This window comes from Aeromonas sp. CD (assembly GCF_033349375.1).
GTDB classification, from domain to species: domain Bacteria; phylum Pseudomonadota; class Gammaproteobacteria; order Enterobacterales; family Aeromonadaceae; genus Aeromonas; species Aeromonas hydrophila.
The window spans coordinates 2247616-2303129 of record NZ_CP137631.1; the positions used below are offsets into that span (position 1 = coordinate 2247616).

Genomic DNA, 55514 nt, shown 5'->3' on the forward strand with positions numbered 1-55514 from the left:
AGCAAGACGTGGAGGAGAGCCTGTGAGCCCACTCATCAAGAGTACCTTCATTCTGTGTGGCGCTGAGCCTGAGTACTGGTATGTCGGCCTGGTGCCTCATCATCAGCGGCTGAAACAAGACGTGGAGGAGCGCCTGTGAACCCGACCATCAAACGACTGCTCGGGTACTGTGCCCGTTATCCGCGCTGGCTCATTCAGGCGGGGATCTGCCTGCTGCTGGCCACCGGCGCCGAAGTGGCCGGTCCCTTGCTCATCAAGCTGTTCATCGACGACTACCTGGCGCCGCGCCAGCTGGTGTGGCCCGCCATCGCGGCCATCGCCGCCGGCTATCTCGGCCTGCAGGTCTTGTCTGCGGCTGGTTTCTACCTGCAATCCCTGCGCTTCAACCGCATCGCCCAGGCGGTGGTGCAGCGGCTGCGCGAGCAGGTGTTCGCCACCGCCATCCGGCTGCCGGCCAGCTACTTTGACCAGCATCGCTCCGGCTCGCTCATCTCGCGCATCACCAACGACACCGAGGCGATCATGAACCTCTATGTGCAGGTGATTGGGCTGCTGGTGCAGAAGGTGGTGCTCTTGTGCGGCATCCTCATCTCCATGGCGCTGCTGGATCTGCGGCTGATGCTGGTGTGCGCCTGTCTGTTGCCGGCGGTGGGCGGCGTGATGTGGCTTTATCAGAAACTGAGCGTGCCAGTGGTGCGGGCGACCCGCAGCCTGCTCTCCGACATCAACAGCCGCCTCAACGAATCGCTGCAGGGGATGCCGGTCATTCAGGCCATGGTGCAGGAGCGCCATTTCGCCAACGCCTTTGCCGAGGTGAATCAGCAGCACTGGGCGGCGCGCCTCAAGAGCCTCAAGATCAACGGCATCCTGCTACGCCCGCTCATCGATCTCTTCTACATGATGGTGCTGATCGGCCTGTTGGCGCTGTTTGCCCGCGAGGGGCTGAGTGCGGAAGGCGCCATCCAGGTGGGGGTGCTCTACGCCTTCATCAGCTATCTGGGGCGGATGATCGAGCCGCTCATCGAGATGACCAACCAGCTCAACCAGTTGCAGCAGGCCATGGTGGCCGGGGAGCGGGTCTTTGCCCTGCTCGATGAAACCCGCGAGAGTACCGAGGGCGAGATGCGCCAGCTCAAGGGACAGGTGAGCTTCGAGCGGGTGAGCTTCTCCTATGATGGCGAGCAGCAGGTGCTGCGCGACGTGAGCTTTACCGCCAAACCGGGCCAGATGCTGGCGCTGGTGGGTCACACTGGCAGCGGCAAGTCCACCATCATCAGCCTGTTGATGGGCTTCTACCCGCTGGATCAGGGCCTCATCCGCTTCGATGATCATCCGATGGCGAGCCTGTCGCTCTCGGCGGTGCGTTGCAGCATCGGGCTGGTCCAGCAGGATCCCTTCATCTTCGTTGGGACGTTGGCGGAAAACCTGCGCCTTGGTCGCGACGGCATTGACGAGGCGCGCCTGTGGCAGGCGCTGACCGAGGTGCAACTGGCCGAGTTCGTGCTGAGCCTGCCGGAGGGTTTGAACACCCTGATGGAGGAGGGGGGCAAGAACCTCTCCGCCGGCCAGCGCCAGCTGCTCTCCTTTGCCCGTGCCCTGGTGGGGGATCCGCGCATCCTCATTCTGGATGAGGCGACTGCCAGCGTGGACTCCCAGACCGAGCTGGCCCTCTCTTCGGCGCTGGCGGCGGCGCGCCGCGGTCGCACCACCATCGCCATCGCCCACCGCCTCTCGACCATCGTCGATGCGGACGAGATCCTGCTGCTCTCTCGCGGTCAGGTGAACGAGCGGGGTACTCATGGCAAGCTGATGGCGCTGGGCGGCCATTATGCCCAGCTGTTCGAGATGCAGAGCCAGGGCGCCTGGCTTGAAGAGAAGCGGGCCTGACCAGTGCATCTGCTGTGAACCAGTAAGATGGAATAAAGAGGGAACCGGTGCGGTTCCCTCTTTTTTGATGAGAGGAAATGACGGCAAGCGTGATCCGCATCCTTGTCGAACGCCAGCCATGCTGGCAACATGTTGTTTACATCAACTCATCGGATCAGTTCGCATATGGATTTGCAACGTTTGAAGGCCAACCTGGCGCTGCGGCTTTTTGCCTGGCGCTATATCCCCGTCATCGGATTTTGTGCCCCCGTCATCGAAGAGATGAGTGCCAAGGCGCTGCGCATTCGCATCCCGCTCGGTTGGCGCACCCGCAACCACCTGGGCAGCATGTACTTCGGCGCGCTGGCGACCGGCGCCGATCTGGTGGGCGGTCTGCTGGTGATGGAGAAGGGGCGGCAGCGGCGCAAGAAGGTGCACTTCGCCTTCAAGGATGTGCAGGGGGAGTTTTTGAAACGGCCCGAGGGGGATGTGCAGTTTGACTGCGCGGCCGGGGAGGAGATCGACGCCATGATCGACGAGTCGCTGGCCAGCGGTCAGCGCATCAATCGCCCCATCCGGGTGGTGGCCACTTGTCCCTCACTGAACGGGGATGAGGCGATGGCGCGCTTCGTACTGACCCTGTCGATCAAGGCCAGCTGAATGCCAAAGGGCGCGTCGGCGCCCTTATTCAAGCGAGATCAGAGGATCTCGGGGCTGACGCCTTCTTTTACGACCACTTTCATGCCGTTGAAGTTGACCACTTGCTCGGCCACTGTGCTGGGTAGCATTTGCGTGGCAGAGCGTCGGGAGTCAGAGGATCTCGGGGTTGACGCCTTCTTTCACGACCACTTTCATGCCGTTGAAGTTGACTACTTGCTCGGCCACGATCTTGCAGCGCTTGCGGGTCTCGACCTGACCGTCCACCTCTACCAGCCCTTCGGCGACCAGCGCCTTGGCCGCACCGCCACAATCGGCCCAACCCTGATGTTTGATAAGGTCGCACAAGGCAACGAAGGGGTGGCCTTCGAGCAGAAACGTCTCCATGGGAAATCCTCTAGTGGATGAATGGCTGAAACAGCAGGGCGGTTATTCTAGGCAGTTCGGGCCGTCAAGGAAAGGGCAAGGGCGCCTGTCTGAAGGCAATTGTGGCTTGCAAGACCATTTTGGGGGCGCACACCATAGCAGTCAGCCCGGCAGTGGCCGGGCTGACTGAGATCATGGGGCAAACCCCTTTTCAGCCAAACTTCACCACGGCTTCACCGCTGACGGCGATGGCGCCGGTGGCCGTCAGGATACGGGTGGCCAGGGTGATGATGGGCTTGTCGCTGCGCATGGCGATGATCTCCACCTCTGCCGTCACCTCATCCCCCACAAACACCGGCTGCTTGAAGGCGAGGCTCTGACCGAGGTAGACGGTGCCCTTGCCCGGCAGTTGCTGGCCCAGCAGCCCCGAAAAGAGGCTTGCCAGCAGCATGCCGTGCACGATGGGGCGCTCGAACGGCGTGGTGGCGGCGAAGGCGGGATCCAGGTGCAGCGGATTGAAATCCTCCGACAACCCGGCAAACGCCTCGACCTCTGCCGCACCGAACCGGTTGGTCAGGCTGGCCTTTTGGCCCACCTCGAAGGGAAGCGTGCTCATGCTGGCTCCTCCTCGGGGGTCTGGGTAAAGACCGGGTTGAGCCGTACCTTGACGTAGCTGCCGGGGGCCGCTTCCAGCCCTTCACTCGGGATGCGGGCGGGAAGGGGGGCGGGATCCTCTTCCCGGCTCTGGATGAAGGCTGCCATCTGCGGCCACCAGGAGCCTGGGGTGTGGCTTGCGCCGGCGAGCCACGCCTCCGGGCTGGCGGCCTCGGCGTCGTTCTGCCAGAAGCCGTACTTGTTGGCGTCCGGCGGATTGACGATGCCGGCGATGTGGCCCGATTCAGCCAGGATGAAGCGCTGCTCGCCACCGAACAGCTTCATGCCCTGCCAGGTCCCTTGCCAGAGGGCGATGTGATCGTCCATGGCCGAGACCAGCAGCACCGGGGTCTTCACCTTGCCGAGATCGATGCGGGTGTGGCGGATCTTGAGCTCCCCCTTCACCAGCTGGTTCTCCAGATAGAGCCGGCGCAGCAGACTGCTGTGGGTCTTGCCCGCCACATTGGTGCTGTCGCTGTTCCAGTGCAGCAGATCGAACGCCACCGGGCTCTGCCCCTTGAGATAGCTGTCGATGTAGTAATTCCAGTAGAGGCTGTTCTCCCGCAGCAGGCTGAAGGAGACCGCCAGCTGGCGCCCGTCCATGATGCCCTTGGCCTCGTTCTGGGCTTCCAGCGCCGCAATGATGGGCTCGTGGATAAAGATGCCAAGCTCTCCCGGTTGGGAGAAGTCGAGCAGGGTGGTGAACAGGGTGGCGGAGCGAACCCGCTGCTTCTGGCGTCTGGCAGCCAGCCAGCCCATGGCCAGGGAGAGGGCGGTACCGCCGATGCAGTAGCCGATGCCGTGCACTTCCCGCTCGCCGGTGGCCGCCTCCACGCCATCCAGCGCGGCGATGACACCGTCCACTACGTAGTCGTCGAGATCGATGTCGGCCTGGGCTGGACCCGGGTTGCGCCAGGAGATCATGAACACCGTCTGGCCCTGGGCGACCAGCCAGGCCACCAGGGAGTTCTGGGGCCGCATGTCCAGGATGTAGTACTTGTTGATGAAGGGTGGCACGATCAGCACCGGCGTCCTGGCCACCGTTTCCGTGGTCGGGCTGTACTGAATGAGCTCATACAGCTCGGTGCGCTGCACCACCCGGCCCGGCGTTAGCGCCAGATCCCGCCCCAGCTCGAAGGCGGACTCGTCGGTCAGCCGGATGTTGAGCTGATCGGCGCTGCGCTCGAGATCTTCGGCCAGCAGCGCCAGCCCGCGCACCAGATTCTGGCCGTCAGACTCCAGGGTCAGCTTGAGCAGCTCAGGGTTGGTGGCCAGAAAGTTGCTGGGGGCCATGGCGTTGATGTACTGGCGGGTAAAGAAACGCAGCCGCTCCCGGCTCTTCTGGGGCACCCCCTCGAGGGCATCCACCGAAGCCAGCAGGTGCTTGGCGGTCAGCAGATAGGATTGCTTGAGGTAGTCATAAATGGGCTGCTCGCTCCAGGCGTCGGCCTTGAAGCGGCGATCGCTGCGCTCGGGGGCGATGAGCGGTTCGCTCTGCTGGCCTGCGCTTTTTAGCAGGGTGTGCTGCATCAGCTTGAGCTGATCCTGCCACCAGTTCATCTGGGCATTGATCAGTTGCCAGGGCTGCTGGCTACCCTGTTCCAGCACCTGGCCGAGATCGTCGAGATTGGTCTGCAGCAGGGCTTGGGCCGTGCGCTCGGTCTGCGCCTTGGCCATGTCCAGCAGCTTGTCGTTGTAGTGGGCCAGGGCCTCGAACAGCGGGCCGTAAGATGATTGGCTCATGTTCTCTCCTTCACCCATCCCCGGCGCAGGGCGAGCCTGTCGTGACGGAGCATGGGGAGATGTGGCTGCCCGTCGCGGGCAGCCAGGGGGATATCAGGCCTTGCCCGTGCTCTTTTTGATGCCGTCGGCAGCCAGGGCGTCGAGGTCGTCCTTGAACTGCTGGCCGAGGGTGTTGAGCTTCTGGATGTCGTCCAGCATCTGGCGGGAGAGCTGGCTGGCGGTCTCCAGCTGGACGGTGCCGAGGGCCGCCAGGCTCTGGGCATCCTGCACCTTGCCGGCGGCCTGCAGCTGGTTCAGTCCCAGCTCGGCATAGGCGTTGGCGGAGGCCAGCTGCAGCCGGGTCAGCTGTTCGATGTTGCTGGCCAGCAGCTGGTTATAACGGGTGAGGGGGGCGGCAAAGCCTTGCATCTGCTCGGTAAAGGTCTTGATTACGTCCATATTCATCGCGTGTCTCCGTGGTTGGCAGAAGGGTATTGCAAAAGGCCGATGGGCCCATTCTTCGGTTACATCCGTTCGACTACATCCTTAAGTCGTCACGTGTCGTTTGCTCTGTTCAAACGCACGTTTAGGCATTGTGTTATCAAATGAGGCTTGATGTAAATAATATAAATGTTAATTTTTGGCGAAATATTGATTCTGGTCTGTCCAGTTTGATTGGTCCGATTCAGACGAGGGGTGACGCAGCCACGTCCGTCGGGTCTCGTTCCCAGGTCGCGGGGCTGGTAGGCTGACGCCACTCCCTGAGTCTTGAGGAATGCATCGATGAAACCTGCTCGCCTGCTGCTTGCCCTGGGGGCTGCTGCCCTTGGTGGCGTTGCCCACGCCAGTACCCCTGTCCAGCTCTCCTTGCCCGGCGTCAATCTGCCCGCGTCCCATCAGGTCGAGGGGGCCAGAGCCTCTGTTCTCTATGGGCGCACCGGTCAGGTGAAGGGGATCGATCTGCCGGTCTTCGCCCTCTCCGACGTGGATCAATTCACCGGTCTGCAGCTTGGCATCTTCCTCGGTGCCGGCCGGGTACGCCACCAATTTGGCGGGGTGGCGATCAACGCGGTCAACTGGCACGAGGGTCAGGACAAGGGCGTCAACCTTGGCTTCGTCAACCTGACCAACAATGTGCAGGGCCTCAACTGGGGGGCCGTCAACATCGCCAAGGGCAATGCCCTGGCCAACGTCGGCTTCGTCAATTATGCCGAGCGCACCACCTTCCAGCTGGGCTTCATCAACGCCACCAAGCATTTGGACGGTCTGCAGATTGGCCTCGCCAACTACGCCGAGAACGGGATTTTCCCCATCTTGCCGCTGATCAATTTCAAGAAATCCTTCTAAGCCGCGCCGCCAACCTTGCTTTAGGGGCTCCAGCCATTACCCTGTGCTGCATTGATAGCGTGCAGAGGTGACACTGGCATGACAATGGAACACATAGATGCCATCGGCATCGGCTGGGACGTAAGAGGCTGGCAGGGCAGTGCCCAGGCGGTGGCCGTGGTGGGGTGGCAGGCGCGTGAACAGCGGCTGCACTGGTTTGGGGTATCGCCCCTGTTTCGACTGAGCTCACGGGTCGCGCCGGATCTGGATGCCTTGCTGCGCCCGGCACTGCACGACGAGATCCACCTGCTGCAGGTGCTGGCCTGCCCGCAGCTGGCGCTGGGGATCGACGCGCCGCTGGCGTTTCCTCGCGCCTTGGGCGAGCTGCTGGCGGGGAGGGCGACCGAGTGCGCCGTGCCCCAGCGCGAGATAGACAACCTTTATGCCTATCGGGACTGCGAGCGCTGGCTGCACCGGCAATATGGCAAGAAGCCGCTCTCGGCCACCTTCGACAGGCTCGGCAACAACGCGACCCTGGCGCTCGCCATGCTGCCCCGATTGGCCGACTTGCAGCTGGTGCCCAAGCAGCAACCACAGGCCGATCGCGCCGTGCTGGAGGTCTATCCCGCTCTTGCCAAGGTGGGGGGCAAGGCATCGGCAGTGCGTGCGGAGTTGCTGGCGCATCTGCCGGCCGATGTGACGGCAGGCACCGATCGGTACGATGCCGCCATCTGCGCCCTGATGGCGCTGCAATACGCCACCAAGGGGAGCGTCTCCCTGCTGCCGGCACTGGTGGCGCCGCCCGCGGAGATGGCTTTGGACGAGGGTTGGGTCTACCACTTCGCTCGTCCCTGATGAACCGGATCGGGCCGACCAGCCCGATCCGGCCTTTGGCTGTCTGGTGATACCTTCACTTGCACCGACGCCGTTGCCTCCTTCCACTACATTGCCTTGCTGCCTTGCTGCCTTGCTGCCTTGCTGCCTTGCTGCCTTGCTGCCTTGCTGCCTTGCTGCCTTGCTGCCTTGCTGCCTTGCTGCCTTGCTGCCTTGCTGCCTTGCTGGCCGAGGGCCAGGGCTGCCACAGGCACCCGCTTGTTTACTCGTCATCACATGGCTCTGCGCACCAAAAGCCCATTTATTAATCTCATATGCCATCAAGCAATAGCTTTGTTTCACTTTATCAGACCACGTCGGCCATGTTTGCGGTTGCAAGCTGCGGCATGTCAGTAAAGAGGGGGCCGGTGATGGCGATGGCAACCAGCGTCATCGAGGATTTTGCCGACCAAATAAGGGTTTGTGCTGATCAAGGGTGGAAGATCAATATCTTCATCCGATATATTGCGCCTTTCCCCTGACTCTTCTCTGCGGTGATGTCGATGAAACGCATTCTCTCTATCCAGTCCCACGTGGTGTTCGGCTGTGCCGGCAATAGCGCCGCCGTGTTTCCCATGCGCCGTCTCGGTATGGAGGTATGGCCCATCAACACGGTGCAGTTCTCCAACCACACCCAATATGCGGCCGGATGGCAAGGAATGGCGATGCCTGCAGGGCATATCAGCGCCCTGTGCGAGGGGCTCTCGAATATCGAGGTGCTGGCCCACTGCGACGCCGTGCTGAGCGGTTATCTGGGCTCGGCGGAGCAGGGGGACGAGATCCTGGCGGTGGTGGCCGCGGTCAAGGCAGCCAATCCTGCCGCCATCTATTTCTGCGATCCGGTGATGGGCCACCCGGAGAAAGGGTGCATCGTCGCCCCTGGCGTGACCCGTTTCTTGACCGAGCAGGCGCTGCCGGCGGCCGACATCATGGCCCCCAATCTGCTGGAGCTGGAGACCCTGTGCGACGTCCATCTGACCGATCTGGCGCAGACGCGGGCCGCCGCCCATCAGCTGCTGGCACGCGGTGTGAAGATGGTGCTGGTCAAGCATCTTGGACGTGCCGCTCGCGAGCCGGGTCGTTTCGAGATGCTGCTGGCCACCCCCGAGGGGGATTATCTGATCGACCGCCCGCTCTACGAGTTTGCCCGCCAGCCAGTGGGCGTGGGGGATCTCATCAGTGCGCTGATGCTGGCCAATCTGCAGGCGGGTTACGATGCCGTCAGCGCGTTCGAGCGCACCAATGCGGCGGTGGATGCGGTACTGCTGCACACCTGGCAGGCCGATGCCTATGAGTTGCAGCTGATCGCGGCCCAGGAGGCCTTTGCCACCCCCCTGATCAAGGCGCGGGCCGAACGGTTGGCCTGATCTGGCCATCAGGGGGAGGGCCTGGGCGCGGATGATCCGCGCCCAGCTTGGCCCCCTGATCACTCTTCCTCATCTATCAGTTACCAGCTCCCCGCTGCGCCACTTATCTGCTTGCACACCGAGCGAGGCAATGCCGCCTCAGCCGTCACCTTGGTCCTGACGCCGGGCATCCGGTTCAGATCTGGCCGTTGCCCTGTTCCCGCTGCTCTGCCTCATCGAATACTACCTGCTGGTAGTGCTCGACCGTGGGGAAGGGATCGTAGAAGTGATGGAGCAGGGCTTTCCACTGCTGGTACTGGGGTGAGCCACGAAAGCCCTGGGTGTGATCTTCGAGGCGCTGCCAGTGGACCAGCAGCAGATAGCGGTGGGGATCGGTCAGCGAGCGCTGGAGCTGGTGTCCGCCGTAGCCCGGCATGGTGCTGATGATGCGCTGGGCCTGGGAGAATGCCTGCTCGAAGGCGGCAGCCTGATCGGGGATGACCTGCAGATGGGCGACTTCCAATATCATGGTGACTCCTTGTCCCAAGGATAAAGGGGCCATTGCAGCAGGTTGGGCAGGGAATGACAAGGCCGGCCGCTGGGGCCGGCCTTGTCGCTGTGATCACGGCTTTGCTTGAGTGCTGATCAGGCGCGTGGGTGACGGGCCCGGTAGCGCTCGGCCATGGCGTTGGCCGCGATCATGGCGTGGTAGACATCCTGCTCGCTGACGCTCATAGGCATGTTGCCCATGGTGTCGAGGGGATCGCAGGCAAGTTTGGCCACCTGGCGCCACTCGCTCTCCACGAAACGGCTCAGCCCCATCTCCTGCAGGGTCATGGGCAGGCCGGCCAGCTGGATGATGCGCATCACCTCGTCCAGCTCGACCTGGGGCGCGCGCTCGAGTACCAGCTGGGTGAGCAGGCCAAACACCACCTTCTCGCCGTGCTGGGCCCGGTGCAGATCCGCCACCACCGACATGCCGTTGTTGACCGCATGAGCCGCCGCCAGGCCGCCCGCTTCGGCGCCCACGCCGCTCAGATAGATGGTGGCTTCGATGGTCTGCTCCAGCGCCGGGGTAGTGACATGGTGGCGCACCGCGTCCATCGCCAGCTCGATGTTCTCCCCCAGCAGCTCGTAGCAGAGCCGGGCCAGCCCGAGACCGGTGCGGGAGGGGCGCTTGCCCACGAGATTGATACCGTCCGCCCGGTAACAGGCACGGGCCTCGAAGTAGGTGGCGAGCGCATCGCCCACACCGGCGGCGAAGAAGCGGGCAGGGGCCGCCGCTATGATGGCGGTGTCGGCGATCACCACATCCGGGTTCTGGGGCAGGAACAGATAGCGCTCGAACTCGCCCGCCGGGTTGTAGATCACCGCGAGGGCAGTGCAGGGGGCATCGGTGGAGGCGATGGTGGGAAACAGCACCACCGGGCGGCGTAGGTAGAAGGCGACCGCCTTGGCGACGTCCAGGGTCTTGCCGCCGCCGATGCCGACGATGACATTGGCCCCCTGTTGTTCGGCCAGATCACACAGGCGGCGGATCTCGATGTCGGTGCATTCGTAGTTGAACTTCTCGACCGTCCCCTTCAGGCCTGCCTGTAGCAGGCCGGCGAGCGCCTCTTCCCGCACCCTCTCCAGAATGAATTCGTCGCTGACAAGCAGGGCGTTGTCGCCGAAATCTTTTACGTGATCATGGAGTTGGGGCAGTAGATCGTGGCCGATGATGAACTTTTTGGGGGAGGTGACGGTACGAGGCAGGATAGGCATGCAGTATTCCTCAAGGCAGTGAGCGGCATCCGATTGGTATGCAAACGGGTCTTTCTGCCACACCATACGCCTCGTCTGGCGTGAGGTGAAGGAACAATCATATACAAATGGGGCTATAGCAGATTCAAAATTAATCTTGATGCTATTTTGATTGTTTTTTTGCGGGCAGGAGGGTAACGCAACGCGCCCTCCATGGGGAGGGCGCACGGTGGCATACAGAGTAGAGGCATGCAGAGTAGAGGCGTGCGAAGCGAAGGCGGTGCGCGGCTCAGAGCTGCTTGTAGAAGAAGAGGGTGGCTGCCAGGGTGCCGTCGGCACTGCGGGCAAAGGCGGGGATCTGGCCCGCCTCCTGATAGCCGAGCTGGCGATAGAGGCGGGAGGCGGCATCGCCCACCCTGGTGTCGAGCACCAACAGGCTGCGGCCGGCTTCTTTGGCCCCTTGCTCCATGCTGGCCATCAGGGCACGGCCGACCCCCTTGCCACGGTGCAGACTGTGCACCATCAGTTTTTCCACCTCGGCGCGGTGACGGCCATTGGCCTTGGTGCACAGCGAGAGCTGGAGGGCACCGACCAGCTGGTGTTGCAGGAAAGCGACCCAGAGCCGGCGGCTGCCCGCGGCCAGCTCCGTCTCTATGCCCTGCCAATAGACGAGCCCCTGCTCTTCGGTCAGCGGCGGCAGGAAGCCCACCGAGGCGCCGCTGGCGACGCTGTCTTGCAGCAAAGTGATGAGGGCAGGTTTGATGCCCTGGGTGGTATCAACCTCAACTATGTCCATCAGGAGTCCTTGTCAACGAAGTTCACGCCGCCGGCCCGGTCTGCCGTGGCGCCTGCCGCCAACGGGACCGGCGGCAGGATGACTGGCTAGACTCGCCGTTTCTGCCGCCAATTTCAAGTCGTTGTCGCTCGCCGGGTGCGCCCGATCACGCCCTTCAGGCGGGTTCCCCTCAGCGGATGAGCTTCTGTTCGACCAGCCAGGCAAACAGCAGCCGGGAAACCGGCGAGAGCTCGGCCATATGGCGGCTGTCGAGCCAGCGCAGCTCGGCGATCTCCGCCGAGGCGACGGGAGTGCCGTCAGCCTCACCGGTGTAGCAGCGCAGCCTGACGTTGACCCCCTGCGGCTTGCCGTCGGCCTGGGCGCTGAACTCGCAGGCAAACGCCAGGGTATCGGGCTTGAGGGTCACGGCCAGCTCCTCCTCGATTTCGCGCATCAGCGCCGCCTCGTCGCTCTCTCCCGCTTCGCGCTTGCCGCCGGGAATGTAGTAGATGTGCTTGCCGTGGGAGCGGGCACAGAGCAGTTGCTGATCCTTGAAGGTCAGCCAGGCGAGTTTGTCGATCATGAACGTCTCTCTGGTGAGGGGGTGGTGGCTTGTTCACACAGGGTGCGATAGGAGCGGCTCTCCAGTCGTTCGGGGTCCAGCCCAAGCTGGGCGGCCAGGGACAGCAGTTGCTGGCGATAATCTGGCAGCAAGGATTCGTCATCGGTCATGATGGCCAGCTCGGCAAAATCGCCAAGCCCCGCCAGGTGATCCAAGGTGACGTGGAAGGGGCCGACGAAATAGATGCTGCGCACTTTGCGAAGGGTCAGTATCGGCTGGTAGCCCAGGGTGTGCAGCATGCTGATGGCCTTGTCGGCGTCGGTGATGTTGACCGCCTCGCAGCGATCGGGTTCGGGCCCCTTCACGATCCAGAGCCGGATGCCGGAGGGCTGCATGGCGCGGATCAGCAGGCTCTTGCCCGCTGCGCTCAGGCTGCGGTCCGGCGTGTCGAAGTAGGTGTCCTGCTCCTGGTTGCGCTCCAGCATCACCTCGGGATTGAGGGCGGCGAGGGCAGTGGTGAAGGCCTCGACATCGCCGAGCCTGTATTTGAACTCGACCTCGAAGCGGCCCTGAAAGTGCTGTGCTGACATCGACAGGCATCCTTGAGTGTGCAGATTGGCATGGCGGGCAGCCTAGCAAAGTTGGCGGGCGGGCCCAAGGGGCAAGGCGGCAGGATGTGGAAACGATCTGTTTCCGGGGCGCAGGGTTGATCAATGCGCAGCCTGTCGCCGTGATCAAGGGCAGCGGCGCACACGGTCGAGCCAGTTCGGGCATGACGGTTGTTCACAAGCTCGCCGAGCGGCCGGCAAAAGTTCGCGCTGGCGCACAGGATGGGGCGTGCAGGCTGGGCGAGGGCAGATCCCTGTGTTTTAATCCTCGCCACGTTTGTGGCAGCCGCCCTGTGCCGGGCCGCTGCCTTCGCTTTGGCATGAGGCAGGTGAGAAGATGCAAGTGACAGCAGAGAGCAAGTTTATCGGACTCGGGGTGGCGGGCAATTTCGCCGGTCATCTGGAGCAGGCCGGCGAGGCCTCGGATTTCGTGGCAGTGGTGGTGCGCGACACCAGCGCCCCCAAGGCGCTGTTCCCCTTCTACGTGCCAGGCCACCCCGGCGAGCTCGGCGTCTTCCCCTTGAGCGGAGATGCGATCTTCTTGCCGGAAGCAGCGGTGAGCGGCGATGAGAAGGTGCAGATAGAGCCGGAAGTGGCGCTCTGGTGCGAACTGGAGTACGCGGGGGAGCAGGTGGTGGCCATCCACCCGCGCGCCTTTGGTGCCTACAACGACTGCTCCATCCGCCGTCCCAACGCCAAAAAGATCAGCGAGAAGAAGAACTGGGGTGAAGAGAGCAAGGGGCTGGCCCCCGCGATGCTGCCTCTTTCCCATTTCGCCGCCGGCTGCGAGCTCGATGACTACCGTATCGCCTGCTATCTGGAGCGGGACGGCGAGCTGCACCCCTACGGGGTCGACAGCGCGGCGGTGGATTACAGCTACTTCCACGGCCAGCTGCTGACGTGGGCCATCGACAAGTTCAACCATCAGCAGGACGAGGGGCCGGCCGAGCACATCCAGGGGCTGCTGGCCCAGGCCGGGCGTCCGGCCCATGCCCTCATCAGCATCGGGGCCACTCGCTATACCCCGTTTGGCGAGACCCACTTCCTCAAGCCCGGCGACACCGCCTGCGTGCTGCTCTATCCGGCCAGCCGTTATAGCGAAAGTGATATCCGCGAGGCCATTCGCACCCGTCAGTTCGGGCCGGATCTGTCTGTCCTGCTGCAGGCGGTCAAGACCCGCTGATGACCTGGCCTTCCCCCGTGCTGGCGGGGGGAGGCCGGCCGCGCATTGCATCCGCTATCCTTCCCCCCTCGCGTTTGTTGCCTGATCCCGCTTACCCGACCCGGCCATTTGGCTTACCATTACTCTTTTTGCCGAACACGTTGTTGAATAATGGGGTATCCGATGGGCGAGTTGAAAACCATGGGGTTGTTTTTGGTGACGGCGCTGGCCGAGATCCTGGGCTGTTATCTGCCCTATCTCTGGCTGACCCAGGGGCGCAGCGTCTGGCTGCTGCTGCCGGCGGGGTTGAGCCTGATGCTGTTCGCCTGGCTCCTGTCGCTGCACCCGACCGCGGCCGGGCGCGTCTATGCCGCTTACGGCGGCGTCTACATCTTCGTGGCCATCCTCTGGCTCTGGCTGGTGGACGGCATCCGGCCCAGCCTGTGGGATCTGGTGGGGTCGCTGGTGGCCCTGTGCGGCATGGCCATCATCATGTTTGCCCCCCGCGAGGCGTGAAACCGCGCCGCTCGCAGCTCAAGGAGAAGAGGGATGACGCTCATCAGGGCCTGTACCCTGCAGGACATGGCCGGTCTGCTGGCACTCTATCGGGAATTGCGCCCCCATGACCCTGCGCTTGCGCCGGACGCTGCCCGCACGGCGCTGACGGCCTTGCTTGCGCAGCCTCATCTTCACCTGCTGGTGGCGGAGGTGGATGGCCAGCTGGCTGCCACCTGCCAGCTCGGCGTGGTAGCGACCCTGACCAACGGCGGCCGGCCGTTTGGCATGGTGGAGCACGTGGTGACGGCCTCTGCGTTTCGGCGCCGGGGCATCAGCCGGCAGTTGCTGACCCATGCCCTTGCGCTCGCCTGGCAGCAGGATTGCTACAAGGTGATGCTGCTGTCGGGGGAGGGGCGCGAGGCGGCCCACCGGCTCTATGCATCGCTCGGCTTCAAGGCCGGCATCGAGAAGGGGTTTGTCCTCAAGCAGGTCGACGCCATGGCGCCGGCCGGACAGGCTCCAAACAATCAATCTGTTGAGTGAGTACGATATGAGACTGGAACAGCCATCGCGCGGGGATTATCAGGCCCTGATCGCACTGTGGGAGGCGTCGGTGCGCGCTACCCATCATTTTCTGCCGGATGAGGAGATCGCCACCCTGCGCGAGCTCATTTTGGCACACTACTTTGACGCAGTGACCCTCACCTGCGCCCGCAACGACCAGGGTATCGCCGGCTTTTGCGGGGTGCACGAGGGCAACATCGAGATGCTGTTCATCGACCCGGCGCTGCGCGGGGGCGGGGTGGGTCGCCTGCTGGTGGCCGATGCCATCGCCCGGCTGGGGGCGACCCGGGTGGACGTCAACGAGCAGAATGAGCAGGCACTCGGCTTTTATCGCCACCTGGGCTTCGAGGTGGTGGGGCGCTCGCCACTGGACGGGCAGGGCAAGCCCTATCCGTTGCTGCATATGACACTGGCAGGCCAGTGACACCGGCCCAGTAAAAAACCGCCCTCGGGCGGTTTTTTGTTTATGACGTGATCAGGACGGCCTGTTACTCCTCGTTGGAGTTGTCCTGATAGTCGTCGCGCTGGGCCTTGGGCAGGCGGCGCATGGGGGTAAAGCCGATATCCTCGCCCACCACTTCCCGCTTGCGGGCTGGGGCAGGCTTCTTGCCGCCATCGCTCTTCGCCTTGCTCTTGCCTGCGGCGGATTTGCCGTTGCCACCTTTGGCATTGGCGGCGCCACGGGCACGCGGCGGATTTTGTACCGGCTTGCTGCCCGGCAGGGTCTGCCGGCTCGGCTTGCCGCTCGGCTCATACCCTTCCAGGATCTCCACCGAGAGGGATTGGCCGATCAGCGCCTCTATGCCCTTGAGCTGGCCCAGTTCGTCCTGGCTCACCAGCGAGATGGCCTCGCCGCCACGGCCGGCGCGGCCGGTGCGGCCGATGCGGTGGATGTAATCCTCCGCCATCTGGGGCAGTTCGAAGTTGATCACGTGGGGCAGCTGATCGATGTCGAGGCCGCGAGCGGCGATGTCGGTCGCCACCAGCACCCGCACCTTGCCTTCCCGAAAATCCGCCAGCGCCCGGTTGCGGGCACCCTGGCTCTTGTCGCCGTGGATGGCGACGGTATCGAGCCCGTCTTTTTGCATCTGCTGGGCCAGGCGATCGGCGATCTGCTTGGTGCGCACGAACACCAGCACCCGCTGCCAGTTGCCGCGACCGATCATGTGGGAGAGCAGCTCGCGGCGGCGTTCCCGGTCGACCTGGATGATGCGCTGGGTCACCTGCTCGGCGGCGGTGTTGCTGGGATCCACCTCGATCAAGGTGGGGTCGCTCAGCAGATCATCCGCCAGCGCCTTGATCTCGTTTGAGAAGGTGGCGGAGAACAGCAGGGTCTGCCGTTCGGCCGGCAGTGCCTTCATGATGCGGCGAATGTCGACGATGAAGCCCATGTCGAGCATACGATCCGCTTCGTCCAGCACCAGCACTTCCAGCTCGGACAGGGTCAGCGCCCCCTGGGTCAGCAGATCCAGCAGACGGCCAGGAGTGGCCACCAGGATGTCGATGCCGAGCTTGATGGCGTCCAGATTGGGTTTGATGCTGACGCCGCCGTAGGCGATCAGGGTGCGAAACGGCAGGTGGTGGGCATATTTGATGATGCTCTCACCCACCTGGGCAGCCAGTTCGCGGGTCGGGGTCAGCACCAGGGCCCGCACCTGACGGCGGCCACGGCCATGGTTGGCCAGCAGGCGCTGCAGCATGGGCAGGGTGAAACCGGCCGTTTTGCCTGTGCCTGTCTGGGCGCCGCCGAGCACATCCTGTCCGGCCAGAATGGCGGGGATGGCTTGTTGCTGGATGGGGGTTGGCTGTTCGTAACCCAGCTCCTTGACGGCCCGCAGGATGTGCGGAGACAGACCCAGTTCGTTGAATGACATGTTCGAGAGAGACTCCTCTGGTGAGCCTTGGGCTCAGCGGATGGCAGGTGCGCTGGCACCCGCCACAAGATGGAAATGATAACGGGGGCGTAATATAGCAGATGCGCGCCCTGCACGCAGCAGCCGTGTCGTGTTGTCCGGCCGCCGCGTGCCGCGGCCTCAGAGCAGGGCCAGGATATCGTCTCGAAGGCTCTCGGGTTTGGTGGTGGGGGCAAAGCGGTCAACCACCTTGCCGTCCCGGTCGATCAGAAACTTGGTGAAGTTCCACTTGACGTTCTCCAGCCCCAGCAGGCCCGGTTTCTCCTTCTTGAGCCACTGATAGAAGGGGTGGGCCTGTTCGCCGTTGACCTCGCACTTGGCCATGATGGGGAAGCTGACCGGATAGTCGAGGGAGCAGAAGCGGGCTATCTCTTCTGCATCCCCCGGCTCCTGATGGCCAAACTGATCGCAGGGGAAGCCCAGGATCACCAGCCCGCGTGGGCCCAGTTCGCGATAAAGCGTCTCCAGTCCGGTGTACTGGGGGGTAAAGCCGCAGCGGCTGGCGACGTTGACCACCAGCACGACCTGGCCTTGCAGGGTGGACAAGGGCAGTTCGGTACCGTCAAGGCGTTGCAGGATAAGGTCGGGCAATGACATGAAGCACTCCTGTTGCATGGGGCCCATTCAGGGCGTATCGCTCCACGGTAACGGGCGCGACGGCGTGGAGCAAGCGCCGCTTTCCCCTTTGCCATGAAAGATCTGGCCCGGTCTGAGGCCATTTGAGTGCGCCGGATCACAGGCTGGCGAGGGCGACCAGATAATGGGGGCCTTGTGCGCCCGGATAGCGTATTGATGGTGGGACTTCTGAGGATAAGCAAACCGGTTTGTGTCTTGCCCTGGAAGTCGCTAAAAAGCGCCCTCTCTCCACTTGTTGCGAGTCAATCTTGGACTATCAAGCCGTCATGGACGCCATTTACACCCGGGGATGGGTGATAGTGGATGATTTTTTAACCGCCGCCGAGGTGGATGCCCTCAAGGCGTGCCTGCCGGATGCGTGGCGGCCGGCAGGGATCGGTCGCGATGCCCTGCATCAGGACAATCGCGCCATTCGCCGGGATCAGATCCACTGGCTCGAACCCTCCCTCGGTGCGCCGGTGGCCGACTATCTGGCCCGCATGGAAGCACTGCGACTGGCCGCCAACCGGATGCTGATGCTGGGGCTGTTCGACTACGAGGCCCACTTTGCCCGCTATCGCAGCGGTGACTTCTATGCCACCCATCGCGATGCCTTCGCCGGGCGCTCCAACCGCCGTCTCACCTCGGTGTTCTACCTCAACAACGATTGGCAACCCCAGGCGGGTGGTGTGCTGCGGATGTACGATGACGACGAGCAGTTTTTGATGGATGTCTCGCCCCGGGGCGGGCGGCTGGTGCTGTTTTTATCCGAAGAGTTCCCCCACGAGGTCTTGCCCGCCAACCAGGAGCGCTACAGCATCGCCGGCTGGTTTCGGGTCAACGGCAGCGGCAATGGCCGGCTCGACCCGCCGCGCTGAGCTCTTTTCATCCAATTTCTGACACAGGCGGGAATTTTTATGGTCGTTGTCGGCGGATGGGGCTCCCATCGGCTGACAAGGCTTGATCTCCCTTGCTACACTGGCCCGCACTTATCTTCGTATCTGGCTTCGTCCGGTTTTAATGCGGTTGGGTTTTAAATGGTGATGGCGAAGCCGCTTTTCCCAAGGGATCACATCTAATGAAGAACATGCATGTCTTGCTGCTGTGCGGCGGCGGTGGCTCCGAGCACGAAGTCTCTCTGCGAAGCGCAAATTTTCTCGAGCAACAGCTCGGTCTTTTGCCTGGGGTCGACGTGACCCGGGTCGAGATGTTTGCCGACCGCTGGCTCAGCGCCGACGGCCGCGAATGCAAGCTGGGGCTGGACAAGCTGTTGTCGTTTGACAGCGTGGCCCGTCCGGTGGACTACGTGGTGCCCTGCATCCACGGCTACCCTGGCGAGACCGGCGACCTGCAATCCTTCCTCGAGCTGGCGGGCCTGCCTTATCTGGGCTGCGACGCCGAGGCGAGCAAGATCTGCTTCAACAAGATCAGCACCAAGCTGTGGCTCTCCGCCATCGGCATCCCCAACACCCCTTATCTGTTCCTGACCGAGCAGAACGACGCGGCGCTGAGCGAGGCGAAAGCCGCGCTGGCCAAGTGGGGCAAGGTCTTCATCAAGGCGGCCTCCCAGGGCTCTTCCGTCGGCTGCTACTCCGCCAGCAACGAAGCGGATCTGGTGAAGGGCATTGCCGATGCCTTCGGTTACTCCGAGCAGGTACTGATCGAAAAAGCGGTCAAGCCGCGCGAGCTGGAAGTGGCGGTTTACCAGTACGGTGACGAGCTGGTGGCCACCTACCCGGGTGAGATCTGCGTGCCGCAGGACAAGTTCTACACCTATGAAGAGAAGTACAGCAGCGCCAGTCACACCGAGACCGCGCTGCGTGCCGAGGGGCTGACCCAGGCGCAGGCTGATGCCATTCACGAGTACGCCCTCAAGGCGTTCCGTCAGCTCAAACTGACCCACCTGTCGCGCATCGACTTCTTCCTGACCGAAGAGGGCGAGATCCTGCTCAACGAAATCAACACCTTCCCGGGCATGACCTCGATCTCCATGTTCCCGAAACTGCTGGAGCATCACGGTCACCGCTTCGCCGACTACCTTGAGCAGATCCTGCGCAAGGCGGTCTGAGGCCGGCGCCCGAGCAGGGCGAGCTAAATGATGAAGAGGGGCCTGCGGGCCCCTCTGTCGTTGTTGCGGTAGGCGATGTCACAAGGGGTCAGGGGTGAACAGCCAGATGTGCGCCCCTTGTGGATCTGCGATCAGGGCCATGCGCCCGACCCCCGGGATATTCATGGCGGGCACCACCACGCTGCCGCCGTGCTGGTTGACCCTGAGTACCCTGGCATCGACGTCATCCACCGCGATATAGGTTGCCCAGTGGGGTGGTACGCCGGCCATCTCGGGATTGCCCCGGGTGGCCTGCACGCCGTCGATCGGCCTGCCATTGGCAACCAGCATGGGGTAGTCGCCGCCTTCCATCGCCATGGTCTGGCTCTCCCAGCCGAGCACCTCGGTGTAGAAACGGATCCCGGCCTCGGCATCGGGCAGATAGAGCTCGTGCCAGGTGAAGGTAGTGCCCTCGGCCAGGGCGTGCTCGCGGGCAATATCTTGTTCTGCCATCGTCGTCCTCCTGTGTCCCATGCGTGGGTGCATGGGTTGACGACCAAGTATAGAGAGACGTGGCCTCCCGGCTTGCCCCGGATGGGGGGCCTTGCTGCGCGGTGGACGGCTCGCTACAATCTGCCCCCCTTTTTGTCCTGCCACAGGCATCGCCAGAGCCGCGTTCCATGAAGCCAATTCCCGATCACGCCGTCAATCGCCTGCGCATCTGGCGCAAGAGCGTCTCGACCCGACCCTTTCTCGCCCGTGGCGGCAGCGTGCCGCGCTGCGAAGCCTGCCAGCTGCGCCACGACTGGTGTGCCTGCGAGTGGCGCCCCGAGCTCAAGGCCGAGGCCGGCTTCTGCCTGCTGATGTACGACAGCGAGCCGATGAAGCCCTCCAACACCGGCCGTCTCATCGCCGATGTGCTGCCGGATACCACCTGGGCGTTTCTCTGGTCGCGCACCAAGCCCCATCCCGAGCTGCTGGCCCTGCTGGCGGATCCCGTCTGGCAACCCTATGTGGTGTTTCCCGCCTGCGAGAAAGAGCCGGCTCGGCTCACCTCGGTGGTGACCCCGCTCCCTGGCAAGAAGCCGCTGTTCATCCTGCTGGATGGCACCTGGCCCGAGGCGCGCAAGATGTTCAACAAGAGCCCCTATCTGGACGGCTTGCCGGTGCTCTCCATCAAGCCCGACGCACTCTCCACCTATGGCATGCGGGTAGCGCACTGCGACGAGCACCTGTGCACCGCCGAGGTGGCGGCCTGCGTGCTGGAGGTGGCCGGCGAGCTGGCGGCGGGACAGGCACTGCAGCTCTGGTTCAATCTCTTCAGCAGCCGCTACATGGCGGGCCGGGTCAGCCGGGCCCCCGGTGAGGATGAAGCCCACCTGCAGCAGGCGCTGGCCGAGATCAAGGGCAATGAGGCGACCTGTGCGCCCGATGCTGCCTGAGCAGGGGGTGGTGAGGGGCTGGCATGCTTGCCAGCCTTTTCACCGGGATGATTTATTGATGAAAATCAGGAATCAATTGCCTGCCACTGTTTCGTTAGCTTCATGAGCCAAGCCCCATTAGGATAGCGACCAGCGTTGTTCATCAGGCTCATGGCGAGCCTGCGCCGTGCGGGCCCTTTCCGGCCCCGTCAATGTTGTGAGGCTATGGATGGAATTGGAACTGTTTACCCTGCTTGCCCTGTTCGGCGTGGCCCTGGTGGCCGGCTTTATCGATGCCATTGCCGGTGGGGGCGGCCTGCTGACGGTGCCCGCCCTGCTCGCCACCGGCATGCCGCCGGCGCTGGTGCTCGGCACCAACAAGCTGCAGAGCAGTTTCGGCTCCTTCTCTGCCACCTGGTTCTATGCCCGCAAGGGGCTGCTGGAGTGGCACATCATCTGGCCGGCGGTGATCTGCACCTTCATCGGCGCGGCACTCGGCACCCTGGCGGTGCAGACCATCGACGCCGCCATCCTGGAGCGGTTGCTGCCCTTCCTGCTGATGGCCTTCGCCTGTTACTTCTTCTTCTCTCCCCGGGTGAGCGATGCCGAGAGCTCCCGCCGCCTCGCTCCCATGGCGTTCGCCCTGCTGGTGGGCGGCGGGGTGGGCTTCTATGACGGCTTCTTCGGGCCGGGCACAGGATCGTTTTTTGCCATCGGTTTCGTGGCGCTGGCGGGCTTTGGCATGGCGCGGGCCACCGCCCACACCAAGCTGCTCAACTTCACCTCCAACATCGCCTCGCTGCTGTTTTTCGCGCTGGGGGGCAAGGTGGTGTGGAGCGTCGGCTTCTGCATGGCGCTGGGCCAGTTCATCGGTGCCCGTTTCGGCTCGAAAATGGTGCTCAAGCAAGGGGTCAAGCTGATCAAGCCGCTGCTGGTGACCGTCTCCCTGCTGATGTCCGCCAAGCTGGTGTGGAGCCAGTACCCCGAGCTGTTTGCCTGGCTGGGGTAAGCGCTTTTCGCCGACAGCGGCAGTCACGGCTGTCAACACTAAGGGGGCCTGATTCGCAAGATCGGGCCCCCTTGTGTTGTGGCGTTCAGCCGGCCAGCGGCTGGAAGTGGGCTTGCAGGGCCTGCACCAGCTGGGCGATGCGTGCACGCTTGAGGCTGTTTGGCCGATAGACCAGGTGCAGCGGACGGGCGAGCCCGGCGAGGGGGCGAGCCTGGGGCCCCTGTGCGCCGACCAGCGCCAGCAGGCCGGCCGGCAGCAGCACAGGGCCGATGCCGGCCTTGGCCAGCTCGATCAGCGCCAGGTAGGAGTCGAGCTCCATGGCGGGGATGAGGCCAAGGGCCGCCAGCGGTTCGCGCAGGTAGCGATTGGAGGGGTTGTCCAGGTCCATGGTGAGGATCTGGCGCAGCCCTTGATCGGCGTTTTCCCCCTCGCGCTGATCGCCCTCCACCAGATAGAAGGGCTCCTCCAGCAGCAGTCTGGCCTCCAGGCCATGGCCCGGTGGCAGGCGCCCGGCGCAGATGCCGAGCAGGGCATCGCCGCTGCGTACTCGCGCCAGAATGACCGGGGTATGGTGGGTGGAGAGGGCGAGGTGGGGATCCTGTCGCAGGTAGTCGTGCATGAAGCGGGCGAGGTAGCCCGCCAGCAGGGTCTCGGAGCAGGCGACGGGCAGGGGAGTCAGGTCGGTGAGGGTCTGGCTGTCGGCCAGCACCCCCTTCATCTCGGCGAGGCTGGGGGCGACCCGGGCCAGCAGCTCTTGTGCCTGGGGAGTGAGCCTTATCTGGCGCCCGTCCGGCTCGACCAGCTTCTTGCCGAGGCGCTGCTCCAGCTGGGCGATGCGCTTGCTCACCGCCGACTGGCTGATATAGAGCCGGCTGGCCACCTTGGCCATGGTGCCTTCGCTGGCCAGCAGGCAGAGTGTCTCCAGCCCTTCCAGTAACATATCGCCTCCCGTCATCTTCGTAGGAAGGCGTTACCTTAGGGGCTGACGGGGTTGGGATCAAGCATCCTTCGCCGTCCTGACGGGGCGCAGGCGCCACTCCCGCAGGGGCGGTGCGAAGATCACCAGGTTGCCAAGCAGGCTGATCATGACCCCCACCACCGATACTGGCTGCCAGACGAACCCCTCGTAGAAGGTGGAGAGCGTCAGCGCCACTAGGGGGAACAGCACGGTGGCGTAGGAGGCCTTGCTGGCGCCGATCCGCCCCACCAGGGTGAGATAAGCCGTGAAGGCGATGACCGAGCCGAACAGGGCGAGATAGACCATGGCCGCCAGGTAGTGACCGTCGGTCGGGATCACCAGCTGCTGGCCGAGCAGGGTGACCCAGCCCAGCAGCAACACCACCCCATAGACCATGCCCCAGGGCACCAGCTGCAGCACATGGTAGCCCTGGCGCTGGCCGCGGGCCGAGACCAGGTTGCCGAGCGAGAAACAGAGGGTGCCGCCGCAGGCGAGCAGCAACCCCTTCCAGCCGTTTGCACCCAGTTGCGCATCCGCCAGCACCGGCCAGAACAGCAAGAGGGTGCCGAGGAGCCCCAGCAAGGATCCTTGCAGCCAGCGCAGGCCGGGTCTTTTCCCCTCGAACAGCCAGAGGTTGAGGCCGTTGAAGATGCTGGCACTGGCGAAGATCACTGCCGACAGGCCGCTCGGAATGTAGAGGGTGGCGTGGTAGAAACAGAGGAAGTTGGTGGAAAAGAGCAGGCCGCCGAGCAGGGCGGCATAACGCTGGCCGGCCCAGGGCAGGCGCGGGAAGCGGCCGCTCGCGGTGAGCAGGGCAAACAGCGCCAGCGCCGCCAGGGCGAAGCGATAGAGCACCGAGACCTCGATGGGAATGGGGCCAAGCTGCCAGGCGATGGCGATCCAGGTGCTGCCCCAGATAAGGACGGTGGCAAGATAGAGCATTAGATTCATGGGGTATCCGGTGAGATGACAACGACATGGGATCAGCATGCAGCGGGCGCTGGCGGTGGGCTTACACCATCTTGCGGTTTTTTGCAGGCAGCCGCAGCCTTTGCCGCCGCGCCGCGTTAAGATGGCGCACAAGGGCCATCAGGCAAGCAACAAGAGGAACGGAGCGGGTGCTGCAGACTAAGCCGGCGGGAGTATTCGATGCACTGGTCAGCACGGGCGCGCGACTGGAGAACGCCTGCTGGCTGGAGCCTGGCCTTGGCGTTGCCAGCTGGCGCAACTGTTACGATCAGACCCGCTACCACAAGCCGGGCCACCATACCCTGAGCGTCTACCTGCAGGGGGGCGAGCAGACGGAGCGGCTGGACGGCCCGGGCGGCCATGGCGGCACCGGCAAGGTGTGCATCATGCCGGATCACCACAGATCCGAGTGGCTGGTGCGCGAGGAGTTTCGCTTCTTCCACCTCTACTTCACCCCGGCCCACCTGACCCGCATCGCCGAAGAGGTGTGTGACAAGGAGGGGCGCCACCTGCTGCTGGAAGACAAGACCTTCATCGACGATCCCAAGGCCGCCACCCTGGTGCAGGGCCAGCTGATGCAGCTGGACTGGCAGCACCAGGTGGATCGGATGGCGCTCTCCCACGGCGCCTGGATGCTGATGCTGCACGCCTATCGCCACCACACCCGGGAGGCGCCGCCTCTGCCCGAGGTGCGCGGCGGCCTGGCGCCGGTGGTGATCCGGCGGGTGCAGGAGTACCTGCTGGCCCATCTGGCCGAACCTGTCACCTTGGCCGAGCTGGCGCAGGAGGCGGGCTTGAGCGAATACCACTTCGCCCGCATGTTCGGCCAGAGCCTCGGCTGCCCGCCCCATCGCTACCTGCTGGGGCTGCGGCTCAAGCGGGCCAAGCAGCTGCTGGCCGGCGTCGACTCCCTGGCCAGCATCGCCATCCAGTGCGGCTTCTCGTCCCAGGCCCACCTTGGCAACCGCTTCCGGGAGGCATTCGGCCTGACGCCAGGCCAGTGGCGTAGCCAGCTGTCATCCTCCTGTCACAGATAGGCGGCAGATTGGTTGGCAACGAGGAGGAGCCTCGTTCCTTCAACCTGCACAGGAGTTGCCCTTGAATCATCGCAAACGTCAGACCCGTACCCGCCACCTCTGGTTCAGCCACTGGAATGCCCCTCAGGGCCGCCTTGGCATGCCGACCCCGCCCGAACCGCTCGTTCCTCACAGTTCCCGCTGAAAATCGCCACGACCCGATAGGATTTTCCCGACAACTTTGCCACTATTGCGCCATCAGGATGGACTGGATATGGCCGCATGTTTCTGGAACGCATTGAAGTCAAAGGTTTTCGCGGAATAAATCGCCTCTCGCTCGGGCTGGACAACACCACAGTGCTCATCGGCGAAAACGCCTGGGGCAAGTCCAGCCTGCTGCGCGCCCTCTGGTGTCTTCTGGGTCAGGATGCCGAGCCCTATCAGTTCAGCAGCGATGACTTTCACCAGCCCGAAGATCCCGAACTCGAGCCGGCCCGCCACCTGCAACTGGTGCTCACCTTCAGCGAGCACAGGCCCCAGATGTGCCTGCACTCCCGCCGGCTGGCTAGACTTGGCGCGGCCTGGGTCAAGCACAAGGACAAGTTTCACCGCATTCACTACCGCGCCAGCGCCGAACTGCAGAGCGATGGCAGCGTTACCACCACCCATGACTTTCTCGACGGCATCGGCAAGAGCCTGCCCATCGACGATGCCCATGAGCTGGTCTGTCTGCTCATCACCATGAACCCGGTGTTCCGGCTACGGGATGCCCGCACTGCCCGCAACGGGGTGGAGACCCTGCAGTGGGGGGATCTCTCCGAGCACCGGCTGAGCGAGCTGGCCGACAAGCTGATCGACGAGCCTCAGCGCATCGGCGAGCCCGAGCTCAAGGAGGCGTTGCAGGCGGTGCGCCAGCTGATGGATCACTACTTCAATGCGCTGGCCCCCATCAAGAACAAGCCGCGCAGCCAGCGGGAGATCGTCAATCGCCCCATGACCCTGCGCAACCCCGGCAATCTGCAGGCGTTGCTGCGCAATGCCGACAATCGGGCGCTGCAACTGGCGATGGCGGGCATGGCGGCTACCCTGTTGCAGGCGCGGGGCAACCGGGAGCTGGAGCAGGGGGCGCGCCCCATCATGATCCTGGAAGACCCGGAGAGCCGCCTGCACCCCACCATGCTGGCGCTGGCTTGGGGGCTGCTGGAGCAGCTGCCGGGGCAGAAGCTGCTCACCACCAACTCGGGGGACCTGCTCTCCTCGCTGCCCCTCAACCAGATCCGCCGGCTGGTGCGCCGCCAGCAGGACATCGTCTGCCATCAGCTGGGGGGCGAGCGCTACAGCAGCGACGATCTGCGCAAGATAGCCTTCCATGTGCGCATCAACCGCCCCATGTCGATGTTTGCCCGCTGCTGGTTGCTGGTGGAGGGGGAGACCGAGATCTGGCTGCTCTCCGAACTCGCCCAGATCTGCGGCTACAGCCTGCGGGCGGAGGGGGTGCGGATCATCGAGTTTGCCCAGTGCGGCCAGTCACCGCTTATCAAGGTGGCGCGGGATTTTGGCATCGAGTGGCATCTGCTCACCGACGGCGACGAGGCGGGGGTCAAGTACGCCACTTCGGCCCGCTCCCTGCTCAAGGGCGAGCGGGAGCGGGATCGCTTGACCCAGTTGCCGGCGGCGGACATAGAGCACTACCTCTATCACAACGGCTTCGAGGCGGTGTTCCGGCGTGAAGCCGGGGTGGGGGGGCGCTCGACCCTCAACGCCGGGCGCATCATCAACAAGGCGATTCACCACCGCAGCAAGCCGGGCATGGCGCTGGCAGTGGTGGAGGAGGCGGAGCGGCTCGGCGGCGAGCACATCCCGCCGGTGCTGCGCCAGATGTTCGCCCGGGTGGTGGCGCTGGCCCGCGGCCAGGGCTGAGCGCTGCCGGCCCTGTGCAGTGGATGGTGAGGGCGCTGCATTCTGGGCAGGCAAGGCGGCCGGCGCCCGTTGCCGGCGTCTGATCGCCAGTGGTCAATGGCGGATGCGCTCCCGGCAGGGATTGGGGATGGCGGCGGCTTTGGGTATACTCGGCCCCTTCATCCGGCGCCCATCGGCGCGTTCTGAATCCTTGCTGCTGGAGGCGTCATGTTCGTCCAACTCCCTTTTTGGCTCTTTCCCCTGACCGGCCTGATGGCGCTGGGGGCCCTCATCGCCCTGGGCCTGGTGCTCTGGCGCGGTGATCTCTGCCCGGGCCAGCGCTCGCGGATCACCACCCAGCTCTTCTCGGTCTGGGTGATCACCGGCCTCTCCCTGATGCTGGCGGTGGAGGCCAAGGCGGCCGACTGGCTGATCTGGAGCGGTGCTGCCGCCCTGATCCTGGGGGTGGTGCTGTCGCTGGCTCAATCTAGGCTGGAGGGCAAGCGCGCCATTCCCGCCACGCTGTTCTGGCTGCCGGCCATGCCGCTGCTGGTCTATGGCATCGGCTTGCTGCAGATCCAGGGCTGGCTCGGCGGTCTGCTGCAGATGGTGCTGCTGGGGGTGGCCTTCGCCCATCTGATGCTGCTGCGGGCCCGTCACCGCCTGCAGGCGTTCAATACCCTGCTGCCGCTGGCCGGGCTGGTGGCTGCCATCCTGAGCCTGCTCTGGCTGGCGGTGCTGGTGGGCTGGCAGGGAAGCAGCGCCAGCCTCGATGCGCTGATCCCTGGCGTGCTGACCCAGGCTGCCCTGCTGATCGCGGCCTTGCTGCTCTGGTTCAGCCCGCTCTATCGCCAGCAGGAGACCGCGCCGGTGGTGGTCTCCACCGCCCTGTGCGGCCTCATCATCGCCCAGCTGGCGGCGACCAGCGTGCTGCACCAGCTGGCCTGACAGACTGGCGTCATGAAAAAGCCCACCCCGGTTGCCCGGGGTGGGCTTTTTGCTGGCCGTGTGCGGCCCCTGGTTTGCGACCCCTAGTAGAAGTCGTCGGCGCCGCAGATGAAGAGGCAGCTGCTGCGCGGCTGGGCCAGGTACTCCCGGGTCAGCCCCGCCAGCGGCATGCCGAAGGTGCTGATGTCCTCGGGCGAGGGCAGGGCGGTATCCAGGATCCGGCGCCAGTAGCCACCGACTCCCTTGGGGGGGCTTGGCAGATTGAAGGTGAGCGGCTCCCAGTAGGCGTTGAACAGCACGTAGAGGGCCAGCCGGGTTTCGCTCGACAGGGCCGACATGGCGATGGCGTGGGAGTGGGGGCTGAAGTCCGGCTGGGCGGCGTTGACCCCGTGCCAGCAGATCTCGCTGTGGCGCAGGATCTCGGTCAGCGACAGCGGCATGCTCTCCTGCTCCGGGCGCTGGAACAGGTGCTTGCGATACTGGATCAGCTCCTTCATGAAACGGAACATCTCCTGGCCCATGGCGTCGGGCTGCCACTGCATCCAGCAGGTGTCGTTGTCCTGGCAGTAGCCGTTGTTGTTGCCGTGCTGGGTGCGCAGCACCTCGTCCCCCATCAGCAGCATGGGGGAGCCCACCGAGAGCAGGGTGGCCACCATCATGTTCTTGGCCTGCCGCAGGCGCAGGGCGTTGATCTGGGGATCCTCGCTCGGCCCCTCCTGGCCGTGGTTCCAGCTGAAGTTGTGATCGCAGCCGTCCCGGTTCTGCTCGCCGTTGGCGTCGTTGTGCTTGCCGTTGTAGCTGGCCCAGTCCCACAGGGTGAAGCCGTCGTGGCAGGTGACGAAGTTGATGCTCTTCTCCGGATCGGCGTGATGGTAGTGGTAGATGTCCGGGCTGCCGCACAGCCGCTCCACGAAGGGCATCACCGCATTGTCATCCCCGCGCAGAAAGCGGCGCACGTCATCCCTGAACTGGCCGTTCCACTCGCGCCAGCGGGCGCCGGCCAGGCTGCCCACCTGATAGAGGCCTCCCGCATCCCAGGCCTCGGCGATGAGCTTGATGTCGGCGATGCGAGGATCGGTATCGATGGTGCGCAGGGTCGGCGCATTGGCCTGGGGCTGGCCCGACTCGTCCCGCGACAGGATGGCCGCGAGATCGAAACGAAAGCCGTCCACGTGCATCTCCTGGCGCCAGAAGTGGAGGCTGTCCATGATCATGCGCAGCACCACCGGGTGGGCGCCGTTGAAGGTGTTGCCGCAGCCCGAATAGTTGGTGTCCTTCTGATTGGCGTCGAGGATGTAGTAGGCCTCGTTGTCAATGCCGCGAAACGAGAAGGTGGGGCCATCGTCGCCCCCCTCGGCGGTGTGGTTGTAGACCACGTCCAGGATCACCTCGATGTTGGCGCGGTGCAGCGCCTTGACCATGTCGCGAAACTCGGTGAGAGGATCCTCGCCGCTGGCGTACTGGGCGTGGGGGGCAAAGAACGACATGGGGCTGTAACCCCAGTAGTTGGAGAGCCCCTTGGGGGAGTCCTGGGGATCGAACTGGAACACCGGCAGCAGCTCGACCGCAGTGACGCCGAGGGATTGCAGGTAGGGGATCTTCTCGATGAGGCCGAGGTAGGTGCCGCGCAAGGCGGGGTCGACCCCTGAACTCGGCGACTTGGTAAAGCCCCCCAGGTGCAGCTCGTAGATCACCGAGCGGGAGAGGGAGTGGGCGGGCAGCTTGTCCCCCTCCCAGTCGTAGTGGCGGGTGTCCACCACCCGGTTCTTGGCACACTCCGCCAGGTTGCTGCCGGGGCGGGCCGCCGCCCAGCGATCGTAGTTGGCACCCAGCTCGATGCTGCGGCCATAGGGATCCAGCAGCACCTTGTCCGCATCGAAGCGGGTGCCGTAGTAGGGGCGCCAGGGACCCTGGATGCGATAGGCATAGCGTTGACCGAGTTCGATGCCCTCTATATGGATGTGCCAGTAGTAGGCGGTACGGTTGAGGCGAGGGGAGAGCGGGATCACTTCCGGCGTGGCGTCGTCGGCACTGGCGAACAGCAGCAGTTCGACCCGGCTGGCGAGGCGAGCCCAGATGGCGAAGTTGACGCCGTCGTGCTCGGGTGTGGCCCCCAATTGACGGCAATGACCGGCGGAGATGCGCATGATAAACCTACCCAAAACGAGGAGTTACAAACCATCTGAGTGTAGTGCGCCAAGCTGCCCCCAAACCTGCTTGTCTGAAAAATCGGCGCTCTGTTGCAAATTCCTGCGATTTGTGCCGGTTTAATCTTCGAATGAAGTTTTTTTAGGATATTTACTTGCAATCTGAGCGCCGGCGCCTATTATTGGCGACCTCAGACGCGGGGTGGAGCAGCCCGGTAGCTCGTCGGGCTCATAACCCGAAGGTCGTCAGTTCAAATCTGGCCCCCGCAACCATCTGAGTTCTTGTATCAGGATTGCCTTGCAATGGTTTGATAAACAAGAGAATTCGAACAGGCTACTGCTCAGCCTGAACGAAAAAATACGGACGCGGGGTGGAGCAGCTCGGTAGCTCGTCGGGCTCATAACCCGAAGGTCGTCGGTTCAAATCCGGCCCCCGCAACCAACTATTTGTATTCATGGCAAGCGCTAGCGCCTGCGGTGGAGACGAAGACAGCAAGGGGCAACTGCTCTGTCTCTTGTGGTGGCAGTACAATTCGGACGCGGGGTGGAGCAGCTCGGTAGCTCGTCGGGCTCATAACCCGAAGGTCGTCGGTTCAAATCCGGCCCCCGCAACCAACTTCCTATCTCTATTACCTCAATCTCACCGTTTTTCATCCAGCCGCCTTCGCGGTTTTTCTGCTTTGTGTCGCCTTCACGCTTGATATTGATTTTCAAGTGTAAATCTGGCTGTGACCCCGCTTTGTTGGGTATCATCACTGGTATCTCTTCATGGATGAGGGCCTTGCCCAATGATGCAACCATTTACCTATCTGCCGCCGCAGATCGACATTCACGACGCCGGCCTCGCTGCCGTTCTCACCAACGGCCTGGCCGCCAACCTGCTGATCTGCGCCGAAGATCGCCGCGAAAGCCTGCTGGCCCTGCCCGAGTTTGCCGCCGTCGGCGCCCAGATCGAGCTGGGGCAGAAAGCGCCCTACAGCCTGGTGCTGCACAACACCCTGCAACTGCTGATCTTCCTGCCGGCACACCCAGCGCGCGATCATGCCCTCTACAAGCAGGTGCGCAGTTGGGTTGCGCCGCTGGCCGGGCTCAAAATCGAGCGATTGGGGCTGCACCTGGAAGGTTTTGACGAGGTCGATACCACGCTGTTGGCCGAACTGGTGCTGGCCACCTTGCTGGCCGCCAACGTGCCGCTGCCCAGTCACAAGCATCGCAGCGAAGATCCCTGGCGTTATCAGCAGATTGCGGTGTCCCCCAATTGCGTGCTGGATCTGGCGCGGATCTATGCCGAGGCGGAGGGCAACGGTCTGGCGCGCCATCTGGCGGTGTCGCCGGCCTCCGATCTGACCGCCCGCAGCTACCGGGAGTGGGTGCGTCAGCTTGCACAGAGCGAGGGTTGGCAGTGGCATGAATACGATCAGGCCCAGCTCGCAGAGCGGGGGGCCGGCGCCTTCATCGCGGTGGCGCGTGGCTCGGAAGACAATCAGGCCGCCATGGTCAAGCTGAGCTACTGCCCGCCCAATGCGGTGCGGCGGCTGGCGCTGGTGGGAAAGGGGATCTGCCACGATTCGGGCGGCTACAACCTCAAGATCTCCGGCAGCATGTATGGCATGCACCTGGACATGGGGGGCAGTGCGGTGGCGTTGGGGACGCTCCATGCCATCAGTCGGGCCAGGTTGCCCTATGAGGTGCACTGCTGGCTCGCCATCGCCGAAAACCACATAGGCCCGCTCGCCTACCGGCCGGGGGAGGTGGTGACCGCCCTCAACGGCACCACCATCGAGGTGGTGGACACCGATGCCGAGGGGCGCATGGTGCTGGCGGATACCCTCTGCATGGCGGTGCAGGACAACCCGGATCTGCTGATCGACTACGCCACCCTGACCGGGGCCTGCAAGCGGGCACTCGGCAGCCGTTACAGCGGCGCCTTCACCAACCGCCCCCAGTGGCTGGGGGAGCTGATCAATCTTGGCCAGCGCAGCGGCGAGCGGATCTGGCCCTTCCCGCTGGATGAGGACTACGACGACAACCTCGATAGCGAGTGGGCCGATCTGTTACAGTGTGCGCCGGGTTCGTCGCCGGATCACATCGATGCGGCCCGCTTCCTCAGCCGCTTCGTACCCGCCCAGACCCCCTGGCTGCACCTCGACTTGAGCGGTTTTCGCAACAAGGGCGGCAATGGCGTGGTCAGCAGCGAGGTGACCGGATTCGGGGTCAGATTGACACTGGATCTGCTGGCCGGCCCGCTGGGGCGGCGCAATGAATTTGATCAACCAGAACAGTAAGGGATCCCGTGAAAGTACCAAGTTATGACTGGGTGTTGTTCGATCTGGACGAAACACTGCTCGATTTCCCGGTCGCCCAGGCGCTGGAACAGACGCTGCACATTTACGGCGTGACGCCGACCCCGCCCAAGATGGCGGAGTACCATGCCCTCAACCACCGGCTCTGGCAGCAGTACAACTCCGGCGAGATCGATGCCGCCCACCTGCAGCAGACTCGCTTCTCGCTGTTTGCCGAACAGGTGGACGTGGCGCCGATGGCGATGAACGATACCTTCCTGCAGCAGATCATCGCCCTGAGCATGCCGCTGGAGGGGGTGGTGGAGACTCTGCAGGCGTTGAAGAGCAAGGTGAAGATGGGGATCATCACCAACGGTTTCAGCCTGCCGCAGCGCGGTCGCCTCGACAAGCTGGGCTGGAACGCGTGGTTCGAGCCGTTGGTGATCTCGGACGAGGTACAGGTGACCAAGCCGGCGGCAGCCATTTTCCAGCATGCCCTCGAGCTGATGCAGCGCCCGGATCCGGCGCGGGTGTTGATGGTGGGGGACAACCCCAAGACCGATATCGCCGGCGCCGCGGCGCAGGGGCTGGCAACCTGCTGGTACAACCCGGCTCGCCAGGATGGCCCGTGCGAGGCGACCCACGAGATCCACCACTTCGCCCACCTCTCGGCCATCGTGCTGGGACAGTAGATGCAACAGACCCCCTTGCCAGACAAGGGGTGAAAAAAACAAGGCAGCCCACGGGCTGCCTTGTTTGTATCCGGCTGTTTGCTAGCGGCCGAGGCGAGCCAGCAACCAGGACTCCAGCAGTGCCACGCCGGGGGCCAGCACGGCCTCGTCGAAGTCGAACTCCGGGTGATGATGGGGCGCCGCCAGATTGGCCCCCAGGATCAGGTAGGCCGCCTCGCCACCGCTTCGTTGCACCCGTTCGATGAGAAAGCCCGCGTCCTCGCTGGCGCCGAAACGGCGGGTATGGATGGTCTCCAGCTTGAGCACCTGGGCGAGCGGGATGATCTCTTCGAGCAGAGACGGACTGTTGTCGATACCGATGGCTTCACCCTGCTTGCGAATGAGGTAGGTGGCGCCCTGCATGATGGCTGCCCCTTCCACCATCTGCTGCACCTGGCTGAACATGTAGTCGTTGAGGGCCGGCGTGGCGCCCCGGGTCTCTCCCTGCAACAGGGCATGACCCGGGATCACGTTGCGGCCGCTGCCGCCATGGAGCTGGCCCACGTTGATGCGGGTCATGCCATCGCGGTGGCGGGCGATGCCGAGCATGGCGGTGGTAGCCATGCAGGCCGCTGCCAGCGCATTGCTGCCGGCATTGGGCTCAAGCCCGGCGTGGGCGGCACGCCCCATGAATTCCACGTCGAACTTGGTGGAGCAGAGAAACTCGGTGGGATTGACCACCAGCTCGCCGCTGTTGGCATGAATGCCGATGTGCAGCGCCAGCAGGGCATCCACGTCGTCGAGCTGGCCGCCGGCGGCCAGCGCCTTGCCGCCGCGACAGCCCTCTTCGGCGGGCTGGAAGAACAGCTTGATGCGGCCGTTCAGCCGATCGGCGAGGGCGGCGATCCGCTCGGCCAGCACCAGCCCGATGGCGGTATGGCCGTCATGGGCACAGGCGTGCATCCAGCCGGCGTTGCGCGAGTGCCACCCCTCCTGGCTGGGGGGATGCAGCTCATCCTGGCTCTCTTCGACCTCCACCGCATCGATATCGAAGCGAAAGGCCAGGGTCGGGCCGGGACGGCCGCTGTCCCACAGCCCCATCACGCCCGTTATCTCTTCGATCCTGCCCAGCCAGTCCGGATGGGCACCCTGGCGCAGGGCTCGCTCCTTCTGGGCCTGCACGTCGATGTTGCGGCCCATGATGAGGTTGCTGGCCAGCAGCTTGTCGCCCAGCATGATGGAGAAACCGAGTTCACTGAGGTGGTGGGCGATGAGGGAGCTGGTACGAAATTCACACCAGGCCGCTTCGGGCAGACGATGAAGATCACGACGCCAATGGCTTAGCGCATCTTGTGTCATGGTAATTCCTGCATGGCGAATCCAGCGGACATTGTGACGGGGAGGGGGGCAAGAGTAAATCCCGCAGACACAACAGGGGGAGCCACTGGCTCCCCCTGTTGACAGGCTACCTCTGGCAGGCAGCTGTAATTATGTTCGCTTGGTCGTACTAATGACCGTATTTGTCGTTGTTTTCGATGAACCGCCAAAAAATGACATTAAGTGATGAATTAACCAGCGTGGCGATGCCTGTCGTTGCCCATCAGTATCATTGGGTGGGCAACTAACCGCCTCAAAGCTGTGACAGTGACGGCAGAGAGACGGCAACCAGAGTGAAAAACACAGTAAAAACTGCAGTAACCACAAACTCTTTCATATTTTGTCTCCCTTGGCTGACTGTTGATGGAACCAAGATACCACAATTGTGCGGTAAAACAATAGTAGATTGCATTTATTGGCTTGAATCTGTCTAGTGAGTATCGAAAGCTTCATTTTTGCATTTTTAAGCTCATTTTATCGTCTTGATGGTCATCTCATGCGGTGCAGAGAAGTGTTCTATTAAGTTATTTCAATTAAAACAGTGCATTAGGTCATTTCATTATGATGCTGGCGAGGGGTTTTATATGAGGCTTTTTTGTTTTTTTAAAATTATGTCGGCAAAAATTGACGGTTTTTAGGGGAGAGTTATGACCCCAGTATGGCTTGGGCTGCTGTCAGCGCCATTTCCCGTCTCCAACATGTTTTTGTCGCAGTCGAACGGTTTTTCCCTGTCGTGACGCCACCTTCTGACATGTCTCTTCCCGTCTTTTTGCAAAATCCCCTCTGCTGATGGTGCCCTGTCGGCTCTTTTTTCGTCTCTGTTCGGATCTTTTCCTGGCATGTTGGCGGCCCGATGGGGCGCCTGCTGTCGGCAACGCCAAGGGACAGTGCAAGAAGAGTGTGCAGAGAAGTTGTGCTGTTTGCTCTCGGCAGAAGCCGGACTGCAGAAGGTCGTGTACCGCGTTGTTGATGCGCAATGCCGGTTGAACCGGTTAACGGTGCAAGGGGCCCCGAAGCAGGAGGTGGGCAGGTGATAAACAGAGGAAGCGCTGCGAGGGGCGCAGGGATGGTTGCAACGAGATGGCGTCATGGCACCGGGTGTGGCGAGAAAGGTCCAATGAAAAAGCCCTCCAGTGGAGGGCTTTTGTCACAGCAACCTGAAAGCGGGGCTTAGAACAGGGTGGTGGAGAGATCGTAGAGCTCCTGATCGAACGGGCGCTTGAGGTTCTCGATGCAGTCGATGATGTCGTGGTGCACCATCTCGTTGCGCTGGATGCCGACGCAGCGGCCACCGTGGCCGGCCAGCAGCTGCTCGACGGCGTAGGCGCCCATACGGCTGGACATGATGCGGTCACGCGCGGTGGGGGTACCGCCACGCTGGATGTGGCCCAGGATGGTGGCGCGGGTTTCGCGGCCGGTCAGGGCTTCGATGTCCTTGGCCAGGGCGTTCACGTCAGTGACATGCTCACAGATAGTGATGATGGCGTGCTTCTTGCCCTTGGCTTCGCCTTCCTTGATCTGTTGCAGCAGCTTGTCCTTGTCGAACGCCACTTCCGGCACGATCACGTACTCGGCACCGCCGGCAACGGCGGCGGACATGGCCAGATCACCGCAGTGACGGCCCATGATCTCGACCACGGAGATGCGATGGTGGGAGCTGCAGGTATCGCGCAGACGGTCGATGGCGTCTACTACCACGTTCAGCGCGGTATCAAAGCCGATGGTGAAGTCGGTACCGGCGATGTCGTTGTCGATGGTGCCCGGCAGGCCGATGCAGGGGAAACCCTCTTCGGTCAGCTTCTTGGCGCCCATGTAGGAACCGTCACCACCGATCACCACCAGGGCGTCGATGCCGTGCTTTTTCAGATTTTCGATCGCTTCGGCGCGCACTTTCGGATCTTTGAAGGCGGGGAAACGGGCGGAGCCGAGGAAAGTACCACCACGGTTGACCACGTCGGAGACGCTGTGACGCTCCAGCTTGACGATACGGTCCTGGTGCAGACCGAGGTAGCCATCATAGATGCCGTAGACTTCCAGGCCATGATGCAGACCGGCGCGTACCACGGCGCGGATGGCTGCGTTCATACCCGGTGCGTCACCACCACTGGTCAAAACACCAATACGTTTGATTTGTTTGGTCATGAGTGCCTCTGGATCTGAGTTGTCGAATACGAAATGGTTGAATGAGACAAGCCACTTTTACTATATCGGCTTTCCTATGGGATGCGGCTGCCATAGGAAAAGCGATATGCAGGAGGGGGCAAGCGCCCCCTCCATGGCAGCCGATTACTTGGCCGCGCCAGCGATGATCTGGGAGAAGTCGTCCACTTTCAGGGACGCACCACCCACCAGGCCACCGTCGATGTCCGGCTGACCGAACAGGTCGGCAGCGGTGGCACCGGTGACGGAACCACCGTACAGGATCTGTACCTTGGCAGCCACGGCGGCGTCGAAGCCGGCCAGGTACTGACGGATGTGAGCGTGAACGGCCTGAGCGATTTCCGGGGTGGCAGTCTTGCCGGTACCGATGGCCCATACCGGCTCGTAAGCCACGACGGCGTTCTCGAAGGAGGCGATACCGCAACGGTCGATCACGGCTTTGAGCTGGGTTTCGACCACGGAGTTGGTGGTGCCGGCTTCGAACTGAGCCAGAGTCTCACCGATGCACAGCACGGGGATCAGGCCGCCTTTCTGGATGGCTTCGTACTTGGCAGCAACCACGTCGTCGGTCTCTGCGTGCAGGGTACGACGCTCGCTGTGGCCGACCAGGGAGTAGGTGCAACCGAAGGCTTTGAGCATGGACGGAGCGTTCTCGCCGGTGAAGGCGCCGGACTCGTGAACGTCGGCGTTCTGGGCACCGTAGGCAATCTTGCTGCCAGCGGTCAGTTGCTCAACCAGACCCAAAAAGATAACCGGCGGGCAGACGGCGACTTGCACAGAAGGATGAGCGGCAGCAGCCGGGGTCAGTCCTTTGATCAGAGCTTCGACGGAAGCTTTGGTGCCGTTCAGTTTCCAGTTACCCATTACCAGGTGCTGTCTCATCTTGTATATCTCCTAGGCATTTGATTGCGCGACATTATATGAATTGAACCGAGCCCAAGATAGCTGACCCGGCGGCAAATGACGTAATTTTTTTTCGCTTTCCTGATCCAAATCAGGAATGAAAGGCTCGATTGCTCAATCGTTAACCTGCCCTCGCAAACGGGCCCACCATACCCCAATCCATTCGTGAATGGCAGCTTCGGAATACATCAGATAGCGCCCTTTTGGCAGATAGCTGTAGAGGGGCTGGGCCACCTGACTCTGCTTGGCGGTGTAGTCGGTGGGGGCGGGCACGGCGTTCAGTCCCTGACCCTGATAGAGCGCCATGGCCCGTGGCAGATGGGTTGCCGAGCTCACCAGCGCCACCCGTTTGTTCTTGAGGTGATGGCTGATGCTGACCGCCTCGTCGTGGGTGTCTTTGTTGTTTTCAAACAACGTCATCCGCGAGCGGGGAATGCCGAGACTCACCGCCATGCGGGCGTTGACCTCGGCGTTCGACAGGGGATCTCCCGATACATAGCCTGAAAAAATCAGCTCCGCCTGCGGATAAGCCTGGGCCAGCCGTACCCCCTCGAGGGTGCGGGCCAGCGCAATATTGTTTTGCCAGGACCGCTCGGGCACCGCCGGGTCGCTGACATGGCCGTTGCCGAGCACCACGATGGCCTCGATGTCGGGATGCTGGCTCACTTCGAAGGGCGGGAAGGTCTGCTCCAGCTCGCGGGCCAGCTCGTAGCTTACCGGTCGCATCCCCATCAGGGTGACCAGCAGCAGCGAGAGGGTCGCCAGCAGCTTGCCGGTCTTTTGGAAACGGGTGAACCAGAGCAGCAAGAGCGCCAGCAGCAGCAGGCTGAGGGAGAAGGGGAGCGGCATCAGCAGCTGGCCCAGCCACTTTTTGAGGTCAAACAGGGCGTCCACTTGTTACTCCTTATATAACAATGCATTAAAAAATTATTAAGGATTTTGGCGCCCTTGTATAGGCGCCTCTTCCCAGGGCTGCATGGCGCCATCAAGGTGCACAGGTTGTGCAGTGACTGCCTGCACAACCCTGAAAAGCGCGAAACGAGGACAAAGTGGGCGCCAAACGATGTTTTTTCCATCACCTGGGGGAGGGAGCTGCGCCTTGAGTTTTCAGCAAATTCGGGATGTGACAGAATACCCTCTTTTTCGTCAGGCCCGTTTCCCGTGGCCACAGAGTTGAGTTCGTCTTGAAGCAAGATCAGAGTTTTGACGGGCGCGCCGACAAGTTCGCCCGCAACATTTATGACTCCACCAAGGGGCGCATCCGCACCACAGTGGTCTGGAGCGACATCGAAGCCTGCCTGGCCCGCCTTGGCAACCGGCCGCTGCGCATCCTGGATGCGGGGGGCGGCTTTGGCTATTTCGCTCAGAAGCTGGCGGCCATGGGCCATCAGGTGGAGCTGTGCGATCTGTCGGCGGAAATGCTGGCGCTGGCGCGCAGCCAGATCGCCGAGAAGGGGCTGGAAGACAAAATTCGTCTCATCCATTGCCCCATTCAGGATCTTAAAGCACACGTGACCGGCACCTTCGATCTGGTGCTCTGTCACGCGGTGCTGGAGTGGCTCGCCGAGCCGCGCCAGACCTTGCTCGGTCTGTTCCCTTTCGTCAATGCCGGGGGCATACTGTCGCTGCTTTTTTACAACCGTCACGGTCTGCTGTTTCAGAGCCTGGTGGTGGGCAATTTTGACTATGTGCGCCAGGGGCTCAACAAGAAGCGCCAGACTGCGCTGACCCCCACCAATCCCCAGCTGCCGGAGCAGGTCTACGACTGGATTGGCCGGGGCGGGCTCAAGATCATCGGCAAGACCGGGGTGCGGGTGATCCACGACTACATGCGCCACAAGCAGGATCAGCGAGAAAAGTTCGACGATCTGCTGGCCATGGAGCTGCAATATTGCCGGCAAGAGCCGTTTATCTCCCTGGGGCGCTATATCCACGTGATGGCGCAAAAACCCACCGGTTGAGGCCACCTTTTTTGATGCTACCGGATGTAGCCGCGCGCAAGACTTTGCGCCCTATACAACAACGAGATGACAACATCATGATGAGTACATCCCGTACCCTGCCCGAAATGGTGGGATGGGTCAGGCAGGAGGGGTTGGCGCTGAGCCTGCCCACCGATCGGCTGGCCTTTCTGATTGCAATCAAGACGCTGTCCGAAGATGAATCGGATCTGTCTGAAGCGGCGCTGCACGATGCCTTTGGCTACGTCAGCAACGCCTTCGGCCAGATGGACGAGACCCTCACCGGTCGCGCCAACAACGCCATCAACGATCTCATTCGCCAGCAACTGCTGTCGCGCTTCAACACCGACATGGTGGCGGGGGAGAGCCTCTATCGCCTGTCGCGCCTTGGCATGAGCATCGTCGATTTCTTCATGGATCAGCGCCAGGTTGACTCCATCAAGCTCTCCATCCTGCTCGAACACCTGGCGGCCGAGCTCGACACCGCCCGCAAGGCGGCGCTCGAGACCAATACCCGCGAGCAGTGGGATGCCGAGGTGCTGCCACGGCTCACCTTCTCGCTGGAAGAGACCCTGGGGCGCATCGATCTCACCCAGCGCGCCATGGACGAGCAGCAAAATCAGGTCAAAAACGAGATTGCGGCCCTGCTGACCCAGAACTGGGTCGATGCCATTCACAGCTGTGAAAAACTGCTGCACGAGACCGGCCAGACCCTGCGCGAACTGCAAGATACCCTGGACGCCGCCGGCCACCGCCTGCAGGCGGGGTTGCTCAATATTCAGGAAGCGGCGCAGGGGCGCGAGGATCTGTTCCACGTCGAGGAGCTGACTCATGCCCTGCAGGGGCGGCTGGACGTCATCACCAGCTGGGGCCAGCAGTGCATCGAGCTGTGGGCCCGCTATGACAGGCACGTCCACAAGTTCATCCGCAACGCCATCGACATGGACAAGAACCGCGCCTTCAGCCAGCGGCTGCGCGACTCCATCCGCAATTTCGAGCAGCACAACTGGTTGCTGCGGGTGGCCGAAGAGCCGCGCCTGCTGGAGCTGCGCGACGAGACCATCGCCATCCACGACGAGGAGGTGACCGGCGAGGTGCCCCTCGAGATGGAGTACATGGAGATGGTGGACATCAACCAGGAGCTGGCCGAGCGCATCGAGCGCTATCTGGCCCGCTACCCGGAGCAGGGCCAGCAACTGGATCTCGCCGACGTGCTGCGCGAATACCTGCTGGACTACCCGGCCCATGCCCATTTCGACGTGGCGCGTCTTCTGATCGACCAGGCCGTGCGCCTGGGCCATGCCAGCGGCGAGCACCAGCTGCATCGTCAGCCCGCATGGAAACCCATTAACCAAGCTGGATCCAAGGTTCAGGCCTATGTCATTGATCAATACTGAATTTCCCTTGCCGCTGCGGCTCGCAGAGGCGATTGCCAACCCCTTGTTTCCGCGCATCGACACCGCCTTGCGCTCCGGCCGCCACATCAGTGCCGACGAGTTCGAACAGCACTCGGCGCTGGTGGAGTACCACCAGGAGCTGGAGATCTTCTACGGCCGCTATCAGGTTGAACTGATCAAGGCGCCGGAAGGTTTCTTCTATCTGCGCCCGCGCCCGAGCGCCGACATCGGCACCACCGTCCTCTCCGAGCTCGACATGCTGGTGGGCAAGGTACTCTGTTACCTCTACCTGAGCCCGGATCGGCTCGCCTCGGAAGGGGTGTTCGCCATGGGCGAACTGCAAGAAGAGGTGCTGAGCCTGGCCGACGAGAAGCAGCTGCTGCGGATGGTCAACAGCCGCTCCGGCGGCACCGATCTCGACAAAAAGAAGCTCTTGGAGAAGATCCGTACCTCCATGCGCCGCCTGCGCCGCCTTGGCATGATCACCGCCCTTGGCAACAGCGACAAATTCCGGGTCAACGAATCGGTGTTCCGCTTTGCCGCCGACGTGCGCTCCGATGAGGATCCGCGCGCCGTCCAGCTGCGGATGATCCAGGAAGGGGACGCCATCTTCCACGACGACGAGATGCCGAGCAGCGACTCGCTGTTTGAGGATATCGAGGCGGATCTCGATGAAGAGCAGCTTGAACTGGAGGTGGAAGATGACCTGCAGCGTTAAACACAAGGCCCAGATGGAGGCAAAGTCGTGAGAGGCAAATTCAAATCCCTGACCATGGTCAACTGGAACGGCTTCTTCGCCCGCACCTTCGATCTCGACCAGCTGGTCACTACCCTGTCCGGCGGCAACGGCGCAGGCAAGTCCACCACCATGGCGGCCTTTATTGCGGCGCTCATTCCCGACCAGTCGCTGCTTCACTTCCGTAATACCACGGAGGCGGGATCCTCCAGCGCGTCCCGCGACAAGGGGCTCTACGGCAAGCTGCAGCGTGGCCACTGCTATTCGCTGCTGGAGGTGATGAACAGCCGCGAGCAGCGGATCTGGGTCGGCGTCCACCTGGAGCAGGTGGCCAACCGCGACAACAAGGTCAACATCACCCCGTTCGCGCTGGTAGATGTGCCGGAGCAGTTGCAACCCACCGATCTGCTGCTGGAGAAGCTCGATGATGGCAAGGGGCGGGTACGTGCCTTCGCCGATCTGAAAGGGGCCGCCGCCGAGCTGGGGGCGCTGAAAGTCGCCAAGTTCAATACGGTGACCGACTATCACAACTTCATGTTCGAGTTCGGCATCACCCCGAAGAAGCTGCGTGATCAAAAGGATCGCGGCAAATTCTATCGCCTGATCGAAGCCTCCCTCTACGGCGGTATCTCTTCGTCCATCAGCCGCTCCTTGCGCGAATACCTGCTGCCGGAGAACTCCGGCGTGCGCAAGGCCTTCCAGGACATGGAGGCGGCCATCTACGAGAACCGCCGCACCCTGGAAGCGATCAAGGAGACGCAAGGTCAACGGGATCTGTTCAAGAACCTCATTACCGAGACCACCCACTATGTGGCGGCCGACTATGTGCGCAACGCCGCCGAGAAGAATCGCCTCTCCGAGCTGGCCCTCAAGGCCCGGCAGGAGCTGGCAGGCAAGCGTCGCCTGCTGGCCGAGGAGAAGCAGCGCGCCATCTATCTGGCCGACGAGGTGGAGCAGCTCACCAACCGCGAGAAACTGCTCACCGACGAGCTGGAGTCTGCCGCCGAGCACCTGGCCAAGGTGATGGCCGCCGTCAGCTTGCAGAAGAAGATCGAGATGTACCGCGCCGATCTGGCGGAGCTGATGGACAAGCTGGAGCAGCAGCAGGCGATCGTGGAGGAGATCCACGGCCAGTTGCTGGAGGTGGAAGAGCGCAAGGAGCTGGCACAGGCAGAAGTCGATAGCCTCAAGACCCAGCTGGCCGACTACCAGCAGGCGCTCGATATTCAGCAGACCCGCGCCATCCAGTACCGTCAGGCGGTACAGGCGCTGGAGACTGCCCGCGAGCAGTGCGAGCTGCCGGGGCTGACCGCCGAACAGGCGAGCGACACCCTGCACCAGTTCCGCGCCGCCGAACAGAGCCTCACCAGCCGGGTGCTGGGGGCCGAGCAACAGCTGGCGCTGGCCAAGGCGGCGGTGGCCGAGCACGAAGCGGCGCTGGCGCTGCTTCTGAGCATCGCCCCCGAGACAGTGCGCGAGGCCGCCTGGCCTACCGCGCAGGCGCTGCTCAAGCGTCACATCGAAGACAAGGCCCGCATCGCCCAGGGGCAGGGGCTGCGCGCCGCGCTGGCTCGCCTCGAGAAAGAGAGCGAAAGCCAGCAGGCGCTGCTGCGCTTGCGTGACGAGCTGCAGCAGGCCTCTGGCCAGCTGATCGCGAGCCAGGACGAGCTGGAGATCTTCCTCGAAGCCCAGCGTACCCGTCAGGAGGAGCTGGCCGAGCAGCAGGCGGAAGTGAACCAGCGCCGCGCCAGCCTCGAGCATCAGGGCGCCCAGCTTGGTCGCGATGTTGCGGAGCTCACCAAGCTGGCTCCGCGCTGGCTGAAATCGTTCGAGAAGCTCGAGCAGCTGCGCGAGCAGAGCGGTCTGCCGCTCACCACCGCCGAAGAACTTTCTTCCGGCATGCAGAGCGTGCTCGACAAGGAGCGCGAGTTCGAGCAGGAGAGCAACCGCATCGCGGCGCAGAAACAGGCGCTGGAGCTGCAAATTCGCAACCTGCAGCTGGGGGCCGGCGAGGCGGATCCGCGTCTTGCCCGCATCGCCGAGCAGGTGGGGGGCGTGCTGCTCTCCGATGTCTATGACGACATCTCCATCGACGATGCCCCTTACTACTCGGCGCTCTACGGCCCGGCCCGCAGCGCCCTGGTGGTGCTGGACCTTGAGGGCGCCATCGAGCGGCTGAAAAAGCTGGAAGATTGCCCGGAAGATATCTACCTCATCCAGGGCAACCCCGACTCCTTTGACGAGGATCTGGTAGAGGCCGATGAGCTGGGGGACGCCGTGCTGGTGCGCACCAGCAAGCGTCAGGTGCGCTTCTCCCGCTACCCCGAGCTGCCGCTGTTTGGTCGCGCTGCCCGGGAAAAACGCATCGAGCAGCTCGACCTTGAGCGCGAAGGCCTCATCGAGGGTTACGCCAAGGCCGCCTTCGAGCAGCAGAAGTACCACCGTCTCTACGGTCACTTCCGCGACTTTATCGGCCAGCACTTGGATATCGCCTTCCGCCCCGACCCGGAAGCCGAAGTGCAGGCCAAACAGCACGAGCAGCGCAAACTGCAAGAAACCATCGCTGAGTGCAACAAGCAGCTGGCGGAGGCCAAAGCGGCTGCCGCTCAGCTGACCCGCCATATCCAGCTGGTGCAGGGGATGCTGCCCTTTGCTCACCTGTTTGCCGAGACAGATCTGGCGGCCCGCCTCGAGGCGGCTCATGCCGACGTGGAAGCGCTGAAACAGGCCGAAGCCTTTATCGCCAAACACGGCAAGTCGCTGGAGAAGCTGGAAACCATGGTGCAGGTGCTGCGCCAGGATCCGCAGGATCTGGCCGCGCTGCAGGCAGCTTACGATGAGGTGAGTGACCTGCTGGCCGAGCAGAAGCGCCGTTGCTACGCCCTCGATCAGCTGGTGGCCCGTCAGCCGCACTTTGCCTATCAGGATGCGCAAGACCTGCTGGGCAAGGCGTCGGAAATGAGCGAGCGACTCAAAGAGAAGCTCAAGGCGGCCGAGCTGGCGGCCCGCACCGCTGGCGAGCAGCACAAGCAGATTGCCCAGCGCCATACCGAGGCGTTGCAGCTGCGCACCGCCCTCAACTCCAGCGTCGAGGCCAAGCGCCAGACCCTGACCGAGTTCGAGCAGGAGCTGGCGGCCATGGGGCTGACGCTGTCTGACGATATGGAAGAGAAGGCGCGCGCCCACAAGAAAGAGATTGAAGAGCTGCTGATCCGCACCCGTTCCCGTCGCACCAGCGCCGAGGCCCAGCTGCAGGTAACCAAGCGCGAGATCGAATCCCTTGGCGGTCGTCTCAAGCTGGAAGGCAAGGATTACTACGGCGCCCGCAAATCACTGGTGGGCCACAAGGCGAGCTGGTCGCGGGTGGTGCGACTGGCGCGGGAGACCGACGTCGAGAAGCGCCTCAACAAGCGCGAGCTGGCGTACCTTGACAGCGACGAGCTGCGCTCCATGTCGGACAAGGCCCTCGGCGCCCTGCGGGTGGCGGTGGCCCACGACGAGGCCCTGCGCGATGCGCTGCGACTGTCGGAGGGCAACCGCAGCACCGAGCAGAAGGTGGCCTTCTACGTGCAGGTCTACCGCTACCTGAAAGATCGCATCCGCAACGACATCATCCGCTCCGATGATCCGGTGGAAGCGATCGAGGAGATGGAGATCGAGCTGGCCCGTCTGGCAGACGAGCTCAAGCAGCGGGAAACCCATCTGTCGCTCTCCTCCCACGAGGTGGCGGCCAAGATCACCAACATCATCCGCCGCGAGCAGAACCGTATCCGGGTGCTCAACCAGGGCTTGCAGAACATTGCCTTCGGTCTGGTGCGCGGGGTGCGCCTCAACGTCAATATCCGCGAGGCCCACACCCGTCTGCTGACGGCGCTGGCCGATCAAACCGCCATGCACAACGATCTGTTCGCCGACAAGGAGCTCAGCTTCTCCGAGGCGATGGCCAAGCTGTTCCAGCGCCTCAACCCGCAAGTAGAGCAGGGGGATCGCAGCTATCAGGTGATGGGCGATGTGCTGCTCGACTATCGCAACTACCTGGAGCTGGAGATCGAGGTGCAGCGCGGTGCCGATGGCTGGCTGCGGGCCGAGAGCGGCGCGCTCTCTACCGGCGAGGCGATCGGTACCGGTCAGGCCATCCTCTTGATGGTGCTGATCAGCTGGGAGGAGGAGTCCCGCCGTCTGCGCGGCAAGGACATCGCCCCCTGCCGTCTGCTGTTCCTCGACGAAGCGGCGCGTCTGGATGGCAAATCCATCGCCACCCTGTTCGAGCTGTGCGAGCGGCAGGATATGCAGCTGCTTATCGCCGCGCCCGAGAACATCAGCCCCGAGAAGGGCACCACCTACAAGCTCATCCGCAAGGTGCAGGGCAAGCACGAGCACGTGCATGTGGTGGGCCTGCGCGGCTTTGGCTTCGCCGATGACAAGCTCATCGCCTGACAGAGGCTGACGGACGAGGTATGAAAACGGGAGGCTTGGCCTCCCGTTTTACATGAGCAATGCATCTTTTTTTACAGTTAAAGCAACGGTAAACTGTCAAAATAATATTGACATCTATACTGGCCAGAATGACAAAAGGATTTGAAATGGCAATTTCACAGTATAAAAACCAAAAGAAACCACTTGAATATAGTAAAAATGAAATAGACCGTGCGGCTAGAGATATCAGGCATGGTATGGATGATACGGGGCGTTCTGAAGCTATAAGAAGGATTCAAGGATTTCGTGAGTATCATCTTTACCCATTAATGTTGATGAAAAATCACTTGGCAAGAATTGCATCTCAGGTTAGTAACAAAGTCTTAGTTGCGAGACGACTTAAACGGCTTTCAACCATCATTGATAAGTTGGAAAGACCGACGCTAGATGGGCACAATACTAATTCAATTAAATTGACGCGTATGCAAGACATTGCTGGCTGTCGAGCTATAGTAAAAAATATAAAACAGTTGAAACAGCTTCAAAAAAAATTAGAGAGTAGTCGCTCGGTTCATAAAATAGTGAGTATCAAAGACTATCTCACACCTAAAGAAAGTGGATATGGCGGTGTTCATTTGGTGTACAGTTGCTATGAAAATCAACTGGCTGATCACGAATGGAAAAAAGCAAAGGTTGAAGTTCAGCTAAGAACTGAGTTGCAGCATGCTTGGGCTACAAGTCTAGAGATTATTGATACTCTTGAGCAGATTAATCTTAAGACAAGGCATGATGGGCATGATGACTGGCGTAAGCTGTTTTCCATCGCTGGGCGATTGGTATCACATGAAGAAAAAGCATGTGTTATCGAAGATGCACAAACTCTTATAAGTCTTAGGCAGGAGCTTAGTGAACTTGCTGATAAGTTAGATGTTGTATTAAAACTTGCTAGGTATACATTAGCCATAACATTTACGACAGATCATAAAGCTGTCAAGCAAGGGCGGAATGGACAGGGATTGTTTCTGGTTTGCATGCACATACTCGAAGAACAGGAAAAGAAAATACAGGTGACAGTTAAACACTTCTCAATGAAAAACAGTGAAAAAGCTCTTGCTGAGTTAAATGAAGCTGATTTAAATGAAAAGATAATTATATCTGTTCTTGTCTCCGCCTCTGATGTCCGTGCTCTAAAACAGGCATACCCAAATTATTTTGGCTCCACACGAAAATTTAGTGACTTTCTCGAAAGGCAAAGGGGGGATTTGGGGTAGTATTGGTGGAGACTACATTTTGGTTGTTTTGTACAACTAGGCATATATCGATCAGCATATTGTTCCCCTGACAGGGGCTGACGGGTGAACACACAAACGGGAGGCTTGGGCCTCCCGTTTTCCATGGGAAATGTGAGAGAGTAGGCTCCTGCTCGCGGGCGCCCGTCTGGCCATGACAGCCGGACGGGGCGAACGCGACATCTCATAACGGGTCGAGGAAGTAGATGATGAGGATCATGGTGCAAAAAGGGCTGCTGGCCTCCCTGTGCCTGCTGCTGGCCGCCTGCAGTAGCCAGCCTGATGCAGGCAGTGCGGGCAACTGGAGAGGCTATACCCAGACAGGGCTCGCCTCCTACTACGCCGATCGCTATCACAACAAGCGCACCGCCAGCGGTGAGCCTTATCAGCGCCACGCCAACACCGCCGCCCATATGGAACTGCCCTTCGGCGCCATGGTGCGGGTCACCAACCTCGCCAACGGCAAGAGCGTGGTGGTCAGGGTCAACGACAGGGGTAATTTCCCGCGCGGGCGCATCATCGATCTCTCCAAAGCGGCCTTCAGCGCCATCGGCAATCCCCGCGCCGGGCTTATCAAGGTGAAGATAGAGGCGCTCTAGTCGTTGATTCGTTCAGTGGCTTGAACAGAGTGTCCATCCTGCCCGGCTATATCCCGCCAGGCCGCCCCTCTTACACTGCTGCTCGACGCGAAGGCCGCGCCCGGTTCAGGGCCCCTTTGCTTACCCTTGATAAAATGGAGCAGACCAAGATGAGTGAAGAGAAACGGGTGTCCATCGCCGTGCTGAAAGCCCGCGCCGGCATGAGAGAGGCGCTGCGCCGCGAGCTGCTCAAGCTCATTGCGCCGACGCGGCGTGAGCCGGGCAACCTGGATTACGTGCTGTTTGAATTGCAGGACGAGCCGGGCACCTTCTACATGCGCGAGGCGTTCATCAATCAGGCCGCGCTGGACAGTCACTGCCAGACTGACTATTTCCAGGCCTTTGTCGCAGAGGCTAAGGCGCTGCTGGCAGAGCCGCTGCGCCTGATTTTTATGAAGGAGGTGAGCCCCACTTAAACTCATCGGGCCCAAGGTTGGCCCGATTTCCATTCATGTTCAGGTACTGCCCTAGACGCGGTCCCACCCCGTCATCGCCCCCCTGGTGTGCGTCTCTGCATTCTCTACCAAGAGGTTGAACGGGGGCTTATTGCTCTTATCCCGCCTGTTTATGCCTGCCGTCTTTTCATCTCCAGATTGTCCGGTAATATACCCAAATGGAAATCAATATTGGGGTGGAGCGACATGACCGCCATGGCGGGTGGGTGCTCCGACGAGAGGCGGTCATCAGGTCGGCAAGGTGGTTAAGCCGAGGAGACGGGATGGAGATTGAACTGGCGGGGATAGCGCCAAGTGAGTTTGAACAGCGCTTTGCGGCCGTCAAGGAGGGGATCTTTCCCTATGTCGAGGCGGTCTTTGGCTGGGATGACGAGATGCAGCGTGAGCGGTTGATAAACGAATATGAGCCGCACTGGTTTTCGTGGATCCTGGCAGAGGGGGAGCGAGTCGGCCTGCTCTGCTGCAAGCCATACGACGATTCGCTGCACGTTCATCTGTTGATTATCTTCCCGCAGTATCAGGGGAAGCAGCTTGGCTCGGCCGTCATGGACCGGCTGCATCGCGAAGCGGCATTTGAGGGGAGACATCGGGTGACCCTGTCGAGCTTTAGCGCCAATCAGAGGGCGATAGAATTTTATCGGCGCCTCGGTTATCAGGTGGTAGCGGAAGAGCCGGCGTTCGTCTCCTTGTCCCGGCCGGTGACGAAAGAAGAGTCGTCGTTACTAATGGTTGACGGAGAGCCCTCATGGCAATGCTGAAGATTTTAACGGTTCCCGACCCGCGATTGGGCATCAAGGCCGAGCAGGTTGAGGATATTGAGGCCGTGCAAGGTCTGATTGATGACATGCTGGAGACCCTCTATGCCACCGACAATGGTATTGGTCTGGCGGCCACGCAAGTGGGGCGCAAGGAGGCCATCGTCATCATCGACCTGTCAGAAAAACGGGATCAGCCGCTGGTGTTGATCAATCCGCAAGTGACAAGCGGCACCGAACCGGCGTTTGGCCAAGAGGGGTGTCTCTCCGTGCCGGATTATTATGCCGATGTTGAGCGTTACAGCTCGGTGGTGGTGTCGGCACTGGATCGCCATGGTGTGCCTATCACGGTAAAGAGCTGCGATTTTCTGGCCATCGTGATGCAGCATGAGATCGATCACCTGCAGGGCAAGGTGTTTATCGATTATCTCTCACCGCTAAAGCGCAAGATGGCGTTGAAGAAGGTGAAAAAACAGCGAGGGCAGTGACGTGGATGGTCATGGTCTATGTGATGTCGAAAAGGCCTGCGCTGGGTCCTGTTTCTCGGAGATAATCAAGGCTGAGGCTGATATATGACAGTGCAATTCAAGCGTTTTGACGATGTGCTGGCTCCGGATTTTCTGCCGCTGCTCAACGACGCAACGATCAGAAAACACCTGATTGATCACCCATGTTTCGATCTGCAAGGGGTTGGGCGTTGGATGGACGACAAAATGCGGATCAACCAGCAGCCGGGGTGTCGTGTTCGAGCCGTGTTGATCCATGGACAGCTGGCAGGGTTGTGTTGTCGGTCAGCCGTCTCAACCCGCGGGCACTGCGTTTCTATCGGTGCTGCGGGTGGCAATATCGGGGGCCAAACCCCAAGCATGCCGAGACAGATTTTTATGAATACCGAGTGCCGGACCCGGCTTGAAACTGGGCAAGCGACATGAGCCGAAGACGGTGGGAGCGCATCCGCGCCCTGAATGATGATATGACAGGGCAGGCTGCAAGCCACTGAAGGAGATGAAATGAACAAGGTGCAGTGGGCTGTTTTTACGAAAGGGGAAGTGCCGAGAAAAAGGGCGTCCTGTTGGGTTAGTATGGTGCTGGTATCGCTGCTGACCACGGCGCCAGCTCATGCCGAGGAGCCGCAGCTCGGCGCCGAGTATCGCCCTCTGGTACAGAAGGTGATCGATGCCGCCAAGGCGCGGGATCCACAAGCCCTTGCCCGTCAGATGAAGTATCCCTTCAAGCAGGAGTATCCCATCCCGGTCATCAAGAGCCCGTCCGAGATGGTGGCCCGTTTCGACGAGGTGTTTGATGACGCCCTTTTAAACAGCATCGCCAGCTCCCGGGTCGGGCAGGATTGGCAGGCCATGGGCTGGCGCGGCATCATGCTGGGCAGTGGCGAGGTGTGGCTGGATTTTGATGGCAAGGTGATCGGCATCAATCATCAGACGGCGCAGGCTGCAAAACGCAAGGCCGAGCTTGTCGCCAAACAGAAAAGCGATCTTTATCCCGGTCTGCGGGAGTACCAGCGCCCCGAGCTGATGTGGCAGACCGAGAAATTTACCATTCGCATCGACGAGCTGGGTGACGGCCGTTATCGCTATGCCTCCTGGGCCAAGGACAAGGCGCTCAGCGACAAGCCGGACCTGGTGCTCAGCAATGGCACCGTCAGGGTGGAGGGGACGGGAGGCAACCACACCTATCTATTCACCAGCGGCCCTTACCGCTACGAGTGCGCCGTGACCGTTTTGGGTGAGCTGGGCACGCCGCCGGGTGAGCTGGTGGTCTATCAGAACGAGGTTGCCATCATGCACCAGCCGGTGATCAAGGTGCTCTGATATCCCTTGATCTGCCCGGAACGTTCAACGCGCGGCCAAGGGCCGCGCTTTTGTTGTCTGTAACGGTTATCTGCAATGGCTGACGGCTTCGCTAGCCCTGCGGTACTCGAACTCCCTTGTCGAGATAGAGGCTGCTGTAGTGGGCACGGTGGGTGACAAACATCACCTGATGACGGCTGCCATCGGAGAGGATGATGAAATCACCGGCCTGTGCGGGAGTGTGCAGGCTGATTTCATGTTCGGGGGCGGTCAGCTTGTCGACTTCCTCCTTGAAGGTGAGGGTGTAAGAATACATAGGGTGCTCCACAACAGGACCTTATACAGACACGCATCAAACGTAGCTGCTGTGGTCCGGATCTGCGGCGCCCAAGCGGCACCCGCGTACCATTTAATTTACCGGCCGCGGCGGGCTCGCTATCTTATGGAAAGCGGCCCGCGGCAAGTGCAGGCCAATCATGTCGGCGACAGTCAGGAGCGAGCGATGACAGAGCGTGAGTGGGAACCCGAGTTGGTGCGCATTGCCGCCTTCTCCACCGGTACCAAGGGAGGCAATCCGGCCGGGGTCTGGCTGGGGCCGCAACTGCCCGGTGTCGAAGAGATGCAGCGCATCGCCGCCGAGGTGGGCTTTTCGGAGACCGCGTTCGCCGCGCCCTTGCCCACGCCAGCAACGCCGGTGGATGAGCAGGCCGGGCCACGGCAGTGGCGGGTTCGCTATTTCTCTCCCGCCGCCGAGGTGCCGTTTTGTGGGCACGCCACCATTGCCCTCGGGGTGGTGCTGGCCCGCCGGGTTGGCGCCGGCGAGTATCAACTGCAACTCAATCAGGCCACCATCTCGGTCTCGAGCTGGCTGGATGGGGAAGGGGAGTGGCAGGCGGCGCTGCAATCGCCCCCCACCCGCAGCCAACCAGCCCCTGCCGAACTGGTAAGCGCCGCGCTGGCGCTGTTTGGTTATACCCAGGCAGATCTGGATCCTCGCATTCCGCCGGCCCTCATTCATGGCGGCGCCGATCATCTGGTGCTGGCGCTCAACAGTCGCGCCGCCCTGGCTGCCATGCACTACCAGATGGCCGAGGGACGAACCCTGATGCAGCAAGAGGGGCTGGTGACCATTTTGCTGGCGTATGCCGCCCGCGAGCAGCTGTTTCATACCCGCAACCCCTTTGCCTATGGTGGCGTGTATGAGGATCCCGCCACCGGTGCCGCCACCGCGGCCTTTGCCGGTTACCTGCGGGATCTGCACTGGCCTCACGGCGGCATCATCGACCTCTTTCAAGGGGAGGATATGGGGATGGCGTCGCACCTGCATGCCGAAATTCCCTCCGAACCCGGCAGCTCAATCCGGGTATTTGGCCGCGCCCGCCTGATGTGACTGCCAGACAATGAAAAAACCGCCGGCTGGCGGTTTTTTACTTTATGTCGGGGCAAACCGGCCGCTTTGGCATATTGCGGGTCGTGCTCCTCAGCCTAGCTCCGCTCCTGGTGATCACTCTTTAGCCAGTGCAGCAGTTGGCTAGCCACCTGCGGGCTGCCGAGCAGCGCCATGTGGCTGGTGCGATAGGCAATCATGGTATGGGCGGGGAGAAAGGCCAGCTGGTGGCGTGCCTCGTCATGCAGACCAAGGGCACTGCGCAGGGGCACCAGACCATCACCAATCAACCGATCTGCCAACACGCTGCGTTTGGCCGCCGTGGTGGCCGCAATGGCAAAACAGCGCACTCCGCTTGGTTGGGGCAAGGGGGCGCGAGGATCGGCCAAGGGGGAAGAAGGGGGATTCCGGGCAGGGGATGAGTCTATCACCTTGCCATGGCGCAGATCCTTGATGCCGGCGCTGCGCAGCTGTGCCAGCCTGACGAACGGTTCGCTGTAGGCCGTCGCCGGCAGCAGTTGCTCCAGCCAGTGGCCGGCGGATTCGAGCGGTGCGCCGTGATGGGGCGTGCCCAGAAACAGCAGATTTTTAAGGTGAGCCGGCCAGGTCTGGGCAGCCATGCCGGCGCTGTGACAGGCGCTGCGGATCACCAGCCCGCCCATGCTGTAGGCCAGCACGCTGATCTCGCCAAGGCCGCCGGGCCAGTGGGTTGCCAGTTGTTCCAGCTGACGGGCCAGTGCTTGACCGTTCTGCACGATGGAGAGGCCCGAGTTGTAGCGCACATATATGGGCAGGTAACCCAGCGCCTTGGCCAGCATCTCCCCGTGGTTGACCGGCGCATCCTGATGTCGGGTCTGCCACTGCAGATCGTTCATGCACAGCCCGTGCACCATCAGCAGCACCCGTGCGCGAGGGGGCAGTGGCGCTGGCAGGGCCGGCCAGCTCAGGGGCTTGCCGAGATAACGCAGGGTCATGGGGGTGGCCAGGGCATTGTGACTCTCGACCAGCTTGTCCCCCATCACGCCATTGAGGGTGGCGAGCAGGGCCGCGCGGCTAGGCGTGTCGGGAATTTGCTGCAAAGGCGGGGCTGGCGGCAGACGGGCAAGCAGGGCATGGAAACCGCTGCCCAGTGCGCTGGCCGCGCCATATACTCCCTTGTAGACCAGCCCGGTGATCCCCGCCGTCTTTCCTTCCTCCCGCCCTTGGAAGCCCATGCCGCTCAATACCGCCTGATGGACGGCCTCGGTGAGCTGTATCGTCGCAGGCAGGGCCTGAATGAACAGCCGGGTCAGCTCGCGAATATCCGCAAGATGCCAGGAGGAGGCGGGTTGCGGTGCTGTTGGTTGCGTCATGAAAAGCCCCTGTGAAGGTATCGCCGGCCAGCTCCCGCCCGGCAGCGGGGCGGCTGTATGACAACCAGCTTGCGCCGTTTGTCTCGGGTTTGCCAGTGACGCGCCGGCGGTTCTTGGCGAGAAGGCTAGTGGGTAGCCTCGGTGACCGACGGGCATGGCAATCCGCTGGCAGAGACGCTTATGCATCTGATCAGGCAGGGTTGGTGGCTGGAGCAGGAGGTATTGGTACTGGCGAGGGGCTGGCAAGCATGGCCATTGAACGTGACTTGCGACTGATGTCGCCACAAAAAAACCGCCATCAGGCGGTTTTTTTGTTCTGCCGGCCCTTATTTCAGGGCTTTTTTCAGCTTCTTGATCTTGCTCTCGTGCTTGGCAATTTTCTCAAGGCGGGCGGCAATCTTCTGCTTGATCTCTTTCTTGCTGACTTTGGCCATCTGGCGTGCTCCTTTTGCAGTGATGACACTCGCGGTGTCGGGGGTAGGTCAGTCCATGAAACGCCAGAGTGCCACAGGGTTGCTGATGACACCAACTTTTAGCTCAAAATAACGGCAGACAGCATGCCGGTGTAGGGCCTGGTGTCGCGATGGGTCGCGGCAAGAAGAGGGGTATGGCAGAGCAATCGGCAGGTACAAAAAAAGCGCCCCGTGGGGCGCTCTTGCTAGCAGGACTGAGGTCGATCAGGCCTTTTTCAGGTAGGCGGCGACCAGCACGATCTGCACGCCGTTGACCTTGCCTTCGATATGCAGCGGGTTGTTGGTGAGGCGGATGCCCTTCACCAGGGTGCCGCGTTTGGCGGTGAAGCCCGCGCCCTTGACGTCCAGATCCTTGATCAGGGTCACCGAGTCACCTTCGACCAATACGGCGCCGTTGGAGTCGACGGTGGGCACGCTGTCGTCATCGTCGCTGGCCATGCCCGCTTCGGCCCAGGCCTTGGTCTCGTCTTCCATGTACATCATGTCCAGCATGTCTTGGGCCCAGACCTCGCCTTGAGCGGAGAGGTTCTTCAATTGGCGCCACGCCATGACCTGTACCGCAGGTACCTGGCTCCACATGCTGTCGCCCAGGCAACGCCAGTGGTTGACCACTGTGGTTGCCGGCTGCTCCAGCTGGCCACGGCAGGTGTCGCACAGGGCAACGCTGTGATCATCATCGCTGGCCGGAGAGTGGGGGACCGCGAAGGCAGTCAGCGCCTGTTCGGCACCGCACAGTTCACACTTGGCGCCCGCGCGCGCTTGCAGGATGGCATTGATGGTCATGTTTTGGTTCCATTCACGTTGGTAAAATGGCCCGCGATGGGCAGGCCAAGATAATGAAGGGGCGGAATATACCACAAAACCCCGCTCTTTGTCAGGCTAAGCCCGGTCACGGGCCCGCTGCCGGCCAGCGGAGGCATCACCGGGACCTGTTGGCGCAGGAGGACTGCGGGGTAGCCATAACGGCGCAGCATAGATGAGAGTGCTTTTTGACGCGGGATCGCTAGAATGAGCCTCCATTTTGACGGCAGAACAGGGGCGCGCGTGCTGGCTCAACGTTTTCAACAACTGGATCGACTGCTGAGCGAAGCCCGGCACTGGTGGCAATACCAACCCTACCACCACCTTGACCTTGCCTTTGCCAAGGCGGCGCCGGCATTGGCTGAGCGGCTCAATGCCCTATCGCTGGCCGAGATTGAGCGGCTCGATGGCGACATGCCCGCCCTGTGCGAGCTGCTGGCCCCCTGGATCCCGCAGGGGTCAGCGCTGCATGCCCTGAGCGCGTTGCCGACCCTGACGGCTGAGCCCATCCCGTGCGAGCGGACCATGGCGATGTACATGCCGGGGCGCAAGCAGGCCCAGATTGAAGCCTTCACTGCCTGTCTGCCCGTGCACCGCGGCCCCTATCTGGAGTGGTGTGCGGGCAAGGGTCACCTGGGGCGGCTGGTCTCCCTGCACCGTCAAGCCGAGGTGCTGAGCCTGGAGCTGCAGGCGCCACTGTGCGAAGAGGGGCGCCAGCTGGCCGCTCGCGACGGCGCCCGGATGGCGTTTGTCTGTGCCGATGCCTTCGCCGATGAGACCGCCCAGCTGATCGCCCCGGCCCATCACGCCATGGCGCTGCACGCCTGCGGCGAGCTGCACACCCATCTGATTGAACAGGTGGCGGCGCGCGGTGCCGAGGGGGTGACCCTCTCCCCCTGCTGTTATCACCTGATCCGCACCAGCCACTACCGCGCGCTTTCCGGCCCGGCCAAGGCCAGTGTGCTGCAGCTTGCTAAGAGCGATCTGAA

55 protein-coding genes, 3 tRNA genes and 1 pseudogene (2 of these 59 only partly in view) are annotated in these 55514 nt (G+C 62.2%); 36 read left to right on the top strand and 23 right to left on the bottom strand.

From position 1 onward, the window contains the following. From R2E40_RS10505 to R2E40_RS10515, 3 genes are all read left to right on the top strand, one after another. Positions 1–26, top strand: partial view of an ABC transporter transmembrane domain-containing protein gene (locus R2E40_RS10505; protein ID WP_318165431.1) — the end only. It extends 1711 nt beyond the left edge of the window; 26 of the gene's 1737 nt are visible here — the last part of the coding sequence; its start codon lies off the left edge, out of view; its stop codon occupies positions 24–26. Positions 27–135: 109 nt separating this feature from the next. Beyond that, positions 136–1887, top strand: coding sequence for an ABC transporter transmembrane domain-containing protein (locus R2E40_RS10510; protein WP_318165432.1), 1752 nt, complete (start codon positions 136–138; stop codon positions 1885–1887). Between the two features lie 165 nt (positions 1888–2052). Further along, a complete protein-coding gene (locus R2E40_RS10515; RefSeq protein WP_026141405.1) occupies positions 2053–2526 on the top strand; it encodes a DUF4442 domain-containing protein in 474 nt (157 codons plus the stop codon). Positions 2527–2676: 150 nt separating this feature from the next. On the opposite strand, the gene ybcJ is transcribed toward R2E40_RS10515, so the two are convergent. The 4 genes from ybcJ to R2E40_RS10540 form a co-directional block, all read right to left on the bottom strand. Continuing rightward, positions 2677–2910, bottom strand: coding sequence for a ribosome-associated protein YbcJ (gene ybcJ, locus R2E40_RS10525; protein WP_318165433.1), 234 nt, complete (start codon positions 2908–2910; stop codon positions 2677–2679). A gap of 190 nt (positions 2911–3100) precedes the next feature. Further along, positions 3101–3505, bottom strand: coding sequence for a MaoC family dehydratase (locus tag R2E40_RS10530; protein WP_318165434.1), 405 nt, complete (start codon positions 3503–3505; stop codon positions 3101–3103). Continuing rightward, positions 3502–5286: a class I poly(R)-hydroxyalkanoic acid synthase gene (locus R2E40_RS10535; RefSeq protein ID WP_318165435.1), complete on the bottom strand. Its 1785-nt coding sequence runs from the start codon at positions 5284–5286 to the stop codon at positions 3502–3504. Before R2E40_RS10535 ends, R2E40_RS10530 begins: the two co-directional genes overlap by 4 nt. A 93-nt stretch (positions 5287–5379) precedes the next feature. After that, complete coding sequence (locus tag R2E40_RS10540; protein ID WP_011706254.1) at positions 5380–5730, bottom strand: phasin family protein; 351 nt, start codon at positions 5728–5730, stop codon at positions 5380–5382. A 318-nt stretch (positions 5731–6048) separates the two neighbouring features. On the opposite strand from R2E40_RS10540, the gene R2E40_RS10545 reads away from it, so the two are divergent. The 3 genes from R2E40_RS10545 to pdxY all read left to right on the top strand — a co-directional run bounded on the left by R2E40_RS10545 (position 6049) and on the right by pdxY (position 8831). After that, the gene (locus tag R2E40_RS10545; protein WP_318165436.1) at positions 6049–6612 is read left to right on the top strand and encodes a VC2662 family protein; all 564 of its coding nucleotides are present in this window, start codon (positions 6049–6051) and stop codon (positions 6610–6612) included. A 78-nt stretch (positions 6613–6690) separates the two neighbouring features. Further along, positions 6691–7446: a DUF429 domain-containing protein gene (locus R2E40_RS10550; protein ID WP_318165437.1), complete on the top strand. Its 756-nt coding sequence runs from the start codon at positions 6691–6693 to the stop codon at positions 7444–7446. A gap of 521 nt (positions 7447–7967) precedes the next feature. Continuing rightward, complete coding sequence (gene pdxY, locus R2E40_RS10555) at positions 7968–8831, top strand: pyridoxal kinase PdxY (RefSeq protein WP_318165438.1); 864 nt, start codon at positions 7968–7970, stop codon at positions 8829–8831. Positions 8832–9006: 175 nt separating this feature from the next. On the opposite strand, the gene R2E40_RS10560 is transcribed toward pdxY, so the two are convergent. The 5 genes from R2E40_RS10560 to cyaB all read right to left on the bottom strand — a co-directional run bounded on the left by R2E40_RS10560 (position 9007) and on the right by cyaB (position 12480). After that, the gene (locus R2E40_RS10560) at positions 9007–9339 is read right to left on the bottom strand and encodes an antibiotic biosynthesis monooxygenase (protein ID WP_318165439.1); all 333 of its coding nucleotides are present in this window, start codon (positions 9337–9339) and stop codon (positions 9007–9009) included. A gap of 116 nt (positions 9340–9455) precedes the next feature. Further along, on the bottom strand, positions 9456–10574 hold the full coding sequence (locus tag R2E40_RS10565) for a glycerol dehydrogenase (RefSeq protein ID WP_194759633.1): 1119 nt from the start codon (positions 10572–10574) through the stop codon (positions 9456–9458). 268 nt (positions 10575–10842) lie between these two features. After that, positions 10843–11349, bottom strand: a complete 507-nt coding sequence (locus tag R2E40_RS10570) for a GNAT family N-acetyltransferase (protein ID WP_041217453.1) — start codon at positions 11347–11349, stop codon at positions 10843–10845. A gap of 169 nt (positions 11350–11518) precedes the next feature. Continuing rightward, entirely contained in the window at positions 11519–11911 is a 393-nt protein-coding gene (locus tag R2E40_RS10575) for an NUDIX domain-containing protein (RefSeq protein ID WP_318165440.1), read from the bottom strand. Next, entirely contained in the window at positions 11908–12480 is a 573-nt protein-coding gene (gene cyaB, locus R2E40_RS10580; protein WP_318165441.1) for a class IV adenylate cyclase, read from the bottom strand. Before cyaB ends, R2E40_RS10575 begins: the two co-directional genes overlap by 4 nt. Before the next feature lie 355 nt (positions 12481–12835). Between cyaB and R2E40_RS10585 the strand changes: the two genes are divergently transcribed. The 4 genes from R2E40_RS10585 to R2E40_RS10600 all read left to right on the top strand — a co-directional run bounded on the left by R2E40_RS10585 (position 12836) and on the right by R2E40_RS10600 (position 15146). After that, positions 12836–13681: a DUF5718 family protein gene (locus R2E40_RS10585; RefSeq protein WP_318165442.1), complete on the top strand. Its 846-nt coding sequence runs from the start codon at positions 12836–12838 to the stop codon at positions 13679–13681. Positions 13682–13843: 162 nt separating this feature from the next. Beyond that, positions 13844–14176 (top strand): YnfA family protein, encoded by a 333-nt coding sequence (locus R2E40_RS10590; RefSeq protein ID WP_011706244.1) that lies wholly within the window; start codon positions 13844–13846, stop codon positions 14174–14176. 33 nt (positions 14177–14209) lie between these two features. Further along, the gene (locus tag R2E40_RS10595) at positions 14210–14701 is read left to right on the top strand and encodes a GNAT family N-acetyltransferase (RefSeq protein ID WP_060389525.1); all 492 of its coding nucleotides are present in this window, start codon (positions 14210–14212) and stop codon (positions 14699–14701) included. Between the two features lie 7 nt (positions 14702–14708). Further along, positions 14709–15146 carry an acetyltransferase gene (locus tag R2E40_RS10600; RefSeq protein ID WP_135319637.1) on the top strand — a complete coding sequence of 146 codons (438 nt, stop codon included), beginning with the start codon at positions 14709–14711 and terminating at the stop codon, positions 15144–15146. A 64-nt stretch (positions 15147–15210) separates the two neighbouring features. Here R2E40_RS10600 and R2E40_RS10605 read toward each other — a convergent pair whose 3' ends face one another. Further along, entirely contained in the window at positions 15211–16596 is a 1386-nt protein-coding gene (locus R2E40_RS10605) for a DEAD/DEAH box helicase (protein ID WP_252475816.1), read from the bottom strand. 159 nt (positions 16597–16755) lie between these two features. After that, entirely contained in the window at positions 16756–17232 is a 477-nt protein-coding gene (locus R2E40_RS10610; protein WP_318165443.1) for a glutathione peroxidase, read from the bottom strand. A 287-nt stretch (positions 17233–17519) separates the two neighbouring features. On the opposite strand from R2E40_RS10610, the gene R2E40_RS10615 reads away from it, so the two are divergent. Together R2E40_RS10615 and R2E40_RS10620 are read left to right on the top strand one after the other, a co-directional pair. Then, entirely contained in the window at positions 17520–18128 is a 609-nt protein-coding gene (locus R2E40_RS10615) for a 2OG-Fe(II) oxygenase (RefSeq protein ID WP_016350596.1), read from the top strand. Positions 18129–18328: 200 nt separating this feature from the next. Beyond that, the gene (locus tag R2E40_RS10620) at positions 18329–19318 is read left to right on the top strand and encodes a D-alanine--D-alanine ligase (protein WP_024944446.1); all 990 of its coding nucleotides are present in this window, start codon (positions 18329–18331) and stop codon (positions 19316–19318) included. A gap of 78 nt (positions 19319–19396) precedes the next feature. Here R2E40_RS10620 and R2E40_RS10625 read toward each other — a convergent pair whose 3' ends face one another. After that, the gene (locus R2E40_RS10625) at positions 19397–19810 is read right to left on the bottom strand and encodes a VOC family protein (RefSeq protein ID WP_318165444.1); all 414 of its coding nucleotides are present in this window, start codon (positions 19808–19810) and stop codon (positions 19397–19399) included. 167 nt (positions 19811–19977) lie between these two features. On the opposite strand from R2E40_RS10625, the gene R2E40_RS10630 reads away from it, so the two are divergent. Both R2E40_RS10630 and R2E40_RS10635 read left to right on the top strand, forming a co-directional pair. Next, positions 19978–20739, top strand: a complete 762-nt coding sequence (locus R2E40_RS10630) for a tRNA-uridine aminocarboxypropyltransferase (protein WP_318165445.1) — start codon at positions 19978–19980, stop codon at positions 20737–20739. Between the two features lie 208 nt (positions 20740–20947). Continuing rightward, positions 20948–21727 carry a TSUP family transporter gene (locus R2E40_RS10635; RefSeq protein WP_011706235.1) on the top strand — a complete coding sequence of 260 codons (780 nt, stop codon included), beginning with the start codon at positions 20948–20950 and terminating at the stop codon, positions 21725–21727. A gap of 85 nt (positions 21728–21812) precedes the next feature. Here the strand turns inward: R2E40_RS10635 and R2E40_RS10640 are convergent, their stop codons facing one another. Next, positions 21813–22667 carry a LysR family transcriptional regulator gene (locus R2E40_RS10640; protein WP_166464466.1) on the bottom strand — a complete coding sequence of 285 codons (855 nt, stop codon included), beginning with the start codon at positions 22665–22667 and terminating at the stop codon, positions 21813–21815. Between the two features lie 57 nt (positions 22668–22724). Beyond that, positions 22725–23636: a DMT family transporter gene (locus R2E40_RS10645; protein ID WP_043161018.1), complete on the bottom strand. Its 912-nt coding sequence runs from the start codon at positions 23634–23636 to the stop codon at positions 22725–22727. A gap of 167 nt (positions 23637–23803) precedes the next feature. Here R2E40_RS10645 and R2E40_RS10650 point away from each other — a divergent pair, with 167 nt between their 5' ends. From R2E40_RS10650 to R2E40_RS10665, 4 genes are all read left to right on the top strand, one after another. Then, on the top strand, positions 23804–24691 hold the full coding sequence (locus R2E40_RS10650) for an AraC family transcriptional regulator (RefSeq protein ID WP_060389518.1): 888 nt from the start codon (positions 23804–23806) through the stop codon (positions 24689–24691). Between the two features lie 61 nt (positions 24692–24752). After that, positions 24753–24875, top strand: a complete 123-nt coding sequence (locus tag R2E40_RS10655) for a hypothetical protein (RefSeq protein ID WP_254902163.1) — start codon at positions 24753–24755, stop codon at positions 24873–24875. A 77-nt stretch (positions 24876–24952) separates the two neighbouring features. After that, on the top strand, positions 24953–26590 hold the full coding sequence (locus R2E40_RS10660) for an ATP-dependent endonuclease (RefSeq protein ID WP_042067495.1): 1638 nt from the start codon (positions 24953–24955) through the stop codon (positions 26588–26590). Positions 26591–26797: 207 nt separating this feature from the next. Further along, positions 26798–27517: a hypothetical protein gene (locus R2E40_RS10665; RefSeq protein WP_139706688.1), complete on the top strand. Its 720-nt coding sequence runs from the start codon at positions 26798–26800 to the stop codon at positions 27515–27517. Between the two features lie 83 nt (positions 27518–27600). On the opposite strand, the gene glgX is transcribed toward R2E40_RS10665, so the two are convergent. After that, positions 27601–29664 carry a glycogen debranching protein GlgX gene (gene glgX, locus R2E40_RS10670; RefSeq protein ID WP_318165446.1) on the bottom strand — a complete coding sequence of 688 codons (2064 nt, stop codon included), beginning with the start codon at positions 29662–29664 and terminating at the stop codon, positions 27601–27603. 196 nt (positions 29665–29860) lie between these two features. On the opposite strand from glgX, the gene R2E40_RS10675 reads away from it, so the two are divergent. The 5 genes from R2E40_RS10675 to yjjG all read left to right on the top strand — a co-directional run bounded on the left by R2E40_RS10675 (position 29861) and on the right by yjjG (position 32638). Next, positions 29861–29937, top strand: a tRNA-Met gene (locus tag R2E40_RS10675). A gap of 92 nt (positions 29938–30029) precedes the next feature. Then, positions 30030–30106, top strand: a tRNA-Met gene (locus R2E40_RS10680). 96 nt (positions 30107–30202) lie between these two features. After that, positions 30203–30279 (top strand) — tRNA-Met (locus tag R2E40_RS10685). 173 nt (positions 30280–30452) lie between these two features. Continuing rightward, entirely contained in the window at positions 30453–31949 is a 1497-nt protein-coding gene (locus R2E40_RS10690; protein ID WP_318165447.1) for a leucyl aminopeptidase family protein, read from the top strand. Positions 31950–31957: 8 nt separating this feature from the next. Beyond that, a complete protein-coding gene (yjjG, locus tag R2E40_RS10695) occupies positions 31958–32638 on the top strand; it encodes a pyrimidine 5'-nucleotidase (protein ID WP_011706227.1) in 681 nt (226 codons plus the stop codon). An 81-nt stretch (positions 32639–32719) separates the two neighbouring features. On the opposite strand, the gene R2E40_RS10700 is transcribed toward yjjG, so the two are convergent. The 4 genes from R2E40_RS10700 to elyC all read right to left on the bottom strand — a co-directional run bounded on the left by R2E40_RS10700 (position 32720) and on the right by elyC (position 37942). Further along, complete coding sequence (locus R2E40_RS10700; protein WP_318165448.1) at positions 32720–33976, bottom strand: M20 family metallo-hydrolase; 1257 nt, start codon at positions 33974–33976, stop codon at positions 32720–32722. A gap of 1188 nt (positions 33977–35164) precedes the next feature. Beyond that, positions 35165–36136 (bottom strand): 6-phosphofructokinase, encoded by a 972-nt coding sequence (gene pfkA / locus R2E40_RS10705; protein WP_011706225.1) that lies wholly within the window; start codon positions 36134–36136, stop codon positions 35165–35167. A 144-nt stretch (positions 36137–36280) separates the two neighbouring features. After that, positions 36281–37036, bottom strand: coding sequence for a triose-phosphate isomerase (tpiA, locus tag R2E40_RS10710; protein WP_011706224.1), 756 nt, complete (start codon positions 37034–37036; stop codon positions 36281–36283). A 135-nt stretch (positions 37037–37171) separates the two neighbouring features. After that, positions 37172–37942 carry an envelope biogenesis factor ElyC gene (elyC, locus tag R2E40_RS10715; RefSeq protein WP_318165548.1) on the bottom strand — a complete coding sequence of 257 codons (771 nt, stop codon included), beginning with the start codon at positions 37940–37942 and terminating at the stop codon, positions 37172–37174. A 299-nt stretch (positions 37943–38241) separates the two neighbouring features. Between elyC and cmoM the strand changes: the two genes are divergently transcribed. The 9 genes from cmoM (at position 38242) to def (ending at position 49192) form a co-directional block, all read left to right on the top strand. After that, positions 38242–39018, top strand: coding sequence for a tRNA uridine 5-oxyacetic acid(34) methyltransferase CmoM (cmoM, locus tag R2E40_RS10720; RefSeq protein WP_202000834.1), 777 nt, complete (start codon positions 38242–38244; stop codon positions 39016–39018). 77 nt (positions 39019–39095) lie between these two features. Then, positions 39096–40415 (top strand): chromosome partition protein MukF, encoded by a 1320-nt coding sequence (gene mukF / locus R2E40_RS10725; RefSeq protein ID WP_024946310.1) that lies wholly within the window; start codon positions 39096–39098, stop codon positions 40413–40415. Continuing rightward, positions 40396–41133: a chromosome partition protein MukE gene (gene mukE / locus R2E40_RS10730; RefSeq protein ID WP_318165449.1), complete on the top strand. Its 738-nt coding sequence runs from the start codon at positions 40396–40398 to the stop codon at positions 41131–41133. The genes mukF and mukE overlap by 20 nt, the downstream gene beginning before the upstream one ends. A gap of 27 nt (positions 41134–41160) precedes the next feature. Next, entirely contained in the window at positions 41161–45588 is a 4428-nt protein-coding gene (gene mukB, locus R2E40_RS10735) for a chromosome partition protein MukB (protein WP_318165450.1), read from the top strand. Positions 45589–45734: 146 nt separating this feature from the next. Further along, positions 45735–46838, top strand: a complete 1104-nt coding sequence (locus R2E40_RS10740; RefSeq protein ID WP_270812312.1) for a RelA/SpoT domain-containing protein — start codon at positions 45735–45737, stop codon at positions 46836–46838. A 227-nt stretch (positions 46839–47065) separates the two neighbouring features. Then, positions 47066–47455 carry a septal ring lytic transglycosylase RlpA family protein gene (locus tag R2E40_RS10745; protein ID WP_318165549.1) on the top strand — a complete coding sequence of 130 codons (390 nt, stop codon included), beginning with the start codon at positions 47066–47068 and terminating at the stop codon, positions 47453–47455. A 134-nt stretch (positions 47456–47589) separates the two neighbouring features. Next, positions 47590–47910: a putative quinol monooxygenase gene (locus R2E40_RS10750; protein ID WP_318165451.1), complete on the top strand. Its 321-nt coding sequence runs from the start codon at positions 47590–47592 to the stop codon at positions 47908–47910. Between the two features lie 302 nt (positions 47911–48212). Beyond that, entirely contained in the window at positions 48213–48707 is a 495-nt protein-coding gene (locus R2E40_RS10755; RefSeq protein ID WP_318165452.1) for a GNAT family N-acetyltransferase, read from the top strand. After that, the gene (gene def, locus R2E40_RS10760) at positions 48695–49192 is read left to right on the top strand and encodes a peptide deformylase (RefSeq protein ID WP_318165453.1); all 498 of its coding nucleotides are present in this window, start codon (positions 48695–48697) and stop codon (positions 49190–49192) included. The genes R2E40_RS10755 and def overlap by 13 nt, the downstream gene beginning before the upstream one ends. A gap of 9 nt (positions 49193–49201) precedes the next feature. Here def and R2E40_RS10765 read toward each other — a convergent pair whose 3' ends face one another. Beyond that, entirely contained in the window at positions 49202–49468 is a 267-nt protein-coding gene (locus R2E40_RS10765) for a hypothetical protein (RefSeq protein WP_318165584.1), read from the bottom strand. 11 nt (positions 49469–49479) lie between these two features. Between R2E40_RS10765 and R2E40_RS10770 the strand changes: the two are divergent. After that, positions 49480–49617: pseudogene (locus tag R2E40_RS10770) on the top strand (N-acetyltransferase); the annotation flags it as partial. A gap of 97 nt (positions 49618–49714) precedes the next feature. Continuing rightward, positions 49715–50533 (top strand): hypothetical protein, encoded by an 819-nt coding sequence (locus R2E40_RS10775; protein WP_318165454.1) that lies wholly within the window; start codon positions 49715–49717, stop codon positions 50531–50533. 91 nt (positions 50534–50624) lie between these two features. Here the strand turns inward: R2E40_RS10775 and R2E40_RS10780 are convergent, their stop codons facing one another. Continuing rightward, the gene (locus R2E40_RS10780) at positions 50625–50828 is read right to left on the bottom strand and encodes a hypothetical protein (RefSeq protein ID WP_024946319.1); all 204 of its coding nucleotides are present in this window, start codon (positions 50826–50828) and stop codon (positions 50625–50627) included. Positions 50829–51014: 186 nt separating this feature from the next. Here R2E40_RS10780 and R2E40_RS10785 point away from each other — a divergent pair, with 186 nt between their 5' ends. Beyond that, positions 51015–51902 carry a PhzF family phenazine biosynthesis protein gene (locus tag R2E40_RS10785; protein WP_318165455.1) on the top strand — a complete coding sequence of 296 codons (888 nt, stop codon included), beginning with the start codon at positions 51015–51017 and terminating at the stop codon, positions 51900–51902. A 95-nt stretch (positions 51903–51997) separates the two neighbouring features. Here R2E40_RS10785 and R2E40_RS10790 read toward each other — a convergent pair whose 3' ends face one another. Together R2E40_RS10790 and R2E40_RS10795 are read right to left on the bottom strand one after the other, a co-directional pair. After that, positions 51998–53251 (bottom strand): alpha/beta hydrolase, encoded by a 1254-nt coding sequence (locus R2E40_RS10790; RefSeq protein ID WP_318165456.1) that lies wholly within the window; start codon positions 53249–53251, stop codon positions 51998–52000. 677 nt (positions 53252–53928) lie between these two features. After that, the gene (locus R2E40_RS10795) at positions 53929–54507 is read right to left on the bottom strand and encodes a PhnA domain-containing protein (protein ID WP_043163706.1); all 579 of its coding nucleotides are present in this window, start codon (positions 54505–54507) and stop codon (positions 53929–53931) included. 225 nt (positions 54508–54732) lie between these two features. Between R2E40_RS10795 and R2E40_RS10800 the strand changes: the two genes are divergently transcribed. Next, positions 54733–55514, top strand: partial view of a methyltransferase gene (locus tag R2E40_RS10800; RefSeq protein ID WP_318165457.1) — the 5' portion only. It continues 448 nt past the right edge of the window; only the first 782 of its 1230 coding nucleotides appear in the window; its start codon is at positions 54733–54735; its stop codon lies off the right edge, out of view.

What these genes read in the sequence shown, in the direction of transcription:
- R2E40_RS10515 (WP_026141405.1), top strand. Translation starts at nt 2,053, where the DNA reads ATGGATTTGCAACGTTTGAAGGCCAACCTGGCGCTGCGGCTTTTTGCC.
- ybcJ (WP_318165433.1), bottom strand. Translation starts at nt 2,910, where the DNA reads ATGGAGACGTTTCTGCTCGAAGGCCACCCCTTCGTTGCCTTGTGCGAC.
- R2E40_RS10530 (WP_318165434.1), bottom strand. Translation starts at nt 3,505, where the DNA reads ATGAGCACGCTTCCCTTCGAGGTGGGCCAAAAGGCCAGCCTGACCAAC.
- R2E40_RS10535 (WP_318165435.1), bottom strand. Translation starts at nt 5,286, where the DNA reads ATGAGCCAATCATCTTACGGCCCGCTGTTCGAGGCCCTGGCCCACTAC.
- R2E40_RS10540 (WP_011706254.1), bottom strand. Translation starts at nt 5,730, where the DNA reads ATGAATATGGACGTAATCAAGACCTTTACCGAGCAGATGCAAGGCTTT.
- R2E40_RS10545 (WP_318165436.1), top strand. Translation starts at nt 6,049, where the DNA reads ATGAAACCTGCTCGCCTGCTGCTTGCCCTGGGGGCTGCTGCCCTTGGT.
- R2E40_RS10550 (WP_318165437.1), top strand. Translation starts at nt 6,691, where the DNA reads ATGACAATGGAACACATAGATGCCATCGGCATCGGCTGGGACGTAAGA.
- pdxY (WP_318165438.1), top strand. Translation starts at nt 7,968, where the DNA reads ATGAAACGCATTCTCTCTATCCAGTCCCACGTGGTGTTCGGCTGTGCC.
- R2E40_RS10560 (WP_318165439.1), bottom strand. Translation starts at nt 9,339, where the DNA reads ATGATATTGGAAGTCGCCCATCTGCAGGTCATCCCCGATCAGGCTGCC.
- R2E40_RS10565 (WP_194759633.1), bottom strand. Translation starts at nt 10,574, where the DNA reads ATGCCTATCCTGCCTCGTACCGTCACCTCCCCCAAAAAGTTCATCATC.
- R2E40_RS10570 (WP_041217453.1), bottom strand. Translation starts at nt 11,349, where the DNA reads ATGGACATAGTTGAGGTTGATACCACCCAGGGCATCAAACCTGCCCTC.
- R2E40_RS10575 (WP_318165440.1), bottom strand. Translation starts at nt 11,911, where the DNA reads ATGATCGACAAACTCGCCTGGCTGACCTTCAAGGATCAGCAACTGCTC.
- cyaB (WP_318165441.1), bottom strand. Translation starts at nt 12,480, where the DNA reads ATGTCAGCACAGCACTTTCAGGGCCGCTTCGAGGTCGAGTTCAAATAC.
- R2E40_RS10585 (WP_318165442.1), top strand. Translation starts at nt 12,836, where the DNA reads ATGCAAGTGACAGCAGAGAGCAAGTTTATCGGACTCGGGGTGGCGGGC.
- R2E40_RS10590 (WP_011706244.1), top strand. Translation starts at nt 13,844, where the DNA reads ATGGGCGAGTTGAAAACCATGGGGTTGTTTTTGGTGACGGCGCTGGCC.
- R2E40_RS10595 (WP_060389525.1), top strand. Translation starts at nt 14,210, where the DNA reads ATGACGCTCATCAGGGCCTGTACCCTGCAGGACATGGCCGGTCTGCTG.
- R2E40_RS10600 (WP_135319637.1), top strand. Translation starts at nt 14,709, where the DNA reads ATGAGACTGGAACAGCCATCGCGCGGGGATTATCAGGCCCTGATCGCA.
- R2E40_RS10605 (WP_252475816.1), bottom strand. Translation starts at nt 16,596, where the DNA reads ATGTCATTCAACGAACTGGGTCTGTCTCCGCACATCCTGCGGGCCGTC.
- R2E40_RS10610 (WP_318165443.1), bottom strand. Translation starts at nt 17,232, where the DNA reads ATGTCATTGCCCGACCTTATCCTGCAACGCCTTGACGGTACCGAACTG.
- R2E40_RS10620 (WP_024944446.1), top strand. Translation starts at nt 18,329, where the DNA reads ATGAAGAACATGCATGTCTTGCTGCTGTGCGGCGGCGGTGGCTCCGAG.
- R2E40_RS10625 (WP_318165444.1), bottom strand. Translation starts at nt 19,810, where the DNA reads ATGGCAGAACAAGATATTGCCCGCGAGCACGCCCTGGCCGAGGGCACT.
- R2E40_RS10630 (WP_318165445.1), top strand. Translation starts at nt 19,978, where the DNA reads ATGAAGCCAATTCCCGATCACGCCGTCAATCGCCTGCGCATCTGGCGC.
- R2E40_RS10635 (WP_011706235.1), top strand. Translation starts at nt 20,948, where the DNA reads ATGGAATTGGAACTGTTTACCCTGCTTGCCCTGTTCGGCGTGGCCCTG.
- R2E40_RS10640 (WP_166464466.1), bottom strand. Translation starts at nt 22,667, where the DNA reads ATGTTACTGGAAGGGCTGGAGACACTCTGCCTGCTGGCCAGCGAAGGC.
- R2E40_RS10645 (WP_043161018.1), bottom strand. Translation starts at nt 23,636, where the DNA reads ATGAATCTAATGCTCTATCTTGCCACCGTCCTTATCTGGGGCAGCACC.
- R2E40_RS10660 (WP_042067495.1), top strand. Translation starts at nt 24,953, where the DNA reads ATGTTTCTGGAACGCATTGAAGTCAAAGGTTTTCGCGGAATAAATCGC.
- R2E40_RS10665 (WP_139706688.1), top strand. Translation starts at nt 26,798, where the DNA reads ATGTTCGTCCAACTCCCTTTTTGGCTCTTTCCCCTGACCGGCCTGATG.
- glgX (WP_318165446.1), bottom strand. Translation starts at nt 29,664, where the DNA reads ATGCGCATCTCCGCCGGTCATTGCCGTCAATTGGGGGCCACACCCGAG.
- R2E40_RS10690 (WP_318165447.1), top strand. Translation starts at nt 30,453, where the DNA reads ATGATGCAACCATTTACCTATCTGCCGCCGCAGATCGACATTCACGAC.
- R2E40_RS10700 (WP_318165448.1), bottom strand. Translation starts at nt 33,976, where the DNA reads ATGACACAAGATGCGCTAAGCCATTGGCGTCGTGATCTTCATCGTCTG.
- pfkA (WP_011706225.1), bottom strand. Translation starts at nt 36,136, where the DNA reads ATGACCAAACAAATCAAACGTATTGGTGTTTTGACCAGTGGTGGTGAC.
- tpiA (WP_011706224.1), bottom strand. Translation starts at nt 37,036, where the DNA reads ATGAGACAGCACCTGGTAATGGGTAACTGGAAACTGAACGGCACCAAA.
- mukF (WP_024946310.1), top strand. Translation starts at nt 39,096, where the DNA reads ATGATGAGTACATCCCGTACCCTGCCCGAAATGGTGGGATGGGTCAGG.
- mukE (WP_318165449.1), top strand. Translation starts at nt 40,396, where the DNA reads ATGTCATTGATCAATACTGAATTTCCCTTGCCGCTGCGGCTCGCAGAG.
- R2E40_RS10740 (WP_270812312.1), top strand. Translation starts at nt 45,735, where the DNA reads ATGGCAATTTCACAGTATAAAAACCAAAAGAAACCACTTGAATATAGT.
- R2E40_RS10745 (WP_318165549.1), top strand. Translation starts at nt 47,066, where the DNA reads ATGAGGATCATGGTGCAAAAAGGGCTGCTGGCCTCCCTGTGCCTGCTG.
- R2E40_RS10750 (WP_318165451.1), top strand. Translation starts at nt 47,590, where the DNA reads ATGGAGCAGACCAAGATGAGTGAAGAGAAACGGGTGTCCATCGCCGTG.
- R2E40_RS10755 (WP_318165452.1), top strand. Translation starts at nt 48,213, where the DNA reads ATGGAGATTGAACTGGCGGGGATAGCGCCAAGTGAGTTTGAACAGCGC.
- def (WP_318165453.1), top strand. Translation starts at nt 48,695, where the DNA reads ATGGCAATGCTGAAGATTTTAACGGTTCCCGACCCGCGATTGGGCATC.
- R2E40_RS10765 (WP_318165584.1), bottom strand. Translation starts at nt 49,468, where the DNA reads ATGGATCAACACGGCTCGAACACGACACCCCGGCTGCTGGTTGATCCG.
- R2E40_RS10775 (WP_318165454.1), top strand. Translation starts at nt 49,715, where the DNA reads ATGAACAAGGTGCAGTGGGCTGTTTTTACGAAAGGGGAAGTGCCGAGA.
- R2E40_RS10780 (WP_024946319.1), bottom strand. Translation starts at nt 50,828, where the DNA reads ATGTATTCTTACACCCTCACCTTCAAGGAGGAAGTCGACAAGCTGACC.
- R2E40_RS10785 (WP_318165455.1), top strand. Translation starts at nt 51,015, where the DNA reads ATGACAGAGCGTGAGTGGGAACCCGAGTTGGTGCGCATTGCCGCCTTC.
- R2E40_RS10790 (WP_318165456.1), bottom strand. Translation starts at nt 53,251, where the DNA reads ATGACGCAACCAACAGCACCGCAACCCGCCTCCTCCTGGCATCTTGCG.
- R2E40_RS10795 (WP_043163706.1), bottom strand. Translation starts at nt 54,507, where the DNA reads ATGACCATCAATGCCATCCTGCAAGCGCGCGCGGGCGCCAAGTGTGAA.